Origin of the sequence: Streptomyces sp. NPDC017890 (assembly GCF_044328675.1) — a bacterium.
Classification (GTDB): domain Bacteria; phylum Actinomycetota; class Actinomycetes; order Streptomycetales; family Streptomycetaceae; genus Streptomyces.
Window position 1 is genome coordinate 170,771 of record NZ_JBIRHU010000004.1, and the last position, 57,671, is coordinate 228,441.

The 57,671-nt window shown below is 70.3% G+C and carries 41 protein-coding genes and 3 pseudogenes (2 of these 44 running past the window's edge); 27 read left to right on the forward strand and 17 right to left on the reverse strand.

Features of this window, described 5'->3' with window-relative positions; all coding sequences use genetic code 11:
* Window positions 1-483: the 3' portion of a TetR/AcrR family transcriptional regulator gene (locus tag ACH4F2_RS07325; protein ID WP_398131712.1), read on the forward strand. The gene continues 99 nt to the left of window position 1, outside the view; only the last 483 of its 582 coding nucleotides appear in the window; its start codon lies off the left edge, out of view; it ends in the stop codon at window positions 481-483.
* Between the two features lie 102 nt (window positions 484-585).
* Here the strand turns inward: ACH4F2_RS07325 and ACH4F2_RS07330 are convergent, their stop codons facing one another.
* Both ACH4F2_RS07330 and ACH4F2_RS07335 read right to left on the reverse strand, forming a co-directional pair.
* A complete protein-coding gene (locus tag ACH4F2_RS07330; RefSeq protein WP_398131713.1) occupies window positions 586-2,094 on the reverse strand; it encodes a carboxylesterase/lipase family protein in 1,509 nt (502 codons plus the stop codon).
* A 249-nt stretch (window positions 2,095-2,343) separates the two neighbouring features.
* Window positions 2,344-5,067 carry an ATP-binding protein gene (locus ACH4F2_RS07335; protein WP_398131714.1) on the reverse strand — a complete coding sequence of 908 codons (2,724 nt, stop codon included), beginning with the start codon at window positions 5,065-5,067 and terminating at the stop codon, window positions 2,344-2,346.
* A gap of 122 nt (window positions 5,068-5,189) precedes the next feature.
* Between ACH4F2_RS07335 and ACH4F2_RS07340 the strand changes: the two genes are divergently transcribed.
* From ACH4F2_RS07340 to ACH4F2_RS07350, 3 genes are read left to right on the forward strand one after another with little or no spacing between them, the layout of a single operon-like run.
* Window positions 5,190-5,576, forward strand: a complete 387-nt coding sequence (locus ACH4F2_RS07340) for a nuclear transport factor 2 family protein (RefSeq protein WP_398131715.1) — start codon at window positions 5,190-5,192, stop codon at window positions 5,574-5,576.
* Window positions 5,573-6,226, forward strand: coding sequence for a CatB-related O-acetyltransferase (locus ACH4F2_RS07345; protein ID WP_398131716.1), 654 nt, complete (start codon window positions 5,573-5,575; stop codon window positions 6,224-6,226). The genes ACH4F2_RS07340 and ACH4F2_RS07345 overlap by 4 nt, the downstream gene beginning before the upstream one ends.
* A complete protein-coding gene (locus ACH4F2_RS07350) occupies window positions 6,223-7,113 on the forward strand; it encodes a virginiamycin B lyase (RefSeq protein ID WP_398131717.1) in 891 nt (296 codons plus the stop codon). Before ACH4F2_RS07345 ends, ACH4F2_RS07350 begins: the two co-directional genes overlap by 4 nt.
* Before the next feature lie 592 nt (window positions 7,114-7,705).
* Here ACH4F2_RS07350 and ACH4F2_RS07355 read toward each other — a convergent pair.
* Window positions 7,706-8,290, reverse strand: coding sequence for a TetR/AcrR family transcriptional regulator (locus tag ACH4F2_RS07355; RefSeq protein ID WP_398131718.1), 585 nt, complete (start codon window positions 8,288-8,290; stop codon window positions 7,706-7,708).
* Between the two features lie 82 nt (window positions 8,291-8,372).
* Here ACH4F2_RS07355 and ACH4F2_RS07360 point away from each other — a divergent pair, with 82 nt between their 5' ends.
* From ACH4F2_RS07360 to ACH4F2_RS07380, 5 genes are all read left to right on the forward strand, one after another.
* Window positions 8,373-9,176: an SDR family NAD(P)-dependent oxidoreductase gene (locus ACH4F2_RS07360; protein WP_398131719.1), complete on the forward strand. Its 804-nt coding sequence runs from the start codon at window positions 8,373-8,375 to the stop codon at window positions 9,174-9,176.
* Window positions 9,177-9,288: 112 nt separating this feature from the next.
* Window positions 9,289-9,933, forward strand: a complete 645-nt coding sequence (locus tag ACH4F2_RS07365; RefSeq protein WP_398131720.1) for a (2Fe-2S)-binding protein — start codon at window positions 9,289-9,291, stop codon at window positions 9,931-9,933.
* Between the two features lie 12 nt (window positions 9,934-9,945).
* Complete coding sequence (locus ACH4F2_RS07370; protein ID WP_398131721.1) at window positions 9,946-10,929, forward strand: FAD binding domain-containing protein; 984 nt, start codon at window positions 9,946-9,948, stop codon at window positions 10,927-10,929.
* Window positions 10,926-13,145: a xanthine dehydrogenase family protein molybdopterin-binding subunit gene (locus ACH4F2_RS07375; protein ID WP_398131722.1), complete on the forward strand. Its 2,220-nt coding sequence runs from the start codon at window positions 10,926-10,928 to the stop codon at window positions 13,143-13,145. The genes ACH4F2_RS07370 and ACH4F2_RS07375 overlap by 4 nt, the downstream gene beginning before the upstream one ends.
* 74 nt (window positions 13,146-13,219) lie before the next feature.
* Window positions 13,220-13,528 (forward strand): XdhC family protein, encoded by a 309-nt coding sequence (locus ACH4F2_RS07380; RefSeq protein WP_398131834.1) that lies wholly within the window; start codon window positions 13,220-13,222, stop codon window positions 13,526-13,528.
* Here the strand turns inward: ACH4F2_RS07380 and ACH4F2_RS07385 are convergent.
* Window positions 13,447-14,871 (reverse strand): non-reducing end alpha-L-arabinofuranosidase family hydrolase, encoded by a 1,425-nt coding sequence (locus ACH4F2_RS07385; RefSeq protein WP_398131723.1) that lies wholly within the window; start codon window positions 14,869-14,871, stop codon window positions 13,447-13,449. The genes ACH4F2_RS07380 and ACH4F2_RS07385 overlap by 82 nt on opposite strands.
* A gap of 643 nt (window positions 14,872-15,514) precedes the next feature.
* Between ACH4F2_RS07385 and ACH4F2_RS07390 the strand changes: the two genes are divergently transcribed.
* Window positions 15,515-16,945, forward strand: a complete 1,431-nt coding sequence (locus tag ACH4F2_RS07390) for an endo-1,4-beta-xylanase (protein ID WP_398131724.1) — start codon at window positions 15,515-15,517, stop codon at window positions 16,943-16,945.
* 146 nt (window positions 16,946-17,091) lie between these two features.
* On the opposite strand, the gene ACH4F2_RS07395 is transcribed toward ACH4F2_RS07390, so the two are convergent.
* The 4 genes and pseudogenes from ACH4F2_RS07395 to ACH4F2_RS07410 form a co-directional block, all read right to left on the reverse strand.
* Window positions 17,092-17,406: an IS3 family transposase gene (locus ACH4F2_RS07395; RefSeq protein WP_398131725.1), complete on the reverse strand. Its 315-nt coding sequence runs from the start codon at window positions 17,404-17,406 to the stop codon at window positions 17,092-17,094.
* A gap of 117 nt (window positions 17,407-17,523) precedes the next feature.
* Window positions 17,524-17,786, reverse strand: a pseudogene (locus tag ACH4F2_RS07400) (peptidase C39 family protein); the annotation flags it as partial.
* A gap of 113 nt (window positions 17,787-17,899) precedes the next feature.
* On the reverse strand, window positions 17,900-18,292 hold the full coding sequence (locus tag ACH4F2_RS07405) for a type II toxin-antitoxin system death-on-curing family toxin (protein WP_398131726.1): 393 nt from the start codon (window positions 18,290-18,292) through the stop codon (window positions 17,900-17,902).
* Window positions 18,289-18,483, reverse strand: a complete 195-nt coding sequence (locus ACH4F2_RS07410) for a ribbon-helix-helix protein, CopG family (protein WP_007445201.1) — start codon at window positions 18,481-18,483, stop codon at window positions 18,289-18,291. Before ACH4F2_RS07410 ends, ACH4F2_RS07405 begins: the two co-directional genes overlap by 4 nt.
* A gap of 471 nt (window positions 18,484-18,954) precedes the next feature.
* Here ACH4F2_RS07410 and pglW point away from each other — a divergent pair, with 471 nt between their 5' ends.
* Both pglW and pglX read left to right on the forward strand, forming a co-directional pair.
* On the forward strand, window positions 18,955-23,622 hold the full coding sequence (pglW, locus tag ACH4F2_RS07415; RefSeq protein WP_398131727.1) for a BREX system serine/threonine kinase PglW: 4,668 nt from the start codon (window positions 18,955-18,957) through the stop codon (window positions 23,620-23,622).
* 100 nt (window positions 23,623-23,722) lie between these two features.
* The gene (pglX, locus tag ACH4F2_RS07420; RefSeq protein WP_398131728.1) at window positions 23,723-27,403 is read left to right on the forward strand and encodes a BREX-2 system adenine-specific DNA-methyltransferase PglX; all 3,681 of its coding nucleotides are present in this window, start codon (window positions 23,723-23,725) and stop codon (window positions 27,401-27,403) included.
* 46 nt (window positions 27,404-27,449) lie between these two features.
* On the opposite strand, the gene ACH4F2_RS07425 is transcribed toward pglX, so the two are convergent.
* Both ACH4F2_RS07425 and ACH4F2_RS07430 read right to left on the reverse strand, forming a co-directional pair.
* A complete protein-coding gene (locus ACH4F2_RS07425; RefSeq protein ID WP_398131729.1) occupies window positions 27,450-27,638 on the reverse strand; it encodes a DUF397 domain-containing protein in 189 nt (62 codons plus the stop codon).
* Window positions 27,635-28,489, reverse strand: a complete 855-nt coding sequence (locus tag ACH4F2_RS07430) for a Scr1 family TA system antitoxin-like transcriptional regulator (protein WP_398131730.1) — start codon at window positions 28,487-28,489, stop codon at window positions 27,635-27,637. Before ACH4F2_RS07430 ends, ACH4F2_RS07425 begins: the two co-directional genes overlap by 4 nt.
* Window positions 28,490-28,659: 170 nt before the next feature.
* Here ACH4F2_RS07430 and ACH4F2_RS07435 point away from each other — a divergent pair, with 170 nt between their 5' ends.
* The 8 genes and pseudogenes from ACH4F2_RS07435 to ACH4F2_RS07470 all read left to right on the forward strand — a co-directional run.
* Entirely contained in the window at window positions 28,660-29,178 is a 519-nt protein-coding gene (locus tag ACH4F2_RS07435) for an ATP-binding protein (protein WP_398131731.1), read from the forward strand.
* Between the two features lie 63 nt (window positions 29,179-29,241).
* A complete protein-coding gene (locus tag ACH4F2_RS07440; RefSeq protein ID WP_398131732.1) occupies window positions 29,242-33,135 on the forward strand; it encodes a phage resistance protein in 3,894 nt (1,297 codons plus the stop codon).
* Entirely contained in the window at window positions 33,135-36,074 is a 2,940-nt protein-coding gene (pglZ, locus tag ACH4F2_RS07445; protein ID WP_398131733.1) for a BREX-2 system phosphatase PglZ, read from the forward strand. Before ACH4F2_RS07440 ends, pglZ begins: the two co-directional genes overlap by 1 nt.
* 70 nt (window positions 36,075-36,144) lie before the next feature.
* Entirely contained in the window at window positions 36,145-37,506 is a 1,362-nt protein-coding gene (brxD, locus tag ACH4F2_RS07450; protein WP_398131734.1) for a BREX system ATP-binding protein BrxD, read from the forward strand.
* Window positions 37,507-37,616: 110 nt separating this feature from the next.
* Window positions 37,617-39,734 (forward strand): DEAD/DEAH box helicase, encoded by a 2,118-nt coding sequence (locus ACH4F2_RS07455; RefSeq protein WP_398131735.1) that lies wholly within the window; start codon window positions 37,617-37,619, stop codon window positions 39,732-39,734.
* A gap of 823 nt (window positions 39,735-40,557) precedes the next feature.
* Complete coding sequence (gene rpmF, locus ACH4F2_RS07460) at window positions 40,558-40,728, forward strand: 50S ribosomal protein L32 (protein ID WP_007387878.1); 171 nt, start codon at window positions 40,558-40,560, stop codon at window positions 40,726-40,728.
* Window positions 40,729-40,735: 7 nt separating this feature from the next.
* Complete coding sequence (locus tag ACH4F2_RS07465) at window positions 40,736-41,923, forward strand: GTP-binding protein (RefSeq protein WP_398131736.1); 1,188 nt, start codon at window positions 40,736-40,738, stop codon at window positions 41,921-41,923.
* A 127-nt stretch (window positions 41,924-42,050) separates the two neighbouring features.
* Window positions 42,051-42,161: pseudogene (locus tag ACH4F2_RS07470) on the forward strand (ABC transporter ATP-binding protein); the annotation flags it as partial.
* Window positions 42,162-42,384: 223 nt separating this feature from the next.
* On the opposite strand, the gene ACH4F2_RS07475 reads toward ACH4F2_RS07470, so the two are convergent.
* Genes ACH4F2_RS07475 through ACH4F2_RS07485 form a run of 3 tightly spaced genes read right to left on the reverse strand, consistent with a single transcriptional unit; the run spans window position 42,385 to window position 45,204 of the window.
* Window positions 42,385-43,395 carry an ABC transporter substrate-binding protein gene (locus tag ACH4F2_RS07475; RefSeq protein WP_398131737.1) on the reverse strand — a complete coding sequence of 337 codons (1,011 nt, stop codon included), beginning with the start codon at window positions 43,393-43,395 and terminating at the stop codon, window positions 42,385-42,387.
* A gap of 14 nt (window positions 43,396-43,409) precedes the next feature.
* Window positions 43,410-44,183 (reverse strand): ABC transporter ATP-binding protein, encoded by a 774-nt coding sequence (locus ACH4F2_RS07480; protein WP_398131738.1) that lies wholly within the window; start codon window positions 44,181-44,183, stop codon window positions 43,410-43,412.
* A gap of 1 nt (window position 44,184) precedes the next feature.
* Window positions 44,185-45,204: a FecCD family ABC transporter permease gene (locus ACH4F2_RS07485; protein WP_398131835.1), complete on the reverse strand. Its 1,020-nt coding sequence runs from the start codon at window positions 45,202-45,204 to the stop codon at window positions 44,185-44,187.
* Window positions 45,205-45,628: 424 nt separating this feature from the next.
* Between ACH4F2_RS07485 and ACH4F2_RS07490 the strand changes: the two genes are divergently transcribed.
* The gene (locus ACH4F2_RS07490; RefSeq protein ID WP_398131739.1) at window positions 45,629-46,912 is read left to right on the forward strand and encodes an MFS transporter; all 1,284 of its coding nucleotides are present in this window, start codon (window positions 45,629-45,631) and stop codon (window positions 46,910-46,912) included.
* Window positions 46,913-47,037: 125 nt separating this feature from the next.
* Here the strand turns inward: ACH4F2_RS07490 and ACH4F2_RS07495 are convergent.
* The 4 genes and pseudogenes from ACH4F2_RS07495 to ACH4F2_RS07510 all read right to left on the reverse strand — a co-directional run.
* Window positions 47,038-47,259, reverse strand: a pseudogene (locus ACH4F2_RS07495) (type II toxin-antitoxin system death-on-curing family toxin); the annotation flags it as partial.
* An 84-nt stretch (window positions 47,260-47,343) separates the two neighbouring features.
* The gene (locus ACH4F2_RS07500) at window positions 47,344-48,519 is read right to left on the reverse strand and encodes an MBL fold metallo-hydrolase (RefSeq protein WP_398131740.1); all 1,176 of its coding nucleotides are present in this window, start codon (window positions 48,517-48,519) and stop codon (window positions 47,344-47,346) included.
* Window positions 48,520-48,578: 59 nt separating this feature from the next.
* Window positions 48,579-49,352: a DoxX family protein gene (locus ACH4F2_RS07505; protein ID WP_398131741.1), complete on the reverse strand. Its 774-nt coding sequence runs from the start codon at window positions 49,350-49,352 to the stop codon at window positions 48,579-48,581.
* A 1,120-nt stretch (window positions 49,353-50,472) separates the two neighbouring features.
* Window positions 50,473-51,033 (reverse strand): TetR/AcrR family transcriptional regulator, encoded by a 561-nt coding sequence (locus tag ACH4F2_RS07510; protein ID WP_398131742.1) that lies wholly within the window; start codon window positions 51,031-51,033, stop codon window positions 50,473-50,475.
* Window positions 51,034-51,149: 116 nt separating this feature from the next.
* On the opposite strand from ACH4F2_RS07510, the gene ACH4F2_RS07515 reads away from it, so the two are divergent.
* From ACH4F2_RS07515 to ACH4F2_RS07540, 6 genes are all read left to right on the forward strand, one after another.
* Window positions 51,150-51,842 carry an SDR family oxidoreductase gene (locus ACH4F2_RS07515; RefSeq protein ID WP_398131743.1) on the forward strand — a complete coding sequence of 231 codons (693 nt, stop codon included), beginning with the start codon at window positions 51,150-51,152 and terminating at the stop codon, window positions 51,840-51,842.
* Between the two features lie 57 nt (window positions 51,843-51,899).
* Entirely contained in the window at window positions 51,900-52,955 is a 1,056-nt protein-coding gene (locus ACH4F2_RS07520) for an aldo/keto reductase (RefSeq protein ID WP_398131744.1), read from the forward strand.
* A 132-nt stretch (window positions 52,956-53,087) separates the two neighbouring features.
* Entirely contained in the window at window positions 53,088-54,092 is a 1,005-nt protein-coding gene (locus tag ACH4F2_RS07525; RefSeq protein WP_398131745.1) for an NADP-dependent oxidoreductase, read from the forward strand.
* 121 nt (window positions 54,093-54,213) lie between these two features.
* Complete coding sequence (locus ACH4F2_RS07530) at window positions 54,214-54,942, forward strand: alpha/beta fold hydrolase (protein WP_398131746.1); 729 nt, start codon at window positions 54,214-54,216, stop codon at window positions 54,940-54,942.
* 199 nt (window positions 54,943-55,141) lie between these two features.
* Window positions 55,142-57,451 (forward strand): molybdopterin-dependent oxidoreductase, encoded by a 2,310-nt coding sequence (locus tag ACH4F2_RS07535; protein ID WP_398131747.1) that lies wholly within the window; start codon window positions 55,142-55,144, stop codon window positions 57,449-57,451.
* Between the two features lie 133 nt (window positions 57,452-57,584).
* Window positions 57,585-57,671, forward strand: the 5' portion of a protein-coding gene (locus ACH4F2_RS07540; protein WP_398131748.1) for an EF-hand domain-containing protein. It continues 465 nt past the right edge of the window; only the first 87 of its 552 coding nucleotides appear in the window; its start codon is at window positions 57,585-57,587; the stop codon falls past the right edge of the window.

Here is a 57,671-nt window from a genome sequence, read left to right on the forward strand (position 1 = left end):
GCGTCGATGGAGCAGATCGCGACCGCGGCGGGGGTGGCCAGGACGACGATCCACCGGCGGTTCGCCCATCGGCAGGCACTGATCGAGGCCCTGGCCTCGTCCGCCGCCCGCCGGCTCGCCCGAGCCGTGGAGGACGGCCGGCCGGACACCGCCCCTCCCCTGGTGGCACTGCACCGGATCACGGCCAATGTGCTCGAGGTGAAGGGCGCCTGGGCATTCGCCCTGGGGCTGCCGGCCGAACCCGGCAGCGAAGCGGCCGCCGTCCACGAGGACATCGGCCGGCGTTGCATCACCGTGCTGGAGCGTGCCCGGGCGGACAAGCTCATCGACGAGGCAGCCGACCTCCACTGGGTACGACGCGTCTACTACGCACTCCTCGGGGAGTCCCTGCACGGGAGCCCGGACGACGCCGGAACCGACACCGACACCCTCGCCGCCCGCATCATCGACACCCTGCTGCACGGCGCCGGGCCGCGCACCTGAGCGCGGCCGCAGACGCGAGCCGTCACCCGCCGGTGAGGCGGAAGGTGAGGGCAGCCGGCACGTGACCGGCTCTTCCGGTCACGCTCACCGGTGTGCCCGAGTTCACGGACGCAGGAGCGGAAAGTCAGCCTCGGCCCAAAGAGCACGCACAGCGGCGGCCCTGTCGTCGGCGGGGCCGTCTCCGTCTTCGGTGCTCCACACCTCGGCCCCGGTGGTGGAGTTGCCCACCGGGGGCCAGCCCGGGTTCCCGGTGGCGGCGAAGCCGGCCCATGCGCGCACCATGCGGTGTGCCAGCCCGTGGTCCGCGGGTGTGGGTGCTCCGCCGATGAGGAATGCCAGGCAGTCGTTGTCGAGGTTGCCGAAGGCGAAGGGGATGTCCGCACAGTGCCAGGCCCGCACGACCCCGTTCGGGCCGGTGCGCCGACGATCGAACCGCGACAGGAACGCCCGGCCGCCGGCTTCGGCGTGAAGCTCGACAAGCCGGTTGCTGTACTCGCCGAACAGCAGGTCCCCGAAGACGGCGAGGTAGACGTCGAGCACCGGGGCGTGGGGCATCGCAGCGCGATATCCGGCCACCAGGCCGTCAGGCAGGCCGAAGTCCTCGGCGAAGCGGGCGAGTTCTTCCTCGGTGGTGACCTTCGCGCTGCTGCCGACCGCGTCGAGCAGCCAGTACTCCTCGGTGGTGTGGCAGACCAGCAGGTCCACATCCCGGGCCGCACCGGAGGCCATCCCCGTGAGGGGGTCGGTGGGCAGGACGTCGCCGTCGAGGACGGGGGCGTAGAGCGAGGGATCGTAGTGGCGGGAACCGGAAGCGGGGTCACGCCGGTAGTCGTCGACCACCCGGTCGGAGGCGGCGACCAGGGCCTGCGGGGTCGCAGCTGTCAGGCCCTCGGCCGTGGCAGGGCAGCCCGCTGCCGCAGCGATCTCGCGGGTGGTCTCCGCGGCTGTTCCGAGCGTGTAGCAGGGGCTGGCGGTGCTGTGGGCGATGGCACGGTGGAACAGGCCGCGGGCGCGGTCCATCACCATCAGGCAGGCAACCGACGCGGCCCCGGAGGACTGCCCGGCGACCGTGACGTTGCCGGGATCGCCTCCGAAGGCGGCGATGTTGTCACGGACCCAGCGCAGGGCCGCGACCTGGTCGAGCAGACCGCGGTTGTCCGGGCAGGCGGTCGCCTCGGCGGCGGGGACGTGGCCGAAGCCCTCGAAGCCGAGCCGGTAGTTGAGGGTGACCACGACCAGACCGGCGCGGGCCAGCGCGGTGCCGTCGAAGTCGGGCTGGGCGGAGGATCCGAAGGTATAGGCACCACCGTGGATCCAGACCAGGACGGGCAGACGGCCGCCCTCGGGGGCCGGGGTCCATATGTTGACGGTGAGGATGTCCTCGTCGCCGGGCGACCACGCGGGTGCGCCGGGCAGTTGTGCCGACTGCGGGGCGACGGGGCCGAAGGCCGTGCAGTTCCGCACTCCGGTCCACGCCGGCGCGGGGCGGGGTTCCCGGAACCGGTTGGCGCCGAACGGCGGGGCGGCGTAGGGGACACCAAGGGCGGCGACGACTTCGGCAGAGGCTCGGAAGCCCTGGACCGCACCGTTCTTCGTGGTGAAGGTGTCCATCGGGAGTTTTTCCTCTCGTCACACGCCAGTTCGCCGGGGAGGAGCGGACTTCAGCTTCGCATCGCGCGGTGGTCCGGGACCAACACCGAGATCATGGTGATTGACGCACCGGTGATGTGATTCCCCCGCCGATGGCAGACCGCCGCGTCGGCGGACGACGTTCACCGACGACGGCAGCACGGCGCCCGGGGCAGCGGGTGCGAGTGAGACGGGCGGTACCGAAGGGTGAAGTCCGGGTCAGGGGTCGTGTCATGGTGCGGCATCTGTGAGTGCGAGGGCGGCGAGTTCGGTTCGTGCGGTGACGCCGAGTTTCGGGAACGCCTTGTAGAGGTGATGGCCGACGGTGCGCGGGCTGAGGAACAACTGCGCGGCGATGTCCCGATTGGACAGGCCGCGCGCGGCCAGCCGTATGATCTTGCGTTCCTGCGAGGTGAGCACGGACAGTGCTCCGCCCGCGGCCGCGGGCCCGGGTACGGCTTCGCCGGCCGCGTCGAGTTCGGCGCGGGCCCGCTCCGCCCAGGGCGTCGCGCCGAGTCTGCGGAAGGCCTCGAACGCGTCGCGGAGTTGGGTCCTGGCCTCGGACTTGCGGCGCATGCGGCGCAGCCATTCGCCGTAGAGGAGAGCGGTCCGCGCGCGTTCGAACTGCCGGTCGTCGGGGTGCAGCCGCAAAGCGGCCCGGTACAGCTCCGCGGCGTCCGCTTCCGGCGCGAGCAGCGCGCGGCACCGTAGGACGTGCGCGTCGATCCACGGCTGCGCGGCATCGTGTGCCCAGTCCGTGAGCCGTGCGAGCGGCTCACGGGCGTCACCCGGCCGGCCGAGCCGCACCGCCGCCTCGACGAGGTCGGGAATGCTGCGCGGGCCGGGAAGCTGATGTCTCACCGGTCCGGTGTGCAGGGCGGCCAGGCGGGAGCGGGCGGATTCCCATCGGGCGTGGCCGAGGTCGAGCAGGGCCAGTGCCCAGTGTGCCCAGGACATGCCGGGCGGGGCCGCCCCGGGCTCCGGCGCGGCGAGCGCGTCGTCGGCGAAGGCGTGACAGCGTCGCTCGTCACCCGCCACCGCGGCCAGGTAGGCCAGCACGCCGCTGATTTCGGCCGTCCACTGCCGGTGTCCGAGCTCCTGGGCGATGTGCAGCGCTTCGGTCGCCTCGTCCCAGGCGTCGGTGTGACGGCCGAGGAAGGTCGATGCCCGGGCGGCACACGCCAGCGCGGGCGGCGTCCGGCCGATCCAGCCACGGTCGCGGCACTGGGCGAGGAGTTCGCCGGCCACCCGGTGTGCCTCGGTGTCCTGGCCGGCGGCCTGAAGGCTGGTGGCTCCGACCAGGATCGTGTCGTGCGGGCCGCCGAATCCGGTCCGTTCGGCGGCTGCGACGCGTCGTGCGAGGTTCTCGGGGTCCCGGTCCCCCTGCCCGATCGCGGACCGCGCCGTCCAGGTCAGCAGGCGGGCCACGTCGGTGAGCGGGTCGTCGGGCGGCAACGGCAGGGCGTCCAGCCGGTCCGCGGTGTCCGCGATCTCGTCCTGCCCGAGATACCAGGCGGCGTGCACCGCGTCGAGCATCATGTGAGCGGCCAGTACCGGATCGTCGGCCTGGGAGAGCTCGGCCGCCTCGGTCAGCAACCGGCGGGCCGTGCGGAGCAAGCCGTGATGGAACGCCGCGGCGGCGCGGACCCGGATGGCGCGGACGGTCAGGTCCGGGTCGTCCGTGCTCGCGGCGCCACGACGGGCGAGCTCCACCATGCGGTCGGTGTCGCCTTCCTCCGCGATCGCTTCCGCCGCCAGCACGAGCCGGCGGGCCCGGTCCGTGCCGGACTCCGTCAGCTGTGCGGCCCGTTCGTAGGCCGCCGCGGCGGCGGCGTATCCGCTTCGTTCGGTGGCCCGTCGGGCGGTGCTCTCCAGTTCCGCGGCCACCTGCTCGTCGGGGCCCGTGGCCACCACGGCGTGGTGCCAGGCGCGCCGGTCGGCGTCCTGCGGCCGGTGGAGGGCTTCGGCGAGGGCCGTGTGCACCACGAGGCGGAGGCTGACCGGCGCCGCCTGGTAGACGGCCGACCGTACGAGGGGGTGGTGGAAGCGCACGGTGCGGTTGTCCACCCTCAGCAGCCCCGCCGTCTCCGCGGGCACCAGGTCCGTGGGGCGGCAGCCCAGAGGGGCGGCCGCGCGCAGCACGACGTCGCGGTCACCGGTGTCCTCGGCGGCCGCGACGAGGAGCAGGTGCCTGCTCGGCTCGGGCAGTCGCCGTACCCGGTCGAGAAAGGCCGCCTGGACCGTGTCGGTCATGGGCAGGGCCTGTCCTGCGGTGACCGGCCGGCCGGCGGCGAGAGCGAGGGGCAGTTCGAGCAGGGCGAGCGGGTTGCCCTGTGCTTCGGCCAGCACCCGGTACCGGTTGGCGGGGGACAGTGTGGCGGCGTGCTCGGCCAGCAGCACGGCGGCGGCGGGCGCGTCGAGCCCCGTCAGCGGCAGGTGGGCGAGTCCGGGGGCGTCGAAGCCGGTCCGGGCGGTGATGATCAACGCCGTGCCCTCGGCGTCGAGCCGCCGCGCCGCGAACAGCAGGGCCTCGGCCGACGCCCGGTCCAGCCACTGCGCGTCGTCGACGAGGCACAGGACCGGCCCGCCGTCGGTGAACTCGGCGAGGAGGGAGAGGACGGCGAGGCCGACGAGCATGCGGTCGCCCGGTTCGGCCGGGGCGAGACCGAAGGCCCCGCGCAAGGCACGCGCCTGCGGGGCGGGGAGGGCGTCGGTCCGGTCGAGAGCAGGGCGCAGCAGCATGTGCAGGCCGGCGAACGGCAGATGGGCCTCGGACTCGATCGCGGTGCAGCGCACCACCCGCAGCCCGTCGGCCGCCGAGGCCGCGTACTCCATCAGCGCGGTCTTGCCCATGCCCGGCTCCCCGGTGATGAGCAGGCAACCGCTGCGACCGGTCCGGCAGTCCGCCAGTAACCGGTCGATGACTGATATCTCGTCACTCCGTCCGTACAGCACGTGGTGAGAGTACTCAAGCCGACCGGGAATCCCGGGCCTGATTGCCGGGGCGTGACGGATTCCGCTCCCGGCCCTGGGCCGTAGCGTGAGAAGCAGAGCACGGCGGCGGAAGGAGATCGACCATGTCCGGCTTCGACGACCTGGCCAGGCGGTACCTGGCGAGTTGGAACGAGCGCGACCCGGCCAGGCGCCGGGCGCTCGTCGCCGAGCTCTGGACCGACGACGCCGGCTACGTCGATCCGATCGTGGCGGCCGAGGGCCGCGACGCCATCGAGGACGCGGTGGCCACGGCGCAGCGGCAGTTCCCCGGCCTGGTGTACCGGCCGGCCGGCGAGGTCGACGGCCACCACGACGTCGCACGCCTCGCCTGGGAACTGGCGCCGGCCGGCGGCCCCCCGGTGATCCTCGGGCTTGCCGTCATGGTCACCGAGCGGACCCGCCTGCGCCGCGTCCACTGCTTCCTCGACCCCGTCCCCGTACACATCTCAGCACCAGGAGCCGGAAGTTGACACCTGACCCGAAGACCCTCCACCCGCTGCCGGCGCACGACCGGGTGGTGTTCCTCAAACCGCTGATCGACTCACCGAAGATCGTCGTGGGCGAGTACACCTACTACGACGACCCCGACGGCGCCACCGGCTTCGAGCACCACAACGTGCTCTACGCCTACGGCCCGGAACGGCTGATCATCGGCAAGTACTGCGCCATCGCCGCGGGCACCCGGTTCCTGATGGCGGGCGCCGACCACCCGACGATGGGCGTGTCCACCTTCCCGTTCACCATGTTCGGCGGCGAGTGGGCCGAGCGGACCCTCGACATCGTCACCGGCATGCCCAGCCGGGGCGACACCGTGGTCGGCAACGACGTCTGGTTCGGCCACCGGGCCACCGTGATGCCCGGCGTACGCGTCGGCGACGGCGCCGTCATCGCCGCCGGCGCGGTCGTCACCGCGGACGTGCCGCCGTACACGATCGTCGGCGGCAATCCGGCCCGCCCGATCCGGCAGCGGTTCGACGACGCCGGCATCGACCTGCTCCTGCGTGCCGCCTGGTGGGACTGGCCGGCCGGGCTGATCACCGAACACGCCCGCACCATCATGGCCGGCACCCCGGCCGACATCGCCCGCATCGCCGCCGGCCACGGACTGGAGACCGCATGACGGACGTGTCGATCGAGGAACACCCCGTGGCCGGCGGCGGACCGTACGCGATCACCACCGGCCCGGACGGCGCGCTCTGGTACACGCTGGTCCACAGTGGCCGCATCGGCCGGCTCGTGCCCGGCTCCGAGCCGGAGAGCCACCGGCTCGACCCGGGCTGCGGGCCGACGGTCATCACCACCGGGCCGGACGGCGCCCTGTGGTTCACCGAGTACCAGGCGCACCGCGTCGGCCGGATCACCCCCGACGGCACCGTCACGGAGTTCCCGTTGCCCACCCCGGAATGCGGGCCGTTCGGCATCGCGGCAGGACCCGACGGGGCGCTGTGGTTCACCGAGACCACCGCCGACCGCATCGGCCGGATCACCACCGGCGGTGAGGTCACCGAGTTCCCCCTCCCGGCCACCGGCACCTTCCCGTCCGCGATCACCGCGGGAGGGGACGGCGGGATGTGGTTCACCATGAACCAGGCCGACGCGATCGGCCGGATCGGCACCGACGGCACGGTCACCGTCCACCCGCTGCCCACCGCGGCCGCCGCGCCGGTCGGCATCGCCCTCGGCCCCGACGGTGCCCTCTGGTACGTCGCGATCGCCGCCGGCCACATCGGCCGCATCACCACCGACGGCGAGATCAGGGAGTTCCCGCTGCCCGACCGCGCCGGCCGGCCGCACGCCATCACTCCGGGCACCGACGGCGCCCTGTGGTTCACGGAGTGGGGCGGCAACCGCGTCGGCTCCATCACCACCGAGGGCGTGATCGAGGTGCACGACCTGCCCACGCCCGGCTCGGAGCCGCACGGCATCACCCTCGGCCCCGACGGTGCCGTGTGGACGGCACTGGAAACCGGCGCCCTCGCCCGTATCGTCCCGAACCCGCTGCCCTGAGCCACGGGACGGCCTTGCCGGTGAGGTGCGATCACACGATCGTCCTCGCCGGGAACCGCGCCGAGGCGGCCCGGTCCTTCCGTGAGCCGTCCGAACCCCCGAGGCGCCGTCGCGGGGCCCGCCGACCGACACCCGGCTCGACGAAGGCGTACCGCTGCGATTCGCCGAGCTGCCGGGAGGCCGCTCGGCGGGCCCTGGCCGACCACGGCCGCTTCGGCGTCGTGGTGTGCGGCGGGTGCGCCTCCGGCCGATACCGCGACCGCGGTCCACACCGCCGTCGGCCCCTCGGCCGGCCCTGTGACCCCTTGCCGTCGTTCACCTTCCCGAGCTCGCGGGAGACGGCGTGTCCACCCTGTCCCGGCGGCTGCCGGGCCGTCACGACGACCAGCTCACCGGCAGGCTCCATCTCGGCCCACTCCGGACGCCGGCTCGCTCGTCATGCCCCGCAGCACTTCACCCCCGTGTGACGACCTGCCCCCGCATTCCGGCCGTGACCAGCTCCCCGAGCTTCGGCCGGTGCTGCGCACACTCGTCGGTCGCACCGTGCGTCCCTACAGGAAGACGCCTTTGCCGTGCCTGCCCGGACGCCGCCTCACCCGGAGCCCCGCACCGCCGCGAGGCACTGGTCGTAGAGGTCTGCCAGGTCGAGTCGTCCGTCGTGTCCGACCCACAGCTCGGTCGCCGTGTCCGCGCAGGCGAAGACCGTCGCGATGATCGCTCTGGCACGCGGGTCGGGGGCCGGACCTGAGGCGGTGCCCAGCCGCGCCTCGATGGACGGGACGAGTGCGGCCTGCCAGCGCAGGCGCTTCTCGATGTAGCGGGCGTGCAGCGAGGGAGTGTCGAAAATGAGACGGGAAAGCTCCAACGCCCGCTCAGGAGTGTGGTTGGCGGTCAGGAGGACCTCGAAGCCGGCGCGCAGGGCATCCCAGGCGGACATCCCGGCCGGCTGCTGCTCGACGGTCTGCTTCAGAAACTCGCCCAGCGCGTCCTGATCCCCGCAGACCAGGTCCTCCTTGGTGCCGAAGTAGCGGAACAGGGAACGTTGCGAGATCCCCGCCTCCCGGGCGATCTGCGCGATCGTCGTCTGCTCGTAGCCCTGTTCGGCGAACAGGCGAACCGCCGTGTCCAGGATCGCCTGGACGGCCACCTGTCGCGAGCGGTCCCACAGAGTCGTCATGGACATCAGGCTATCGCCCTGGACAGGAGCCGCCTACTTGGCATTTACTGCCAGGAAGGCAGCGACTGAAAGAAGGTCGGACATGACAGCCGTCGACTACCGCGGACAGACCACACTGATCACCGGTGCCAGCGCCGGCCTGGGCGCCGAGTTCGCCCGCCAGCTCGCCGCCCGCGGCTCCGGTCTGGTACTGGTCGCCCGCCGCAGAGAACGCCTGGAGGAGCTGGCCGCCGAGCTGCGCGCACACCACCACGTCCAGGTCCACGTCGTGGAGATGGACCTGGCCACGGACAACCCCGGACAGGCGCTGGCCGCACAGACGGAGCGGCTCGGCCTGCGCGTCACCGGCGTGGTCAACAACGCGGGGTTCGCCACGTTCGGCCCCTTCCACCAGGCGGATCCGGCACGGACGCGTCGGGAGATCGCCGTGGACGTGACGGCCGTGGCCGACATCAGCCGCGCCTTCATCGAGCAACTGCGCGAGGAAGGACGCGGAGTGCTGGTCAACGTGGCGAGCATGGCCGCCTACCAGCCCAACCCACGCATGGCGCTCTACGGGGCGACCAAGGCGTTCGTGCTGAGCCTCACCGAAGCGCTGTGGGAGGAGTCCCGCGGTACCGGACTGCGGGTGCTCGCCCTGTCCCCCGGCGCCACCCGGACCGAGTTCTTCGACGTCGTGGGCACCATGCGGGCCGCCGGAGGGAGCAAGCTCGCCTCGCCCGTCGACGTCGTCCGCACCGCGCTCGCCGCCCTGGACCGCAGGAACCCGCCCCCCAGCGTCATCGCGGGACGCATGAACCGGGTGGCCGCCGCCCTCACCCGCCGCCTGGCCACCCGACGCCAGGTCATCCGGGTCGTCGGCCGGCTCACCGCCGAGGGGAGATGACGACAGCCGGGGAAGCCGTGCTCCTGGCCGTGACGACGACACAGGCTCGGTCCCCGGACACGTCGACGAGTACGGCCGTCCCTCAATCCACCACCGAGCCGAAGGCACACACATGTCCACTGAACACGCCGAGTCGGTCGCCCCTCCCTCTGCCGAGTTACCGCCGGCGCCGTCCCGGCGCACGTTCATCGCGACGACCACCGCGCTGGGCGGTGCCGTCGTCGCCGGTGGCACGGTCGCGGGCACGCCCGCACTCGGCGCCGGAGTGGCCGGCGCCGCCGGTCCGCCCAGCGGCCGCCTCTCGCTGGCCGTCAACGGCGAGCGGCACACCGTCACGGTCGACAACCGGACTTCGCTGCTGGACCTGCTGCGCGAGCATCTCGGCCTGACCGGCTCCAAGAAGGGCTGCGACGCCGGCGCCTGCGGGGCGTGCACGGTCCTGGTCGACGGCCGCCGCGTCAACTCATGTCTCACATTGGCGATACGCCTGGAAGGTGCCGAGGTCACCACGATCGAGGGTCTGACGCCGGGCGAGGACGACACACTGCATCCGCTGCAGAGTGCGTTCATCCAGCAGGACGCCCTCCAGTGCGGCTTCTGCACCTCCGGCCAGATCATGTCCGGCATCGGTTGCATCCAGGAAGGCCACAGCGGCTCCGCGGAGGAGATCCGGGAGTGGATGAGTGGCAACCTCTGCCGCTGCGGCTGCTACGTCAAGATCGTCAAGGCGGTCGACCAGGCCGCGCACGGGAAATGAGGTCCGGCCACCATGTACCCCTTCTCCTACACCAACGCACCCGACGTCCAGGGCGCGCTGGCCTCCGGGCGGCGTGGCGGCCGGTACATCGCCGGCGGCACCTCCCTGGTCGACCTGATGCGCGAGACCGTCGAACGCCCCCGCACACTGGTCGGCATCAGCGACCTGCCGCTGCGCGAGATCACCGTCACCGAACGCGGGGGCCTGCGCATCGGCGCCCTGTTACGGATGGCCGAGGCCGCCGCCCACTCCACGGTGCGCACCACCTACCCCGTCGTCTCCCAGGCACTGGAGCTCAGCGCCTCCCCGCAACTGCGGAACATGGCCACCATCGGCGGCAACATCATGCAGCGCACCCGCTGCACGTACTTCCGTGACGTGACCGCCACCTGCAACAAGCGCGACCCGGGCTCGGGATGCGCGGCACGGAACGGCTTCAACCGCACCCATGCCATCCTCGGCACCTCCGACCACTGCGTGGCCACCCATCCCTCCGACGCCGCCGTGGCCTTCGCGGCACTGGAGGCGACCGTGAACCTGCTGGACCGGGACGGGAGCGAGCGCAGCGTGCCCTTCGCCGACTTCCTCCTCCGGCCCGGCAGCACCCCCAGCCGCGAACAGGCCGTCCAGCCAGGAGAATTGATCACGGCCGTGGAGATCCCGGCCCATCCGCGCCCGCTCAGATCGGGCTATCTGAAGGTTCGCGACCGGCAGTCGTACGAGTTCGCCCTGACCTCCGCGGCCGTCGTGCTGCACGTCCGCGGCGGGGTGATCCGCGAGGCGAGGGTCGCCGCCGGCGGCGTCGGCACCGTCCCGTGGAGACTCCCCGCCGTCGAGCAGCGTCTCGTCGGCGAACGCCCTTCGAACGCCCTGTGGACCGAGGCTGCCGAGCGGGCGGCCGAGGGAGCCCGCCCGCTGGAACACAACCGCTTCAAGGTCGAGCTGCTCAAACGCACCGTCGAACGCCAGCTGCGCATCGTAGGAGGTACCAGGTGAGCCCCCAGCCGCAGGCAGCCGTCGGGGCACCGCTGTCCCGGGTGGACGGGCGGCTGAAGGTCACCGGCCAGGCCGACTACAGCGCCGACCACGACATCAGGGGTGCGGTTCACGCGGTCGTCGTCGACAGCGGCATCGCTCTCGGCCGCATCACCGCCATCGACACCCGCGCCGCCCTGGCCCTGCCCGGCGTTCTCAGGGTGATCAGTCACCTCGACGCACCCAGGCTGGAGTACCGCGACAACCCCGGGGCGTTCATGGACCCACCGGCCGGCGAACGGCTTCACGTCTTCCAGGACGACCGGGTCCGCTTCTACGGGCAGCCCGTCGCCGTGGTCGTGGCCCGGACACTGGAGACCGCGCAGCACGCCGCGGGCCAGGTGAGGGTCTCGTACGAGGCGGAGAAGTCCTCCACCGACCTGACGGCGCCCGGCCTCCCGGTCAACGCCCCCCTGCCCCCGCAGGACTACGAGCGCGGCGACCCGGAAGAGGCGCTGGCGTCCGCGGAGGTGAGGCTGGAGGCCACCTACCGGCTCGGCCGCATGCACCACAACGCCATGGAGCCGCACGCCACCATCGCCCGCTGGGACGGCGACAGGCTCACCGTCTGGGACAAGACGCAGTGGGTGCAGGGCACGCAGAGCGAACTCGCCGCCGTGTTCGGCATCCCGCCGGAATCGGTGCGCGTCATCTCGCCCTTCGTCGGCGGCGCGTTCGGCAACGCGGCGCGGGTCTGGCCGCACTCCACCGTCGCGGCCCTCGCCGCCCGCGAGACCGGGCGCCCGGTGAAACTCGTACTGACCCGCAAGCAGTTGTACTACGCGGTGGGGTTCCGGCCCGCCTACGAGTACACGCTGCGCCTGGGCAGCAACCGGAGCGGGCGGCTGGCCGCGATGGTCCACGACATGAGGGCCGAGACGTCCACCTACGAGCACTTCGTGGAGGGCGTGGTGTCCGCGGGGCAGATGCTCTACGCCACGCCCCAGGTCAGCCAGAAGTACCGGACCGTGCCGCTGGACGTGAACACGCCGACGTACATGCGCGGTCCCGGGTACGCGACGGCCGCGTTCGCCATCGAGTCGGCCCTGGACGAACTCGCCCACGAGCTGGGCATCGACCCGATCGAGCTGCGGCTGCGCAACGAACCCGAGGAGGACCCCTCCAACGGGCTGCCGTTCTCCACCCGGCGGCTGCGCGAGTGCCTCCGTGCGGGCGTCGACGAGTTCCACTGGGACCGGCGGAATCCCACGCCGCGCTCCACCCGCGACGGCGACTGGCTGATCGGCACCGGCGTGGCCGTCGGCTGCTATCACACCGTGCGGCTCGGGGCCGGGGCCCGGGTCAGGCTGGATGCCGACGGCACGGCCCTGGTCGAGTCCGCGTCCAGTGACATGGGCCCCGGCACCTACACCTCGATGACCCAGCTCGCCGCGGACGCCCTCGGCCTGACCATGCGGAGGGTGTCCTTCCGACTCGGCGACTCCCTCATGCCGGCGTCCCCGCCCCACTCCGGCTCCCTGACCATGGCCAGTATCGGCTCCGCCGTCCAGGACGGCTGCGACAAGCTGCGGCAACGGGCGATCGAGCTGGCCATCGAGGACGAGGCGTCGCCCCTGTACGGCGTCGGCGCCGACGACGTCGTCGTCCTCCACGGCCGCTTGCGGGTACGCGGCGACCAGGCCCGCGCGGAGACCTACGAGCAGCTGCTGGCCCGCAACAACCGGACCCACCTCGAGACGCTCGGCTCCTTCACTCCGCCGTCGGGATCCCGGCGGTCCTCCCTGTACGCCTTCGGCGCGACGTTCGCCGAGGTCGCCGTCGACGCTCGCCTGGGCCTGGCGCGGGTCCGGCGGATGCTCGGCGTCTACGACGCGGGCCGCATCATCAGCCCCAAGCTCGCCGAGAGTCAGGCCCTGGGCGCCATGGTAGGCGGCATCGGCCAGGCCCTGCTGGAGCACACGGTCACCGACCATCGCGACGGCCGGATCGTCAACGCCAACCTGGCCGACTACCTCGTCCCCGTCAACGCCGACGTCCCCGACCTGCGGGCGGTCTACCTCGACAACGGCGAGGACCTCGATGCCGCCCCCATCGGCGTCAAGGGTCTCGGCGAGGTCGTCGCCGTCGGTGTGGCACCCGCCATCGCCAACGCCGTCTTCCACGCCACCGGCCGCCGCGTCCGCGAACTGCCCATCACCATCGAAGCCCTGCTCTGAGCCCGGGGCGGCCGGCACCCCCGCCGGCCGCCCCGGACCGGAACCGGCGCGTCGCGCAACCGTCCCACGGCGACATCCCCCTGCTGCGCCAGGCCCTTGGCCTCCCCGTCGGCTGCGTGGGCGCCGTGGGCTCCCGGCGTACCCACGCCCGTCGGCCGGAACTGCCGCGGGAGGCCGGCGTACCGGAGGACCGGTTCGCCCTGCTGCGCTCTCCCGTCGGGCTCGTCCTCGGCGCCCACACCCACCACGCCACCGGCCTGCCCCGACCGGTGCCCCAGAGAGTGCAGCCGACCGGGGAAGGTCAGCGCCGCAGGGTGAGCACGCCCGGCCGCCACGGCAGTCGGTTGTATTCGCCGCCCGCGTCGGGATCCTTGCCCTGGTAGAGGAACTGCAGGTTGCAGGGGTCGATGGTCATGGTCTGGTCGGGGTTGTCGCGGACCAGGTCACCGTGGCTGATGTCGTTGGTCCAGGTGGCGCCGCTGTTGGCCTTGCCCGCGAAGGGATTGGTCTCACTGGCGGCCTGCGGGGTCCACGACCCGTTCAGGCTGGAGGCGGTGAAGGAACGGAAGTAGCGCCCGTTCGCGCCCATCGCCTCAACGATCATGAGGTACTGGTTCTGGCCCTGGACCTTGTAGACCTGTACGCCCTCGAAGAGGTTGGCCTTCGTGTCGCTCATGATCGTCGTGTACGACGTGCCGAAGTTGCCCGGGAAGTTCCCGATCGGCATGCTCGCCCGGTAGATCTTGCCGTTGTCACCGGCGAAGAACAGGTACATGTTCTGTCCGTCGGCGATCAGGGTCTGGTCGATCGGGCCGGTGTCGGAGCCGGAGATGCTCCCGGTGAACAGCGGCTGCGGGGAGGACCAGCCGTTGGGGTTGGTGGGGTCGCTCGACGTGCGGTAGATGAAGGGCCACGCACCCCACTGGTACGCCAGCACCCAGGTGTTCTTGGGCGCGAAGTAGAACAGCGTGGGCGCCACCGCGGCCTGGCTCATCCCGGTCTGGCCGGCCGACGCCATGTCCGACCAGTTCGTGAAGGGGCTGAACGCCATCGAGCCGTACGACGATCCCGACACGTTCGACGCGTAGACCAGGTGCTTGCCGTTGTGCCTCACGGTGGTGAAGTCCTTCACCGCGGCCCACCCGTTCGCCGGCTGCGCCAGCACACCCGTCGACGTCCAGCGGTACGTCGACGGAAGAGAACACGTGCCGTCCGTCGGCGGCGTCCCGGTCAGACCGGTCCACTTCTGGTTGCTGCCGCCGTTGCAGGTCCACAGCTGCACCGCCGTGCCGTTGGCCGTACCGGCGCCTGCGGCCTCCAGGCACAGCCCGGACTCCACGCCGACGACCGTGCCGTCGGAGTTCACCCGCCACTGCTGGTTCGCACCGCCGGAGCAGCTCCAGATCTGCACCCGGGTACCGGCCGTGGTGGCGTGGCCGGGAACGTCCAGGCACTTGTTGCCGTACACGGTCAGCTGGTTGGCGTCCGTCAACGTCCACTGCTGGTTGGTTCCGTTCCAGCAGTCGTAGATCTGCAAGTGGGTGCCGTCGGTACGGACGGCACCCGGCACATCGAGACACCGGCCCGAACCGGCACCGCGGAGGGCGCCGTCGGCAGCCGCCTGAGCCGGGGCGGCGACGAGCATCGCCGCCAACGCGGCCAGGGCCCCGACCACGGCGGCGAGCACCGCGGACGGATGCCTGCGGCTGAAACTTCTTATGTGCATGGAGACTTCCTCACCCTTGAGCAGACGGTTCCGGCCGGCCTCATCAGAGGTTGCCCGGACGGTCGGTGCGGTGCGGTGCGGTGCGGTGCGGCATGGCTGATGCTTGACGAGGCCATGACAGGTAAGTGCGGCGCGGCCCCGGCGGATCCGAGTTCGGCGACACACCCCCACCACCACCCCGCCGCGCGATGGAGTGACGCATCTTGTTCGAAATACCGAACAAGGGTCGAACTGTCGAGCAACCCGAATGATAGGACGCCGACGAACGGCGTCAACCCCTCTCGCATGTATCGGCTTCTCTGTCGAAACTTGTGGCGGGAAATGGGCACGGAATCACCCAGTCCGCCCACCCGCACGTGAGTCGTTCACCAGAAGATCCACTGAGGACCACGAGAAACCCTGCATCGAAAGTTTCGAGAGAGAACAGAAACTTTCTTCTCCCCAAGCCTTGACGATGCATCGTCAAGGCCTCAATCATTCCTGTCTGAGAAACCGCCGCAGCTCGACATTCGCACAGACCCAGCCCCACTCCCTGCCTGCGGCGAAGCTCGGCCCGTCTGCCGAACGGGGCGGACGACATCACTGCCCGCGCGTCCGCTCCCGCGCTTGCTCCTTCCGTTGATCCGACCTTGGAGGCACAGTCATGGGCTCGTACGCCCTTGCCAGACCCGTTGTCCGCCGGAAGGTCCGCGGCCTGCTGTTGGCGCTGGTCGTCGGCGTCCTCGGTGCGGCGGCCGCCCTGGTCGCACCGCCGACCGCACACGCCGCCGAGAGCACACTCGGTGCCGCTGCCGCGCAGAGCGGCCGCTACTTCGGCACCGCCATCGCCTCGGGCAAGCTGGGCGACTCGGCGTACACGTCGATCGCGAACCGTGAGTTCGACTCGGTGACGGCCGAGAACGAGATGAAGATCGACGCCACCGAACCGCAGCGGGGCCAGTTCGACTTCAGAGCCGCCGACCGCGTCTACAACTGGGCGGTACAGAACGGCAAGCAGGTGCGCGGCCACACCCTGGCCTGGCACTCCCAGCAGCCCGGCTGGATGCAGAACCTCAGCGGCAGCACACTGCGCCAGGCAATGATCGACCACATCAACGGCGTGATGGCCCACTACAAGGGCAAGATCGCCCAATGGGACGTCGTGAACGAGGCCTTCGCCGACGGCAGTTCCGGAGCCCGCCGGGACTCCAACCTGCAACGGAGCGGCAACGACTGGATCGAGGTCGCCTTCCGCACCGCGCGCGCCGCCGACCCGGACGCCAAGCTCTGCTACAACGACTACAACGTCGAGAACTGGACCTGGGCCAAGACCCAGGCCATGTACTCCATGGTCCGGGACTTCAAGCAGCGCGGCGTGCCGATCGACTGCGTCGGCTTCCAGGCGCACTTCAACAGCGGCAGCCCCTACAACAGCAACTTCCGCACCACCCTCCAGAACTTCGCCGCCCTCGGCGTCGACGTGGCCGTCACCGAACTCGACATCCAGGGCGCCCCGGCCTCGACCTACGCCAACGTGACCAACGACTGCCTGGCCGTCCCGCGCTGCCTCGGCATCACCGTCTGGGGCGTGCGCGACACCGACTCCTGGCGGTCGGAGCAGACACCGCTGCTGTTCAACGGGGACGGCACCAAGAAGCCCGCCTACACCGCCGTCCTCGACGCACTCAACGGCGGCTCCACCACGCCCCCCGCGGATTCCGGACAGATCAAGGGCGTCGCTTCGGGCCGCTGCCTGGACGTCCCCGGCACCAGCACCACCGACGGCACCCAGCTCCAGCTGTGGGACTGCCACAGCGGCACCAACCAGCAGTGGGCGTACACCGACGCCGGCGAGCTCAGGGTCTACGGCAACAAGTGCCTGGACGCCGCGGGCACCGGCAACGGTGCCAAGGTCCAGATCTACAGCTGCTGGGGCGGCGACAACCAGAAATGGCGTCTCGGCTCCGACGGATCGGTCGTCGGCGTCCAGTCCGGCCTCTGCCTCGACGCCGTCGCAGGCGGCACCGCCAACGGAACCCTGATCCAGCTCCACGCCTGCTCGAACGGCAGCAACCAACGCTGGTCCCGCACCTGATGCCGGGGGGAGTCTGATACCGAACTGGTATCAGGCTCCCCCGGGCCGCGGAGCAGTAGGCCAGACACCCTTCGCGGCAGGTTCGAGAATCGCCACGCACTCCACGTGGTGGGTCATCGGGAAGGGTGTCGGCCTAGACACAGACGTCAGGACAGCAGGTCGGAGCGGGTTTCGAAGCTAAGTCGAGAGCCGCCGGGCACACGGAACGTCAAATGAGCGTCTGCGGTTTCCACGTTGCTCGGGGGGCCTGATTGTCGGTCAGGGCGGGCTGACGGGGTTTCGGCGGGGCTGAGGTCGCCGAGGCGCTTCTGGATGCACCGGCTGTTGTAGAACCCGTCGATGTATTCGAAGAGCGCGGGGTTCGTCTCGGCCCGGGTGGCGAAGGTGCGTCCGCGCAGGCCCTCGGTCTTGATGAGCATCCAGAGGTTCTCCGCGAGGGCGTTGTCGTACGAATCCGTCACCGACTCCTGGACACACGCCCGGGAACTCGTCGGGCGGTACCTGACCCGCACAGGCGGCGCAGCGAGGGCACCGCGCGTTCCTGGACTCGGTCAGCCTGTTCCTGCCCAGCTCGGATGCTACGGGTGCCGTGGCAACGCGAGTTGGTCGCCCCGAGGCAGCCGCGTAGCTACGCGACGCCCGATGGTCACGGCACCCCGGAACCCATCCGGCGAGGTCGTCGTCAGCGTCGGCATTGCGTCGAGCGACGGGGCGGGAACCGGCAGGAGGTGTGCGTCGACCCAGGCGTCCCCCGTCGCCGCGTTGGCCCAGTAGTCGTCGATCGCGAGGGAGCCGGGTACGTGACGCCGTGGCAGAGCACCCAGTGCGGGGCGTCGCAGCCCTCTGATCGGCACAGCCCGATACTCCCGAACCAGCCAATGCGGCCACGTGTGGGTGGAGTTCGACGACGTGAGGGCAGGGCACGCGCGTGTCCTGCCCTCACGTCGTCGAACGTCAGGAAACGGGGAACCAGGCCGCCAGGCGCTTGGCAATGACCGGTACATCGATGTTGTCCTGCGCGACGTCCTCGACGAACGGGCCGGCAATGGAGACGTGTGGCGGAACGGTACCGGCGCTGACGCCGTTGAACCGCAGGAAGACACGCGTGGCGAGCCAGGCGGTGCGCTTGTTGCCGTCGATCAGCGCGTGATTGCGGGCAACGGAGTGCAGCAGCGCCGCAGCCTTCTCGTGCAACGTGGGATACAGCTCGGCCCCGAACACGTTTGTCCGGGGTCGCTCGATCGCCGACACCAGAAGACCCATGTCACGCACGCTGTGCTCGGTACCGTTGACCGTGCGGGCGATGGCCAGGATCTCGTCGATCTGGAGGTAGCGCACGTTCGTCACTTCAGGTAGTCCAGGATCTCCGCATCGCTGTCCATCAGCTCGGCCAGGACGTCATCGACCTTCAGCTCGGCCCGGTCCTGGGCATCACGGATGGCCTCAATGGCGAGTTCCTGCTTGCTGCGCCCCTCACGACGAGCCCGCTCGGTGAGCTTCGCGTCAAGGTCATCGGGGAGCCGAAGTGTCATCGCCATACAGCCATGATACCTGACCGGTATCACGGCTGGCGCGTCCTCGCTCACGAACCCGCAGGTCAGCGAGTTATAGAGCTCGATCCGCCCGCTCGAACGCCTCCGGCGGCACGGCCGGTGGTACTGGGTCGGTCCACCGCCACGGGACACGGGCACACATCCGCCTATGCCAGGCAATCCCATGACAAGCGGCACAGAACCCCTGATCCCCCCGCACAATCTTTCATACGTATCGGAGAGTCGCGCGTTCCGACCAGTACATCTTCGACGAACCACAGGGCGCGCGTTCCGGTCACTCGCCCACGCCGTCCGCCCTCTGGCCTGCCGTTGTATGGCCGCAGTCATTTCTGCACCGCTCGGTGTCGGTGTCACCGTCTAGGATTTCTTCCGGGAATTCAGCCGGGCTGCCCGGGCCGCACCAGCGAGAATGCGACCGGCACGCACGGACATGAGCTGACACGGGGCGGGAGCCACATGGAGGATGGCCGGTGGACGACGGTCACCGAGTCCGAGTTCGAGCACGAGCGCCGCGGTCTTGAGGCCATCCGCAGGCTCCTGCCGAACGAGGAGCCTTGGCGTGCCTGGTCGAACTTCACCTTCACCGCGAACAGCGGGCACGTCCGCGAGATCGATCTCATGGTCACCGCGCCGGCCGGAGTGTTCCTGGTCGAGCTGAAGGACTGGCACGGGTCGGTGAGTGGCGGAGGCAACAGTTGGGTGCAGACGACACCCGGCGGTACGCAGCGCCGGCACGGCAATCCGCTGCATCTCACCAATCAGAAGGCCAAGGAGCTGGCGGGCCTGATCGGGAACGTCGTGGGGCGTGGCCCCGGACGGCCGAGGATCTGGGTGGGTGAGGCGGTCTGTTTCACCGACGACAAGTTCCGGGTGAATCTGACGGGCGCCGACCTGAATGGTGTCTTCAAGATCAGGCAGCTGGTCGAGATGCTCGCCGTTCCGCCGGAGGGTGCCCGGGTCCCGATGACCGCCGGGGTCTCGCGCCAGGTCGACGCGGCCCTCAAGCAACTCGGCATCGCGTCCGTCCGCCGTCAGCACGAGGTGGGGTCGTACCTCCTGGAGACGAAGTCGTTCGACTCCGGTCCGACCTGGGCCGACTACCTGGGACGTCACACCCAGCTCCACGATCTGGCGCGGGTGCGGGTCTTCCTCAGCGAGCGGGGTGCTTCGGACACCGAGCGCGCCTCGGTGGAGAAGGCCGCCGCGCGTGAGGCCACGGTACTCAGCCGGTTCCGGCACCCGGGCGCCGTCCAGCTGAAGAGCTACCTGCCGTCGGGACACCCCGCAGGCCCGACGATCCTCTTCGACTACCACCCGGAGACCCTCAGGCTCGACGACTACCTGGTGGAGCACGGAAAGCTCCTCGGCCTGCCCGGCCGCCTCGCGCTGGTCCGCCAGCTCGCCGAGACGCTCCGTTCCGCGCACTCCAACCGGCTCCATCACCGCACGCTGTCGGCGCACGCGGTGCACGTGATCCCGCGCGACCGCGGTCCGCGCGGGCGCGAACTGGGCGAGGAGCAGCGCTGGCTGAGCCCTCGGCTGCAGGTCGCGGACTGGCAGATCGCCTCCGGGCACAGCGCCAGCCAGGGCAAGCCGCTGACGCTGGCCACCTCCCATGTGTCCGGTCTGCACGTCTCCCAGCAGGCCGACCCGTATCTGGCGCCCGAGCTGCGCATCCCGAAGGCGGACCCGGTCCGGCTCGACGTGTACGGGCTCGGCGTTCTCACGTATCTCCTGGTCACCGGGCAGGCGCCGGGTGCGACCCAGAGTGAGGTCCTGTCCCGCCTGGAGGCGGGTGAGACGCTCGCACCGAGCGCACTGGTGGACGGTCTCGATCCCGACATCGACGACCTGGTGGAGGCGTCCACCGCGTACGAGCCGAGCCGCCGTCTTTCCACGGTCGACGACTTCCTGGAGATGCTGGAATGCGTCGAGGAGGCGTTCGCCGAGAAGGACGCCACGGGTGGAGAGCCGGCTGTCGGCGCTTCCCCGGCGTCGGAGGCCGGTGGAGAACAGACCGAGCCGGAGAAGGACCCGCTGGAAGCGGTGGCCGGTGATGTGTTCGCCGGGCGCTGGGAGATCGTGCGCCGTCTCGGCACGGGCTCGACGTCGCGGGCGTTCCTGGTCCGTGACCTGGCCGGTGAGCCCCGTCGCAGCGGCAGTCTGCCGGTAGCGGTGCTCAAGGTCGCGCTCAGCGAGGCGAAGCACGTGGTGCTCGACCGGGAGGCCGATGTCCTGGGCCGGATCCACCGGGATTCCAGCATCATCGCGCTGTACGAGCGGGAGCCGCTGACCCTCGCGGGCCGCAGGGTGCTCGCCCTGGAGTACGTGGGCGACAGCCGCGCACTGGACACGGAGGGCACGGGCAAGGCCGCACGCAGACGCGAGGACACCGTCGCCCGTCAGCTGCGGGACTACGGCCGCCTCCGTATGGACCAGCTGGAGACGTACGGAAAGTACCTGTTCGGCGCGGTGGAGCACCTGGAGGCGGAGGGCATCTGGCACAGGGACCTGAAGCCGGACAACATCGCGATCCGGATCCGTCCCAACGGCACCCGCCAGCTCGTGATGATCGACTTCTCGCTCGCCGGTTATCCCGCGAAGGAGATCGAGGCGGGCACCGAGGGTTATCTCGACCCGTTCGTCGGGATCATCACGCGCGGATCGTACGACGGCCACGCCGAGCGGTACGCGCTGGCTGTCACGCTGCACGAGATGGCGTCCCGCGAGCTGCCCCGCTGGGGCGACGGCTCGGTCACGCCCCGGCAGACCGATCCGAAGGAGTGGCCGTACCCGCAGCTGGCCGCCGACGCCTTCGACGACCCCGTACGGGACGGCCTGGTGGCCTTCTTCCGCAAGGCCCTGGCCCGGAACGTGAAGGACCGCTTCCCGGACCTGAAGCCGATGGAGCGCGCCTGGAACGCGATCTTCCTGGACGCCCAGCGGACGACCGCGCCGAGCTCCGGGCACGGCAACAAGGTGGTGGCGGTAGAAAGCGCCGCGCCGCGGATCGGTCAAAGCGACGACGAGACCTCGGCCGAGGAGATCCGCGACGAGCAGGCGGAGCGGGCCGACCGTTCCACACCGCTGTCGGTGGCGGGCCTGACCCTTGCGGCGCAGTCCCAGCTGTTCGACCTGGGCCTGAACACCGTGGGGGACGTCCTCGACTACTCGGCGCGGAAGTTCCTGACGGCGCCGGGCATGGGCGCCCGGACCCGCACGGAGATCCAGAACCGGCAGAAGCAGTGGAACCTGCGACTCGGCAGAACACCGGCGCCGATGAGCAAGGAGGCGCTCAAGGCCGCCCGCGAGGAGGCCACCGAGCTGGAGCGGGCGGCCGCCGAATCGGTCGCGGCGGACGGCGGCGACACCGGCCTGGAGGTACTGCGCGCGCTGAGTCTGGACGCCCTCGCGTCCCGCCTGGTGCCGCGTCCGTCGGGCGGCAACGCCCGTTCCAACGCGAAGGAGCGTGAGGCCGTCCGACTGCTGCTCCGGCTTCCCGACGAGAACGGTGACCTGCCCGAGGGGCTGCCCTGGGTCCGGCAGGCGGACGTCGCCAAGACCCTTGGCCTCACCGTGGGCCGCATCCCGCAGATCGTGAAGAAAGCGCGCGAGCGCTGGTACAACGATCTCGCGCTGAAGCTGCTGAGCGAGCAGGTGATCGAGCTGGTCGCCGAGCGCGGCCGGGTCGTGCCGGTGCTCGAACTCGCCGACGCACTGCTCGCCCAGCGCGGCAGCAAGGTGGTGAAGCGTCGGGACCGGCGTGCGCTGGCGCTGTCGCTGCTGCGTGCGGTGGTGGAGCGGGAGCAGTTCCGGGAGCAGTACGAACAGACGCCACCGCGGTTCCGCTACTTCCACGCCCGGCTGCCCAAGGGCGCCGACCCGGTGCTCGGACTGATCGTCATCGACGTCCGCGACGGAGAGGACAGTGACGACGGGGCGGACACCCCGACGTTGCCGGCCCTGCGGGAGTACGCGCTCAAGCTGGGCACGCAGGCGGACGAGCTGGCGAGCCTGGAGTCCCTGCCGACGGCGAGCACGGTCCTCACCAAGCTGGCCGCGATCCGGCAGCCGCCGGGGGCGCTCGGCTGGGACGAGCGGCGGACGGCCGAGATCGCGGTCGCGGCTTCACCGGGGGCCGCGCTCACGCCCCGCCTGGAGATCTATCCACGCGATCTGGACCTCGTCCGCGCACTGCGGATCACCCAGGCCGGTGTGGTCGCCGTGCAGCCGGGTGTCGAGGAGGAGCGCCAGCCGGGGCTCACCGTCGACGCTCTGCACAAGCGGGTCGCGACCCGCTTCCCCGACCTGGGCGACGATCCCCTCGTCCCGCGCGAACTGCCGGTCGGCAGCGCGCTGGTGCGGTTGCTGAAGCAGGCCGGCTTCGAGCTGAAGCTGGCGACCCGCTACGACAAGACCCTCCGGCTCGTCCCGGACCGGCCCGCCGGGGAGTTCACCAGCGGGCTGACGTCCGCGAGCTGGGGTGTAGCGGCCTCGGCGGCGCGGCGGTCCGCGCCGACGCAGTACGACGCGGACGCGGCGGTCGCGGCGGCGGTGAAGGCCGAGCAGCGGCTCGTGCACTCGGCGGGGCAGGACGGTTTCCGGGTCCTGACCGTGCCGCACCTGGGTGCGGAGACGGCGGTACGACGGCTGGCCGGCCAGCCGTACGGGGCGGCGGTCGTCTCGCTGACCGGGCTGTTCCTGGCCGAGCTGCGCGGCGTGATCGCCGAGGCGGCCAAGCCGACCTGGGAGACCGTCCTCAAGGCGGACGCCGCCGAGGCGGGCACGCGGCCCCACCAGCAGTTGCGGGTCCGTACGGACAAGGCGTGGGGACGCGTGGAGCCGCTTCTTCGCGAGCGTCTGGCCCAGGCCGGCGGTCCGCTGCTCCTCACCGACACGGCGGCACTCGCCCGCTACGACGCGTTCGACCTCCTGGGCCGCCTCGCGGAGGAATCCCGGCAGGGCGGCAGCCCGCTGTGGCTCCTCGTCGCCCAGTCCGACCCGGCCCGCGCGCCGAGGCTGGCCGGGCAGAGCGTTCCGTACCAGGCCGGGTTCGACGAGTGGATCGTCGTGCCGGACGCGTGGGTGGGGCGGAAACATCTGGCGCCGGGCGCCGTCGCCTGACACCGCTTGACGTCGCCTGACGTACGGCGGATCGTCGTCTCTTCTCTCCTCCTTCTCGTCTCGCCTTTCAGTCACCCAGTCACCACTTCGGGAGCAGTCCGTGATCGACCGCAAGAGCCTCCTCAGCGACCTGCAGAAGCAGGTCAAGGCGGCAGAGACCGACCTGGACGCACAGGTCAAGGCCGTTCCCGAGGTAGGGGCACGGCTGCGCGGCGAGTACGAGCAGGCGAAGAAGCTGGGGCGCACGGCGGCGACCTGGAACAGCTGGCTCGGGGAGCGGGTCACGCAGGTCGCGGTGGCGTGGGTGCTCGGCACGGTCTTCGTCCGGTTCAGCGAGGACAACCGGCTGATCGCGGAGCCGTACATCACGGCGCCGGACGTGGCCGGGCGCGAGGTCGCCCAGGCGCGGTACGAGGAGTACACGGCGAAGGACGCTGACCCGACGTATCGCGGGTGGTTGGAGACGGCGTTCGCGGAACTGGGCGCGGGGCAGGCGGGGCGGCTGCTGTTCGACCGGGACCACAACCCGCTGTACCAGATTCCGCTGTCGCACAACGGGGCGGGAGCACTGCTTGCGTTCTGGCGGGAGCAGAAGTCGGTGGAGGCGGAGGACGGCTCCGGCAGCACGTCGGTGCTGGTGCACGACTTCACGGACCCGCTGAGCGAGGACGGGACGGAGGGGTGGGACACCCGGTTCCTGGGTGACCTGTACCAGGACCTGAGTGAGGCGGCGCGGAAGACGTACGCGCTGCTCCAGACCCCGGAGTTCGTGGAGGAGTTCATCCTCGACCGGACGATGACGCCTGCGGTGCGGGAGTTCGGCTTCGAAGAGCTGAAGATGATCGACCCGACGTGTGGGTCGGGGCACTTCGTGCTGGGCGCGTTCCGGCGGCTGGTGCGGATGTGGGCCGAGGAGCGGCCGGAGGTCGGGGCGTACGAGCGGGTGCGGGCCGCGCTGGAGTCGGTGCATGGGGTGGACCTGAACCCGTTCGCGGTGGCGGTGGCGCGGTTCCGGCTGCTCGTTGCGGCGATGGCGGCGAGCGGGTTGCGGACGTTCGGGGCGGCGCGGGAGTACGAGTGGCCGATCCAGTTGGCGGTGGGCGACTCGCTCATCAAGGACCGACAGTTGGAGCTTCAGCTGGGGCTCGGGGAGGAGGGCGCGGCGGGTGACCCGCTGGCGGAGTTCTCGTATGCGACGGAGGACGTGCAGGATTTCCCTGGGATTCTGCAGCAGGGGCGGTATCACGTGGTGGTGGGGAATCCGCCGTACATCACGGTCAAGGACAAGAAGCTCAATGAGCTGTATCGGGAGCTGTACGACGCGTGCGCGGGGACGTACGCATTGTCCGTGCCGTTCGCCCAGCGGTTCTTTGAGCTCGCCAAACGAGGCGGGGATGATGTGGCCGGGTACGGCATGGTCGGCCAGATCACGGCGAACTCCTTCATGAAGCGGGAGTTCGGCACGAAGCTCATCGAGGAGTTCTTCGCGCACAAGGTCGAGCTGACGGAGGTCATCGACACGTCGGGGGCGTACATTCCGGGGCACGGGACGCCGACGGTTATCCTGGTGGGTCGCTTCAGGGAGGGCTCGAAGCGTCAGCCCTCGATCCGGACCGTGCGGAGCGTACAGGGGGAGCCATCGGCACCGGACAACCCGGAAGAGGGGATGGTCTGGCGGGCGATCGAGGAGCAGATCGACCGGCCGGGAAGTGCCGGGCAGTGGGTTTCGGTGGACGACCTGGAACGTGGTCGGTACTTCGGGAAGCAACCGTGGGTCCTGACTGATGGCGGACTTGAGTTGCTAGAGAATCTGGCTGCCTCCAGCGGAGCAATTCTCAAGCACGCTGCTGCCCGAATTGGGTACACCGGACAGACGAATGCAGACGGCGTCATGTTGACGACACGCGCATCGTGGATCAGGCGCGGAGGAACAGAAGACTTCGGCCGAGTGTTCGTGACAGGCGATCAGGTTCGCGACTGGTCGCATACCGAGGAAACTTTCTCCTTCTTCCCCTATGTGAAGGTTGGCGAAAAATTCTCCCTCCTCCCTCTCCCCGAAGGGACCAGCGAATATAAGTGGATGTGGCCAGCCAGAACAGCACTCGGGAACCGCGCCACATTCTCTGGTGGAACCTATTTTTCAGAAGAACGCACTTGGTACCAGTGGCACCAAGTAACAGCCAGTCCTGGCTGTCACTCCTGGTCCATCACTTCCCCTCTTGTTGCGACCCACAATCATTTTGTGCTCGACCGCGGCGGGAAAGTCTTCAATAGGCATGCGCCCGAAGTGAAGCTCCATAAGGATGCAACGGAGGAGGAGTACGTACGGCTGCTTGGGCTGCTCAATAGCTCTACGGCTGGGTTCTGGCTCAAGATGGTAAGCCAGGGCAAGGGTGGCAGCGGCCTTGGGCGGGGAATCCAAAGTGAAGCATGGGAAGAACGCTACGAGTTCACGGGAACGAACCTAGAAGAATTCCCTCTCCCCAGCGCCTACCCCACCACCCTCGCCACCGAGCTCGACATCCTCGCCCAGCAGCTCTCCGCCACCGCCCCCTCCGCTGTCGCCTCCGAGGCCACCCCCACCGCTTCTGTTCTCCGCGACGCCGAAACCCGCTCCACCTCCACCCGCGCCCGCATGATCGCCCTCCAGGAGGAGCTCGACTGGCAGGTCTACTCCCTCTACAACCTGCACTCCGAGGGCCTCCGCCTGCCCGACTCCGCCGCCGTCCCCGAACTCGCCCTCGGCGAGCGCGCCTTCGAGATCGCGCTCGCGCGCCGCGTCGCCGCCGGTGAGGCCAGTGACGAGTGGTTCAAGCGGCACGGGTCCACGCCCATCACCGAGATCCCCGCCCACTGGCCCGACGACTACCGCGCCCTCGTTCAGAAGCGCATCGACGTCATTCAGTCGAACCGTGCCATCGGCATGATCGAGCGCCCCGAGTACAAGCGCCGCTGGGCCACCGAGGGGTGGGACTCCATGCGCCAGAAGGCGCTGAAGTCCTGGCTGCTGGACCGGATCGAGGACCGCTCGTACTGGTTCGACGCGAACGGCAACCCCACCGTCGCCACCCTCGCCCGCCTCACCGAAGCTCTCTCCGCCGACGAGGACTTCACCTCCGTCGCCGACCTCTACGCCCCCCGGCAGGACCTCGCCAAGACCGTCCGCGACCTGCTCTCCGAGGAGCACGTCCCCTTCGTCTCGGCCCTCCGCTACAAGCCCGCCGCGCTCAAGAAGCGGGCCGACTGGGAGCACGTCTGGGATCTCCAGCGGGAGGAGGACGCCGCACCGGACGAGCCCGCCAAGCGGAAGATTCGGGAGCGGACACCCGTTCCGCCGAAGTACACGTCGGCCGACTTCCTCAAGCCCAGCTACTGGCGCGCCCGCGGCAAGCTCGACGTGCCCAAGGAGCGGTTCGTCTCGTACGGCACGGTGAACGCGCAGTCGCCCGAGCTGTACGGGTGGGCCGGCTGGGACCACCTGGAGCAGGCGCTCGCGCTCGCCTCGTACATCCAGACCGCCGGTCTCGGCAGCGAGGAGATCGTGCCGTTCCTGGCCGGGCTGCTTGAGCTCCAGCCCTGGCTGGACCAGTGGTACGGCGAGTACGACGCCGAGTTCGGCGCCTCCCCCGCCGCCGAGATCCTCGCCTTCCGGCAGCAGAAGCAGGGCGAACTCGGCCTGCCCGACGACACGTTGCGCGCCTGGCGACCCGCCCCCGCCACCCGCGCGAAGAAGGCCGCCGCCCCGAAGAAGAAGGCGGCGGCCTCCGCAGAGTCCGACTGAGCAGCGCGTCTGTGAGGCGGCTGATCCGCCGCCTCACAGACGACAGTCAGGAACCCGACACGTGTGCGGTGAAAGCCGCCCAGGCACAGGGGGCAACAGCAAACGAGTCCCGGCCAAGATCCTTGGAGTCCCGGACGCGGACCGCTTCGGCGTCCAGCGCGACCTCGATGCAGTTGTCGCCGTCGCCGCCGCTGTAGCTGCTCTTGAACCAGCTCAGGTCTTCCGTGGTGCTCATAGCGCTCCTCGCATCTGTTCCAGCAAGCCCACCGTAGCCCGGCAATCCAGGGCCTGGGAACGCAGCTTGCCATAGCGCTGGAGGAGGATACTGACTTCACTCGAAGCGGCGATCAGTGCGCTCGACCGGTGCCCCTCGACGTAGCCGAACCACTGGTTCCCAGGGCTCTCCGCCAGGTACATCTGACCGTCGACCCCCGTGTGGTCCTCCTGCCGCGTCGGCATGATCTGAATCTCGATGTTCGTGCGTCGCCCAAGCTCAAACAGGTGGTCGATGACGGCCTTGGTGACAGCCGTCCCGCCCACGTGGCGCTCAAGGATGCACTGCTCGATGATGAAACTGAAGGCAGTGTTCGGGCGTTCGGACAACAGACGCTGCCGTTCGGTGCGAGCCGCCACCTGCCGTCCGATCTGGTCCTCCGTGAGCGGCGGCAACTGCCGCTCGAACAGGGCCCGGATATACCCCTCCGGCTGCAGTAGCCCCGGAACCCCCCGGCACTCATACGCGTACAGCGTGATCGCCTCTTCCTCGATCCCCGCCCACTGCAGGAACCAGGACGCCAGCCCCGCCTTCCTCCGCAGGCTCCTCGCCGCTGCCGCGAGGACCTTGCCCGCAACCGACCCCAGCGCCTCCTCCGCCCTCCCGGGCAGCGCCTCCGGCGGGAACCGCTTGCCCTGCTCGATCTTCGCGACGTACGCCGCCGAATACCGCACCCGGGCCGCGAACTCCTCCTGCGTGAGCCCTCCCGCCTCCCGCAGCGCCTTCAGGACGGCCCCGAACGTCTTGAGACTGTCCGACAGTTCGGGTTCACCACACGCCGCCGTACCGCTGCCGTCCTGGTCCGCCGTCATCGCCGCCCCGCTTTCCGTGCTCCGTGCCTTGCGCCCCGTACGCCGCGTCGGCCAACCTGCCCAGGGTTACGGTAAGTCACCCTCCCAGTCCAGAGTGTGAACAAGTACAGATCGATCTGTATGGGTGCCGTTCCTGTCGGCACGGCGTGCGCCGCCGGAAGGCTGGGATCATGACGACATCGCAGGTCGGACCACCCCTGGCCGTCCAGGAGTCCACGCACACCTTCCCCGCCACCCGCCTCGGCGCGAGCCTCGCCCGCCGGGCCGCCGTGGCGCGGCTCGACGTCTGGGGCGTCCCGCCCGGCAGCGCGCTCTCCGACACCGTCGCCCTCCTCGTCGCCGAGCTCGCGGCCAACGCGGCCCGCCACGGCCGCGTACCGGGACGGAACTTCGAGCTACGGCTCCTCCACCAGCAGGCGCGTACGACCGCGGTCGTACGTGTGGAGGTGTCCGACACCCACCCGCGACGACCCGACCCCACGACGGTCACCATGGCCGACCCGGACGCCGACGGCGGGCGGGGACTCGCCCTCGTGGCGGCCGTCGCCGACGACTGGGGCGTCGAGGACCGCAACGGCCCCGGCAAGACCGTATGGGCGCAGACCGGGTCGGCCGAGGCGCAGCAGGAGGAACGGGAGAGCCGGACAGAATCTGGCCCTCCTGGTGTCAGTGCCGCCCCTTACGATTGATCGGGCAGCTCAGTTTCCGATCGAGCTGACGGACCGCGCGGGCGAGGGGATTCGAAAGACACCATGGCGTTCATGAGCAGGAACACCCCCCGTCCCGAGGACCGCCCCCTCCTGCGCGAGCTGATCCGCATCCCGGAGCGCGTGTCGACGTCCGACTTCGTGCTGAAGCTCGGCGAGGCCGTCACGCCCGAGGGTGCCGAGGCCGCCCTGCGGGACTACGTCGTCACCGATCGCCTGCGCGGCAACTTCGACGAGGCACTGGACCTGATCAAGTCGGCGCTCGACAGCCACTCCTCCAAGGCTGCCTACCTGCACGGCTCGTTCGGTTCCGGTAAGTCGCACTTCATGGCGGTGCTCTACGCCCTGCTCTCCGGCCACCAGGCCGCCCGCTCCAAGACGGGCCTCGACCCCGTCCGCGGCAACCACTCCTGGCTGGACGCGGGAGATCGCAAGTTCCTTCTCGTCCCGTACCACATGCTCGGCGCCAAGTCCCTTGAGCAGCGCATTCTCGGCAAGTACGTGGAGCACGTACGCAAGGTGCACCCTGACTGCGATCTGCCGCAGGTCTATCTGACCGACGGCCTCTTCGAGGACTTCGCCGCCCATCGCCGTGGCAGCGGCGACGACCGGGTGATCGCGCAGCTCGCCGAGGCGGACAGCGGTGAGGGCGACGAGTGGGGCGAGGCATTCGCCTGGACCACCGAACTGCTCGACCGGGCTGTCGCCGCGCAGGAGGAGCGCGAGAACACAAAGGGCATGGACCTGCTCAACCCGACCACCCCGCAGGAGCTGCGGGCCCGGCTCGTCCAGGACCTGACCAAGACCCTCTTCCCGTCCTTCGCCCGAGGCGCCTCGGAGAACGCCGACGGTTTCGTCTCCCTGGACAAGGGCCTCGGCATCATCGCCGCGCACGCCCAGTCCCTCGGCTACGACGGCCTCGTCCTCTTCATGGACGAGCTGATCCTGTGGCTGGCCACCCTCATCCACGACCAGAAGGTTCTCGGCCGCGAGGCGGGCAAGGTCACCAACTTCGTGGAGGGCGCCGACGAGCGCCGCGCCATCCCCGTCGTCTCCTTCATCGCCCGTCAGCGTGACCTGCGCGAGCTGGTCGGCGAGGAGATGTCCGGTGCTGCCGAGGCCGCCGTGCAGGACACGCTGAAGCTCAACGGCGGCCGGTACGACTCGATCGTCCTTGAGGACCGCAACCTGCCGACGATCGCACGGGCCCGTCTGCTGGATCCCGTCGACGACGAGGCTGAGGCCAAGGTCGCGGCAGCCTTCGACGAGGCCAAGAAGCTCGGCCCGGACGTCTGGCAGACCCTGCTCGGCCACAAGGACTCCACCACCGGCGCGGACGAGGACGCCTTCCGGCGCACCTACCCCTTCCCGCCGGCCTTCATGGACACCCTGGTGCACGTCTCCGGGGCACTGCAGCGCTCCCGCACCGGCCTCAAGCTGATGAGCCAGCTGTTGGTCGACCACCGGGACGACTGGCGGCTCGGCCAGCTCGTACCGCTCGGCGATCTGTACCCGGCGATCGTCGGCGGCGGCGACAAGGCGTTCAGCGGCGAGACCAGCGTCCACTTCGAGGCGGCGGACAAGCTGTACCGCGAGAAGCTGCGCCCGTACCTGCTGAAGACCAACCAGGTCACCGAGGACGACGTGGAGACGTACCGACGCCGTCCGGAAACGATCGACGACCCGCAGCTGAAGGCCCGTTGCCGGGACTTCACCGGTGACAGCCGACTGGTCCAGACGCTGCTCCTCTCCGCGCTCGCGCCGAGCGTCCCCGCCCTGTCCGACCTGACCTTGGCCCGGCTCAACGCGCTCAACCACGGGTCCATCACCACCCGGATCGCCGGAACCGAGATCGGCCGCCTGGAGCAGAAGGCGAAGGAATGGGCGGCGACCTTCCCCGAGATCAAGGTCGTCGGCACCGGCCCCGGCGCGGTCGTCCGCCTCGAACTGACCGGTGTCGACCTCGACGCGGTGCTCGCCAACGCCCAGGTCCACAACAACCTGGGCAACCGCCGGACCAAGATGCGCACCCTGCTCAAGGAGGCGCTCGGCGTCACCGACGGGACCGGCGGGTTCGACCCGTACGACACCCTCGACCTGGTGTGGAAGGGCACCGAGCGGCAGGTCGAGGTGGTCTTCGGGAACGTCGCGGACGTCGACTCGCTGTCGGATGCGGCGCTGCGGCCCAGCCAGGAGGACGCCTGGCGGCTCGTCGTCGACTTCCCGTACGACGAGGGCGAGTTCGGGCCGATGGACGACCTCCAGCGGCTGCGTACGCTGCGGGAGAAGACGGGCGGCGACTCGCGGACCCTGGCCTGGCTGCCCACTCATCTCACCGACGCGACCCGCGGCGACTTCGAGCGTCTCGTCGTCATCGACAAGGCACTGTCCGACGAGGCGCGCTTCGACTCCGAGTTCGCGCGCAGTCTGGGCGCCGACGACAAAGCCCGTGCCAAGGGCATGCTGCAGTCGCAGCGGGAGGTCCTCACCGAGCGGGTCCTGGGCGCGCTGAAGCAGGCGTACGGACTCGCGCAGAAGCAGGAAGGCGTCGTCGACCTCGGCTTCGGCAACCACCTGGAGGCCCAGCAGCAGGTGGCGGACCTGCAGCTGCCGATCGGCGCGCAGATGGACGATGCCGCACGTCAGCTGGCCGGGAAGCTGCTCGGCCACCAGTTCCCCGCCCACCCCGAGCTGGATCCGGAGGGCACCGGGAAGCCGCTGCGGGCCGCCGAGATCAGGACCGTCTTCGAGTACGTGCGCAAGGCCGCCGAGGACCGTGACGGGCAGGTGGAGGTCGAGGCCAAGGACCGCAAGGTCATGGCACGGATCGCGGGCGGCCTGGGGCTCGGTGTGATGCAGGAGGCGTACTACCGGCAGTCCACCGCCTGGCTCGACCACTTCAACGCCCAGGCCCGCCGGGACGGGGTCGCCGAGCCGACCCTGGTCAGGCTCGCCGACTGGACCGACCAGCCCGACCCGCGCGGCCTGCCCGAGCCGCTGCGTCGGCTGCTCGCCGCCGCGTACGCGGAAATGTCCGACCGCGTGTGGGTGCGCGGCTCAGTCGCGGTCGAACCCGCGCCGCTGCCGAGCGACCTGAAGCGTGACTACGCACTGCGGGAGCAGCCGCTGCCCACCGAGGCGGACTGGGCGGAGGCACGCAAGCGGTACGAGACGGTGTTCGGCACGCCCGCGCCGCAGCTGCGGCGCGGGCGGATCGTGAACCAGTTCGCCGGGCAGATCCGCAAGGCCGCGAACGCGTTCGCCACCGATGCGGCGCGCCTCGTCACGGAGCTGGAGAAGCACCGGAGCTTCCTGCACCTGGACGACGCCTCACCCCGCCTCGTGCTCGCCCGGCGGGCCCAGGAGCTGGCGGACGAGCTGCGCGAGGAGAACCTCGGCGCCAAGGCCGTGGTGGACCGGCTGGCCGGCTTCGACCTCGGCGACTTCACCGCGCACCGGTACGGCATGTCGCTGACCAGTGCCCGGACCGTGGCCGACGCGCTGCAGAACACCAGCTGGGGTGAACAGCTGGAGCTGGCCGACACGCTCGGCCGGGACGGTGCGGCGATCCTGGAGCGGGTGCGCGACGCCGCGGCCGGCGACCCCGGCGACTACCCCGACCTGCCGGCCGTACTGAAGAAGGGCAGCCGGGAGGTGATGACGCTGCTGCGGTCCCGGCAGAGTCCGCCGCCGGCCCCGCAGCGGCCCGCCGCTCCGGAACCCAGCGCCGGAACGGTGCCCCTGGACGGCGGCTCCGCCCATCCGCAGGTGCTGCCGACGCCGCCCGCGCCGCGTGATCCGGCTCGCCCGGTGGCCCGCTCCGGTGGCGGCCGGACGACGGCCGTCCGGGCTGCCGCGGAGCTGCAGGCCGAGATCGCGGCACTCGCCGCGGCACACCCCGACGCCACCGTCGAGGTCACCTGGAAGGTCGTCGACTGATGTCCGGCACGATCACCACCGCGCCCGCCGCCGGGCCGGGACCCTCCGCCGCAGGTCCCGCCCGCCTTTCGGTGAGCACGGTCCGCCAGTTCGTCGCCGCGCGCAGCAAGCTCTGCGACGGCGCGGTCCGCGTCATGCTGCTGCGGGCCGCCCCGCAGTGGGACGGGGCCGCCGAGCAGCCGACGGTGGGCGGGACGCGGGTGCGGGTGGCTGTCGCGCCGTCCGTCCTCGCGGTGCACGAGCAGATCCTGGACCACCTGGAGGCGCGGGTACCGCCGGAGCCGCGCGTCCTCGTCGTCCTCACCGACCGGGAGAACACCGAACTCGACCCCGGTCTGCTCGCCCGTGTCTACAGTCGCCGCATCAGGGCCGTCGACAACTGGGAGGTCGTGCAGGAGGCATTCGGCGCGAGCGGCCTCGACACCCGCCTGCGCGGCGAGACCTGGGCGGCCGAGGCGCTCCTGGACGCGGCGGGCAGCCGGGCCTGGCGCTCGATCGGAAGGGGCGTGCTCTCCCGCGACGAGGCCCTCACCCGGCTGACCCGTCGCCGGCTCCGCCTCGACGACGACAGCGACGACACGCCCGCGGTACGCGGCCTGCCGGGTGAAGCGGACCGGGTCGACCCCGTCGCCCTGTTCCGGTGGACCCTCACCCCCGGTGGCCCGGACCTCCTGCGCGAGCTGCGCGGACCCGAGAAGGCCGGCCTCGCCCGCTTCCTCGCCGCACCCGAGCAGGGCGGCTCCACGGGCAGGGTGATCACCGCTCTGGTCGACGCCGACCACGGCCCCGACGCGGCCGCGTACGCGGTGGTCTGCGCCGCCCTGTGGGGACACGCGGAGGCCGACCACGACCTGTACCGCGCACGCGGCCGGGCCGAACGGTGGCTCGGCGAGCAGCCGCCCGCCCAGGGCGACGAACTCGACCGTCTCCTGGCCTCCTTCGCCCGCAGCGGTGAGGCGTACGTACGCGATCTCATCGACCGAGGTGAGCACCGTCTCGCCGACCCGGTCCTGACCCGGGCCGCACAGCTGGTCGCCCAGTTCGGGGCGCAGGCAGCCGCCACCGCCAGTCCGCTCCTGCCCGCCGGACTCGACGCCCGGTTCACCGCCGCCGGTCACGCACTGACCGGCGGCTCCACCGAGGTGGTCACGGACTCCGTCACCGCGCTTTGCGCGCACGCCCTCGCCAACGGCGACGGCGAGACCCGGGCCCGGATCGAGCGGGTCCGGATGGCCGTACGGCTGCGGCGATGGCTGGCCGGGAACCCGTCGGAAGAGATCGAGTCGGTGACCGACGGGACGGACCGCCAGATCCGCGAACTCGGCTGGGTCGACCGCGCCCTGGAACACCTGGAGGCGGGCGGCGACCCCGACGCCGTACTCGCCGCCGCGTACAACCGGATCGGCGACCAGGTGCGGCGGACCCGCCGCGCGCTCGACCACGCCTTCAGCGAACGGCTCGCAGTGTGGACGGCGGACGGCAGCTCCTCCGGTTCCCTGCTCACCGTCGAGTCCCTCCTGACGCGAGTCGTCGCGCCGGTCGTCGCCGAGCCGGGGCGCCGGGTCCTGCTGCTGCTCCTGGACGGGATGAGCGCGGCCATAGCGGCCGAGCTGGGGCAGGAGCTGCGCCGGCAGTGGGCCGAGTTCGACCCGCTGCCCGGGGCTCACGGCGCACCGGTGCGCCGTGCCGTGGCAGCGGCGCTGCCCACACTCACCGCCGTCTCGCGCACCTCGCTCTTCACCGGAACCCTGATGAAGGGCGACCAGAACGACGAGAAGCGGCTCTTCCCTCAGCACCCCTGCTGGCGGGGCGCCCCGGCGGCCGTCTTCCACAAGGACGACCTGCGCGGCCCCGACACCGGCTCGCCCTTCTCCACCGCCCTCGGCGAGGCCCTCGCCGACGAGCGCATGCATGTCGCCGTCGTCCTCAACACCGTCGACGACCGGCTGGGCAAGGAACAGAAGCTCGGGGACGGAGCCTGGCAGGCCAGCGAAGTCAGCGGTCTCGAACCGCTGTTGCGGGCCGCGCGTGCGAACGGCATGACCGTGCTCCTGACCTCCGACCACGGCCATGTCGTCGAACGGCGCAGCAGCAGGCTCGACGCACCCGCCGGCACCATCGGTTCGGCCCGTCACCGCGGCCCCGGCGGTCCGGTCGCCCCCTCCGAGATCGCACTGGCCGGGCCGCGGGTGGTCTGGCCGGAACCTGGCTCCCGTATCGTCGCTCTGCGCGACCACGACGCCCGGTACACCGCCCTCAAAGCGGGCTACCACGGCGGCGCGACCCTCGCCGAATTCACCATCCCGCTGCTCGCCCTGCTGCCCTTCGGGGCCGAACCACCGAACGGGTGGCGGGAGTTGGGCGATCCGGCTCCGCTGTGGTGGTCCGACGAGACGGGCATCGAGACGGAAACCGGCGCCGAGGCCGTCACCTCGTCCGGCACCGCTGCTCCCCTCGCCACGCCGTCGCGTCCGGGCGCCAAGCAGTCCAAGAAGGCCGCCCCGCCCCTGGCAGAGGGCGTCATCGGTCTCTTCGGTGAGGAGGAACTCACCCCTCTCGCCTCCCAGAAGCCCGCCGACCCCGCACCGGAGCCCGAAGCCCCCTCCACCCAGGACCAGCCACCTGCCGTCGCGCTCGTGGAACGTCTCGTCGCCACCGAGCTGTACGCGGCGCAGCTGGACCTGCTCGCCCGGAAGCCCCGGGAGCCGTCCGTCCTCCCCAAGGCGCTGGTCGCCCTCGTCGAAGCGGGCACCCTGCCCATGACCGCCCTGGCCGAACGCGCGGGCCAGCCCGCCAGCCGCGCCCCCGGCTTCGCCGCGACCCTGGCCCAGCTCCTCAACTACGACGGCGCCCAGATCCTGGAGATCCTCCCCGACAACCGCACCCTGCGCCTGCACCGGGCTCAGCTGATCGAACAGTTCGGACTGCGCACCCCGTGAGCACGACGAACCGGATCCGTCTGCCGGCACTCCGGCCGTCCGGCCACCTCCCCGATGGGAGACTGTCCGGGTGAACTCGTCTCGATCCTCAACCCCTCGTACCGGTGCCCCCGTCGGCGCCGTACGCCGCCGCGCCGTCGTGGACGCGTTGCGGCGCGGTGCCGTCCCCGAGAGCGGCCTCGACCTGCTCGCCACCGGCCTGGGCCGCTTCGAGCAGGCGGTCGACGAGGAACTGGACACCGTCGCCGCCGGCGGCTCGGTGTTCAAGGCGGTACGCGGTGAGTACGGCTCCGGCAAGACCTTCTTCACCCGCTGGCTCGGCGAGCGCGCCAAGCGGCGCACCTTCGCCGTGGCCGAGGTACAGGTGTCGGAGACCGAGACCCCGCTGCACAAGCTGGAGACGGTCTACCGGCGGCTCACCGAACGCCTGACCACCGCGAGCTTCCCGCCCAGCGCCCTGCGGCCCGTCGCCGACGCCTGGTTCTACGCCCTCGAGGAGGACGCGCTCGCCGACGGCGCCGCCGAGAGCGAACTGCCGCAGGCCGTGGAACGGCTGCTCACCGCCCGCCTGGCCGAGGTGTCCCGCCAGGCCCCCGCCTTCGCCACCGCCCTGCGCGGGTACAAGCAGTCCCTGGACGCCGGCGACGAGGCGACCGCCGCCGCGGTGATGGCCTGGCTCGGCGGCCAGCCGCACGTCGCCGCTGCCGCCCGGCGCAGCGCGGGCGTCCGCGGCGACCTCGACCACTTCGGCGCCTTCGGCTTCCTCCAAGGCCTGCTGACCATGCTCAAGGACGCGGGGCACGCCGGGCTCGTTCTCGTCCTGGACGAAGTGGAGACACTGCAGCGGGTCCGCTCCGACGCCCGTGACAAGGCCCTCAACGCCCTGCGCCAGCTCATCGACGAGGTGCACTCCGGCCGCTTCCCCGGCCTCTACCTCGTCATCACCGGCACACCCGCCTTCTACGACGGGCAGCAGGGCGTCCAGCGCCTCGCCCCGCTCGCCCAGCGTCTGGCCACCGACTTCACCACCGACCCGCGCTTCGACAACCCGCGTGCGGTGCAGATCCGGCTCCCCGGATTCACCGAGGAGTCCCTGACCGGTCTGGGGGCCACCATCCGCGACCTGTACGCGGACGGCGTCTCCTCCCCCGACTCCGCCGAGCGGATCAAGCGACTCGCCGACGACGCGTACCTTGCGGACCTGGCAAGGGCCGTGGGCGGGGCGCTGGGCGGGAAAGTCGGAGTGGCACCGCGCCTGTACCTGAAGAAGCTGGTCGGGGACGTACTCGACCGGGTCGATCAGTTCGACGACTTCGATCCGCGTACGCACTACAAACTGACCCTCGGCAGCGGCGATCTCACTGCCACCGAACGCAACCTCGCCGCGCCCCCTGCTGCCGCGTCGGCCGACGACCTCGACCTCGACCTCTGATCTGTCGCCTTCCCCTCCCGTTCCCGGAAGACCAAGCGCAGGGAGCCATCCACGTGCAGGACCAGCCGCCCGGCCCCGACCCTTCCCCAGCCTCCGGCCGGGGAGACCCCATGGAACGCCTCGATCCGGTCGTCCTGCACCACATCGTCAACACCCTCGGATGGCCTGATCTGCGCCCGCTGCAGAAGGCCGCCGTGGAACCACTGATGGACGGCGAGGACGCGATCCTGCTCGCGCCGACCGCGGGCGGGAAGACGGAAGCCGCCACCTTCCCCGTCCTGTCCGCCATGCGGGAGCAGCACTGGACGGGCACCTCCGTCCTCTACCTGGCCCCACTCAAAGCCCTCCTCAACAACCTCGTCCACCGCGTCGACACCTACGCCCAGTGGCTCGGTCGCCGCGCCGCCCTTTGGCACGGCGACACCCGGGAGTCGGTACGCCGCCGTATCCGCACCGAGTCGCCCGACTTCCTGCTCACCACACCCGAGTCGCTCGAAGCGATGCTGATCAGTGTCAAGACCGACCACACGCACATGCTCGGCCGGGTCCGTGCCGTAATCATCGACGAGGTGCACGCTTTCGCGGGTGACGACCGGGGCTGGCACCTGCTTGCCGTGCTCGAACGGCTGGAGCGGCTGGCCGGTCACCGGATCCAGCGGATCGGGCTCTCCGCCACCGTCGGCAACCCGGGCGCACTGCTCACGTGGTTGCAGGGGGCGCGCCCCGCCGAACGCCCGGGGCGGGTCGTCGCGCCCGGCGTCACCCTGCCGGACACGGCCGGGGACACCGCGCCACCGAGGCCCGCGGGAGACGTCGAACTCGACTACGTCGGCTCACTCGCCAACGCCGCCAAGGTGATCTCCGCCCTGCACCGCGGCGAGAAGCGTCTGGTCTTCTGCGACTCCCGCAAGCAGGTCGAGGAACTCGGTGCGGCGCTCCGGGCCCGCGACGTCACCGTGTTCCTCTCGCACGCCTCACTTTCCACCGATGAACGGGCCCGCTCCGAGCAGGCGTTCGCCGAGGCGCGCGACTGCGTCATCGTGTCCACCTCCACCCTGGAGCTCGGCATCGACGTCGGCGACCTCGACCGAGTCATCCAGATCGACTCCCCCAGCAGCGTCGCCTCGTTCCTGCAACGGATCGGCCGCACCGGCCGTCGCGCCGACACCTCCCGCAACTGTCTCTTCCTCGCCACCCGCCCCGCCTCGCTGCTGCAGGCCGCCGGGCTGCTCACCCTCTGGGCCCGGGGCTGGGTCGAGCCCGTCACCCCGCCACCATCGCCCCGTCACCTCGTCGCCCAGCAGCTGCTCGCGCTCACCCTGCAGGAGCACCGCATCGGCGACCGGCTCTGGCCGGACCGGTGGAACGGCCTCGCGCCCTTCGACCGGTCGGCCGCCCCGCTCCTGAAGCACCTGATCGACGAGGGCTTCCTGGACAGCGACGACGGCATGCTCTTCATCGGTTCCGAGGCCGAGAAGCACTTCGGCCGCCGCCATTTCATGGAACTCACCGCTTCCTTCACCGCGCCGCCCGAGTTCACCGTCCTCGCCGGGCGCACCGAGATCGGCACCACCGACCCCACCGTGCTCACCGAGGAGCGCCCCGGCCCGCGCCGTCTCCTGCTTGCCGGGCGCAGCTGGCAGGTCACGTTCATCGACTGGGCCCGCCGCCGTGCCTTCGTCGAACCCGTAGAGGACGGCGGTGTGGCCAAATGGCAGGGCGGCGAGGCGCGCGGTCTGTCGTTCCCCCTCACCCGCGCCATGCGCGACGTCCTCCTCGGCACCGACCCCGACGTCCGGCTCACCCGCCGCGCCACCGCTGCCCTCGCCGAGCTGCGCACCGATCGCGCCCCCCACGAGGTTCACCCGGCCGGTACTCTCGTGATCCGCGACGCCGATGCCACACGCTGGTGGACCTGGGCCGGCTACCGCGCCAACGCGACCCTCGCCGCATCCCTCGGCAACCTCGCCGATCCCGTCCAGCGGCCCTCCGACACCCACCTCCGACTGCGCCAGGACCTCTCCCCCGCCGACTGGAAATCCGCCCGCGCCGAACTCCCGAGCGCCCTCACTCTGCCCACTGTCGACCCGCGCGCCGTCCGCGGCCTGAAGTTCTCGGCTGCCCTCCCGCCGCGCGTGGCCACCGCCACACTGGCCGAACGTCTCGCGGACTTCGACGGGGCACTGACCACGGCGCGAGAGCCGGTACGGCTCGAATGGGGAATGTGAACTCGGCTCCTGGCAACGTGATTTCCCCTACCGCTCCAGGTCTCTTCGCCTCTCCTGGGCATCGCTGCCACGTCCGCCGGGCCTCGGCCGGTGAGGTCCGGGTGCTCAGTTCCGCATGGGCGAGTTCGAGCATGGGGGCCAGCCGTTCCTCCCGGGCGGTGGCGGGCAGCAGGTCGTCGAATGCGTCCCCGTCGTCGTAGGCGGACGGAGGATCGGGTTCACCATCTGCAGTACGGGGGCCGACACCCGCTGAAAGCCACACGTGCCCACGTACAACCGCACGTGCAAGCCCGTCAGAACGAGCGTCGTTTCAGCGTCTGGGCGTCCAGGACGACCCGTCCGCGGAGCAGGCAACAATCAGATACTGCGCCTGAAAAGCGGAGGCCGGAGCCCACAGAGCCAAGCGATAGCGCCTCGAACCGTTTCCTCCAGGGAAAGACGTCGGATCTCGGCCCCACCCCACAAACCTGCAGGTCAGCGACCCTTATCGGCAGGCTCAAGGATCGCCACGCACTCCACATGGTGCGTCATCGAAAGACGTCCGCCTGAGCGAGGCTCACAAAAGGCCAGGTCAGCGCTGTTTCCGGGCTTGCGGTCCCGCACATCTCCACCCGGAGCGTCAAACGAGCGTCACGGTGCGAGCGGCTGGCGCACCCCTCTTCCGACCCGTCCGACGGTCCGCGCCGACCGGGGCGGTGGCGCGGGGTCACCTCGGAAGGGTGCCGAGAGGGATCGGCACGAAGGGGTCCGACGACACCGATCGTAATGACATTCATTTTCAGGTATCGTCTGCCTCGCTCACCGATCGCACCCGGAGGTCCTCATGGCCGTACCCAAACGCAAGATGTCGCGCAGCAACACCCGGCACCGCCGCGCGCAGTGGAAGGCCACGACGCCGCAACTGGTGACGGTCACGGTGGACGGCGTGCCGTACCTCGTCCCCCAACGGTTGGCCAAGGCGTACGAACGCGGTCTCCTCCGTCCGGAAGGCTGACCCCGGCATGGCCCACGCACCCTCGCGGCGCCTTCCCGTCACCGTCCTGTCGGGGTTCCTCGGCGCCGGCAAGACCACCCTGCTCAACCACGTCCTCGGCAACCGCGAGGGTCTGCGCGTCGCGGTCATCGTCAACGACATGAGCGAGGTCAACATCGACGCCGCTCTGGTGCGTGGCGGCGAGGCCGCCCTGTCCCGCACCGAGGAACGCCTGGTCGAGATGACCAACGGGTGCATCTGCTGCACCCTCCGGGACGACCTGCTGGAGGAAGTGGACAGGTTGGCGCGCGAGGGGCGTTTCGACTACCTCCTCATCGAGTCCTCCGGCATCTCCGAGCCCATGCCGGTGGCCGCCACCTTCGCCTTCGCCCGCGACGACGGCGCCACCCTCGGCGACCTGGCCCGGCTGGACACGATGGTCACGGTCGTGGACGCCGCCAACTTCCTGCCCGAACTGGCCGGCGGCGACGAACTGACCGAACGGGGCCTGGACCAGTACGAGGACGACGAACGCACGGTCAGCGACCTGCTGATGGACCAGATCGAGTTCGCCGACGTCATCGTCCTCAACAAGCTCGACCTCGTCGACGCCGCGTCCGCCGACCGGCTGCGCGCCACCCTCGCCCGCCTCAACCCCGCCGCCCGCGTAGTGCCGGCCGTCCGGGGCCGCATACCGGTGGGCGAGGTCCTGGGCACCGGCCGCTTCGACCTGGAGCGGGCACAACAGGCTCCGGGCTGGGTCAGGGAACTCAACGGCGACCACGTTCCCGAGACGGAGGAGTTCGGCATCTCGTCGACCGTCTTCCGCTCCGGAAGGCCCTTCCACCCGGGGCGGCTGTGGACGTTCGTGACGGAGGCACTGGACAGCGGTGCCTACGGGCAGGTCCTCCGGTCCAAGGGCTTCTTCACCCTCGCCAGCCGACCCCGGGTGACGGGACTGTGGTCGCAGGCCGGGTCGGTGGCCCGCTTCGAGCCCTCCTCCGCTCGCGACGCCGACAGCCCTTTCGCTCAGGAACTCGTCTTCATCGGAACCCATCTGGACGCGGAGCCGCTGCGGGCCGCCCTGACCGACTGCCTCATCCGGGAAGGCGAAGCCCCGCCCGCTTCCGACCCCTTCCCCGCCTGGGACACATACGGCTTCGACGAGAGCTGCGCGCACGAGCACGACCCCCTCACCACCGTGACGGAGCGCTGAAACTCCGGGCCGGGCGGTGGTCGCAGCCACGGCACCGTCCGGCCCGGTACACACCTGTGTCAGAGAGGCCGCTCATGGACGACAGGACGAAGCCGCGCTTGGGGACGGGGCAGGAGACCCTCCTCATACCGCTGATGTCCAGGCCACGCACGATCTCGAGGCCGCCCGCTCGGCCGACGCCTATCTGCTCCTGAGCGACGGACGGCTGGTCGGACACGGCCCGCCCGAGCAGGTACTCAAGCGAGTGGTGTGCAGGTCGGCCTTGGGCTGGTTGAGCGAGATGATCAGGCCGGCGGGCGGCGGCGGGGGCAACTGCTCCAGAAGAGCCGGGCCGATCGCGTCACGGTCGATGTCCGTGGGGTCCTTTCCTTGTCACACAACGGGATGGCGCGCGGCCACGCCGATGAACGGCTCGCCCGGCAGGCGTTCTGCCTGCCCGGCAGGCCGTGGCGTGCGGGAAGTCAGCCCTTGAGTTCGCGCAGGTAGGTGGCGAACTTCTCCAGGCCGTCGATGTTGCGGGGACCGCTGATGCCCTCGTTGTAGTCGAGGACGAAGAAGTTGTTCTTCTTCACGGCCGGGAGTTCTCTGGTGTGCGGGGAGTTCTTCAGGAAGTCGATCTTCTTCTCGGCGGGCAGGTCGCCGTAGTCGAGGATGATGACGACTTCGGGCTCGCTCTCGGCGACGGATTCCCAGTTGACCTGGGTCCAGCGCTCGTCGAGGCCGTCGAAGACGTTCTTGCCGCCTGCCGTCTCGATGATGTCGTTGGGAGGTACCTGGTTGCCCGCGGTGAACGGCTGGTCGGTGCCGGAGTCGTAGAGGAAGACGGGCACCGGATCGCCGTCCGGGGCCTTCGCCTCGACGTCCGCCACGCGCTGCTTCAACCCGTCGACGACTTCGGTGGCCTTCTTCTCGACCTGGAAGATCCTGCCCAGCCGTTCGAGGTCGGTGTAGAGAGCTTCGAAGGGACTCGTCTTCTCGGGGAAGCCCGGGTAGTTGAAGCAGCTCTCGGTGTGCATGAAGCTCTGGATGCCGAGCTTGTCGAGGATCTCGGGCGTGATGCCCCGCTCGTCCTTGAAGCCGGAGTTCCAGCCGGCCACGACGAGGTCGGCCTTGGCCTCGACCACCACCTCCTTGTTCAGCAGGTCGTCGCTGAGCATCTTGACCTTGGCGTACTCGGACGCCCACGGGGACTCGGTCACCGGCGGGTTGGCGGGAGGCATCACGTAGCCGTGCACGTGCTCGGTCAGGCCGAGCGCGAACAGCTTGTCCGCGCTGCCGCCTTCGTAGGCGACGGCCCGCTCGGGCACGGTGTACTCCACCGGTTCACCACAACGCTTGACGGTGACCTTGCCGGACTCCTTGACGTCCGGTTCGACCTCGGCACCACATCCGCTGAGCACCAGGGCCGCCGCCAGGGCGGAGCCGAGAGCGACAGGCCGGCGGACCATGGCGAGGTATCGGGTTGTACGCATGCGTGAGCAGCCTTTCAGCGGGTGGAGTCGATCGAATACAGCAGCTGGGGATCGCCCGTCAGCGGGTGCGAAACGACGCTGGCCTTGACGCCGAATACATCGGCAACGAGGTCTGTCGTCAGCACGTCCCCAGGCGTACCGGAGGCGATCAGACGGCCTTGGCAGAGCACGCCGAGCCGGTCGCAGACCGCCGCGGCGAGGTTGAGGTCGTGCAGGACGACCAGGACGGTGAGCCCGGACCCGCGCAGCAGCGAGAGCAGGTCGACCTGGTGGCGGATGTCCAGGTGGTTGGTCGGCTCGTCGAGGACGAGGATCTCCGGTTCCTGCACGAGCGCTCGGGCCAGCAGGACGCGCTGGCGCTCGCCGCCCGACAGTGTCAGGACGCCCCGGTGCGCGAGGTGTCCGATGTCGAGCTGGGCCATCGCCCGTTCGCACAGCTCGCGTTCCCGGCCGCTGAGCGCCTGGTTGCCGCGAAGGTGGGGGGCGCGTCCGAGCGCGACGACCTCCTCGACCGTGAAGTCGAAGTCGACGCCGCCGTCCTGGGTCATGGCCGCGAGGATCCGTGCGCTGTGGCGCATGGGGAGCCGGGTCAGGTCCTGCTCACCTACCCAGACGGTGCCGGAGCTGGGACGCAGCGCCCGGTACACGCACCGCAGCGCGGTGGACTTGCCGCTTCCGTTGGGACCGACGAGCCCCACGACCTGACCGTCCGGCACCTCCAGGGACAGCCCGCGCACGAGACTCTTCCCGTCCGTCACCACGGAGAGTTCATCCAGTTTCAGGTCCATGTCAGCGCCCTCCGAAGGTGTAGCCCCTGCGCCGCATGAGGGCGATGAAGACGGGCACCCCCACGAGCGCGGTGATGACCCCGAGCGGTAGCTCACGCGGGGCCACCAGGGTCCGTGCCGCCAGGTCGACCCACACCATGAAGATCGCTCCGGCCAGTGGGGCCACAGCGAGCACGCGGGCGTGCGTGGCACCGACGACCATCCGCACCACATGCGGCATGACGAGTCCGACGAAGGCGATGGCGCCGCTGACGGCGACCATGACGCCCGTCACCAGTGAGACGAGCACCAGCAGCACCTTGCGGTTCCGGTCGGGGTCGAAGCCGAGGCTCGCGGCGGTCTCGTCGCCGAGGGAGAGGACGTCCAGGGCCCGCCCGTAGCGGTACAGGACCGCGAGTCCGGCCAGCACCACGGCGGAGACGACGGGCAGCGCGCCCCAGGTCGCGGCGCCGAAGCTGCCCATGGTCCAGTACAGGACCATGCTCGTCGCCTCGCTGTCCGGCGCGAAGTAGATAATCAGGCTCATGACAGCCTGGAACCCGAGCGACATGGCCACGCCGGTCAGCACGAGGCGCAGCGGGGACAGCGCACCCCGGCTGTTGGCGGCGGCGTACACCAGGAGCGAGGCGACCAGCGCGCCGACGAAGGCGCCGGCGGAGACGGCGTGGACGCCGAGGACCGCGAGCCCCCCGGTGACCGTGACGCCGACGGCACCGACGGAGGCACCCGAGGAGACCCCGAGGACGAAGGGGTCGGCCAAGGCGTTGCGCACCATGGCCTGGATCGCCACTCCGGCCGCGCTCAGCCCGGCCCCCACCAGTGCCGCGAGCAGCACGCGCGGCGTCCGGATCTGCCAGATGATCTGATGGGTCGTCACCTCGTCGGCGCGGATACGCCCTCCGCTGAGAGCCGCCCACAGATGGTGCGCGGTCTCGCCCGGGGTGACGACCGCGGGCCCGAGGCCGATGGCGACGATGGCGGACACGAGCAGGACGGCGGCCAGCACTGCGCAGCTGAGCAGCAGTACCTTGCGAGACGCGAGGCGAGCTCGCACGGCCTCCGCGGGCCGGGACGCCAACGCCTCGTCCGGATCGACCGCGCCCGCGTCAGGCCAGGTCACAGGCCCCATGGGCGGAGGCTTGCGCGATACCTTCACTTCTTCCCCTCGCCAATAAAGATCATGGTCACCCGCAGGAACCCGACACGCCTCCCGGCCCGACAGGCAGTCCGGACCGGCTGGTGACACACGGCCGCCACACCCTCTCCGGGGGCGACCGACAGCACTCTAATGGAAATGATTATCACTGCGATAGTGTGTCGCCCGCGCCGCGCTGCCCCGCCGTGTGCCACGGCCGATCCCGTGACACAACCGCGCTACGGAACAGGGAGGTTGCAGCCGGATCACATCCGGTCCGTCGCCGCCAACAGGACAGGAGTAATTCCTCGTGCCCACTCCCTCCGCCACCCCCGCCGCCGCCCAGCCCCCTCCCGCCAAGCAGCGCTCGATCCTGCTGGACCTCCCCTTCCTCCGCCTCTGGACGGGGGCCACCGCATCGGGCCTGGCCACGTGGGCCCTGCCCTTCGTCCTCGGCCTCGCCGTGCTCGACCGGACACTGACCGCCACCGATCTCGGCCTGCTGCTCGCGGCGCGCACCGTCGGATTCCTCGCCGCCGTGCCCGTGGCCGGCGTGCTGGCCGACCGGCACTCCCGCCGTGGCGTCGTCCTGTGGGCCGCCCTGGCCGCCGGAGCCGCGGCACCCGTGATCGCCGCCGGGCTGGACCGATCGGTGCTGCTGATGGCGACCGCCGCCGCGATCGCGGGAGCCGGCCAGGGCGCCTGCCGACCTGCCTACCAAGCCCTCACAGCCGAAGTGGTCGACGCCGACCGCAGACAGCAGGCCAATGCGGCCATGACGCTGTCGGTCCGGGTCACCACGCTCGTGGGCCCCTCCCTGGCCGCGCTGCTCGCCGTTTTCCTCGACACATGGGCGCTGCTGGTGGGCATCGGGCTGCTCTGGGTCGTCGCCGCATGCGCCCCAGTTCGCGGCGGGCGTCCGGCGTCCACCGGCAACCCGTCGGCACCCTCGGCCGGAGCAGGCGGTACGTCCTTCGTGGCGGAGTTCACCGAGGGTGTACGTGAAGCACGAAGGCACCCGTGGTTCCTCGCCGGTCTGGGCGCGCTGACGGCAGTCATAGCCACCGGTTACTCGGCGACCGGCGTGGCGCTGCCCCTGGTCAGCAGGGACGAGTACGGCACCGAGATGGTCCTCGCGGGTGCGATGACCGCCTATACGGCCGGTGCGCTCACCGGCGCCCTGCTCATCGCCCGCTGGCGCCCCCGCTCCCCCGGCTGGGCCGCACTCACCGGACTCGCCTCCTACGGCCTCGCGCCGTTGAGTCTCGTGTTACCGGTGCACCCGGTCGTCGTGATGGCGGCCTACGCCGTCGCGGGCGTCGGCATCGAACTGTTCAACGTGCCGTGGTTCACCGCCGCCCAGCGCGAGGTGGCTTCGGACAAGCTGGCCCGCGTCTCCTCTCTGGACTTCCTCCTCTCGTACGGTCTGGCCCCGCTCGGACTCGCCCTCATCGCGCCGGCCATCGACGCCTTCGGCGCCAGGGCCGTCCTCCTGGGCTGCGCGACCGTGTGCTTCGCGGCCCCGGCCGTCGCCGCCCTCACCCCCAGCGCCCGGACCTTCTCCCGCCTGCCCTCGCGCGACGACACGCCCTGACGACCACGACGTACCGCCCCTGTCGGGGCAGCCTGGCGTCATGCACGCAACCGCTCAGACCCACCGGACTCGCCCCGCCTCCGGTCCGGGCATCACCCCCGGCCGCGTCCCGCACGGGAACGCCCGATCAGCGCGTGATTGCGGGCGACGGAGTGCAGCAGCGCCGCAGCCTTCTCGTGCAGCGTGGGGTACAACTCGGCTCCGAACACGTTCGTCCGGGGTCGCTCGATCGCCGACACGAGGAGGCCCACGTCACGCACGCTGTGCTCGGTGCCGTTGACCGTGCGGGCGATGGCCATGATCTCGTCGATCTGGAGGTAGCGCTCGGGGAGGCCCCTTCGGATCATGGTCCACCGGAGCGGGTGATAGTGACCTGCGTTCGGACGTCACCACGTTGCGGGTCTCTTCTCGGCGCACCCTCCTTGTCGGAGTCACCTGCGCCCGACGCCGATGGTGAGGAGATCTTCACCGACGACGAGCTTTCCGGAGTACCCCTTCTGCGCGGCCTTCCACCGGCGCGCCGGATTCGTCGCGGGGACCAGATGGTTGAGGACCAACTGCCTGGCCCCGGCCGGTTCCGCGACGTCCCGTCCGACTTGATCGATCGTGGTGTGACTGGTGAGGAGGTGTTCGCGCATGGCGTCGCGTTGAGATTCGGGCAGGGCGGCCACGAGTCGGTCCACGAATCGCGGGTCGATCACCTCATGGACGAGGACGTCGGCGTCCCGAGCCAGATCGATCAAATTGGCGCTGACACAGGTGTCGCCGGAGAAGACGATCGAACCGTCGGGCGTGTCGAAGCGGTAGGCGAAGGCCGGGGCGGTCGGGGCGTGGTCGACCAGGGTGGCGGTGACGCGGACGTCCCCGTCCTCCCAGAGCAGCAGAGGCGCCTTGAGACGCGGCGGCTTCCCCGCCGGATCGACGTTCCAGACGCCGTCCAGGTCTATGTCGTGTACGGAGAACAGGTCGTCGGGGCGGGTGAAGCCGCTCTCTCTTGCTCGACCGTTGAAGTCGGCGGCGAAGGCTTGCCCGAGGTAGGCGGTCATCGCGGAGATACCTGGAGTGGGCTGCTCCGGGTTGAAGACGTCGGGTGCGGGAGCACCGGGAGGGAACATTCCGGGCAGTACGCCGCGGTCGCCCGGACCGAAGACCTGGATCGCGTCGTCGCCGCGGCCGACGATGTTCGTGGGGCCCGTGGCGAACAGCGCGGGCCAGTCCGCGACATGGTCACTGTGCAGGTGAGTCAGGAAGATGCCACGCACGGGTGACAGCGCGGACCCCAGCCCGCCTCCGCCGTCGAGTCCGCTCTCCACCAGCCGGTGCATCGCGCCGTGCCCCAGATCGACGAGGTAGACCCGGTCCCCGTACACGACCGCGCTGGAGACACCACAGCGTCCGCCGTCGAGCCAGGCCGGGCCGCCTGCCGTGCCCAGCAGCACGAGACGGGTGCGGTGGCGGCGTGAGGCTGCGGCCGCCGTGCCGGTGGAGCCCAGGGACAACAACGAACCCGCCGCCGTGGCCGCGCCCAGCGTCTTCAGGAGGTGGCGACGGCCGGGCCCCTCGGACGGCGCGGGCTGCTGAGCGGCTCGGTTCGGAACGTGGCACACAGGTGGTTCTCTCCCAATGAGGCGTGAAGTGTCCGACGCGGCGTTTACGTGGTCGCCCGTCAGGTCTCGGGCACCACCGCAGCGGCGGCTGCGGGCGGCGTCGTCCCAGCCACGGGCCGCGCCCCGGGGCCGTGGCGACGCTGATGCGTCAGCAGCCCGAGGAACCCGGCAAGGAAGCCACTGATCAGTCCGGACACGGCGTGGTTGGCGGCGTTCGCCCCGACGCCGGAAGGCAGCCCGACGGCCAGGTAGTTGACCAGGGCGCTCATCACCGCGCCGATCGCGCCCCCGATCGCGCCGCTGATGAGCGATGCGCGCACTGCGGACGGCCGGTCGGACCCGGGCCTGCGACGACCCGGTGCGGCTGCTTCGACGCCGAGAATGCGGTCAAGCGCGAGCGGTCCCGGCCCGGCGAGCAGCACGACGAGCAAGACCGCCACCATCACCAGCGGAAACTCGATCCCCGAACCACTCGCAGCCCCCTGTTGAGGTGTCATGAACCCGGTGTCCGCGTTGACCAGCGCCATCGCCAGGCACAGATGGGCTGTCAGCAACACTGCGGTCAACCGCGACAGCAGCCCCAGGACGAGGAAGACCCCTCCGGCTGTCTCTCCGAGCGTGACCGCCCATGCAGTCACAGCCGGCGCGGGCACACTCATACCACTCAGGAACGCTCCGAACCCGGCCGGCCCGTCGACGAGTTTGTCCAGGCCGTGAACGATCATGACGACTCCCGCGATGAGCCGCGCAACGGTTGGCGCGGCAGACTGGAATCGGTGGGCCGGGGCGACACCGACGCCGCGCCTCAGGCTGTCCGACCGGTGAGCGGACATGGCGGATTCCTCTCCCACAGATGACGGGTGCGTACGTCACCGCCGGTCAGCGCAGACCGGCAGTCAGGGCCGCGCTGACGAACGTGGGCGGGTGCTGCCGCGAATCCCACTGGGCGGTGACGTATGCGCCACTGTGCGGTGCGTTCGTGCCCAGCGGAATCCCCTGGCTCATCGAAAGTACCGATGCTTCACATCCACGGGGTGGATGGGGCGCCCGCGGACCCGGCACACGACTCTTCCCCGGCACGGGGCCTCGCCGACTCCCGAGCAGGCGGTGCGCCCGCCGCACTTGATCAGGGGCGGGACGTCGGCTGCCGTCCAGGTCTTCGGCAGACACCGCTGCCGCGACGGGCCGGGGCACCGCCGTGAGATCGAGCCCCACTTCCTCGACGACCTCACGATTCTTCCGTTGCCCCATGCGCCGTCCACGCACGCCGCAGCCGCCCAGGTACGACGAGTCGTGCACGGTGGCACCCAGTCGCGCGTACGCCGGCCGTTCGCCGGACTTTGGCCGCTGGTGGGGACGGAGGCGGCTGGAGGTGCGTCGATCACGTCGGATCCGATGAGATCGGCGCCGCCCCGGAGTCCCGGAACGTCCAGGTTCATTGGACGTCACCGCACCTGTTGTCGAACCAGTGTTTGACAACAGGTGCTCGCGAGGCGAGTCGCGGCCGTCACGCGCCCATCACGGCAGATCACAGCGCGTGGCCACTTCCGCTCCCCTCCGCGATCGACGTCCTCCCGAGTTCGGCCGCCGAGGCGGATGCTCTGCCTGCTGAACGCAACGCCGATCCCATTTGATCGCTTACGGAGAGAGCCCTCACAGGGGTCGGCTCCTCTTCCACAGCCCGGATCCGCGTCCACTCCCCCGTCGAGTGCAACCTGTGGACAGTCGTCCTCCCGAGTTGGGCCACCTCGTGGGGGATGGCCACGTCCCACCGTTCCAAGGTGTCGGGCTGCGGGGTGTCGTCGAGTGCGTCGGTGCAGGAACTGCGCACACGCAGCCGGGAGAGGCCTCCAGCCAACACCAGCGGCCTTTTCTCTCCCCCTACCTCCACCTGGCCGCGGATGCCTCGTCGCCCACGAGCACGGTCGACGTGCACCCGCACCTCGCCTTTGATCAGCCTGCTTCAGTCAAGGCCGCGTGCGCGGCGGCGAGGATCTCCCCGGAGAGCGGGGAACCCTTGGTGGCCCGGGACAGGACCAGCGCACCGAAAAGGGTGCAGAGGCGAACGATGCCGTCCTGGTCGTCACTGGCCAGGAAATCGGCGAAGTCGGCCACCCCCTCGGCGTAGACGCGACGGGCTTCGCGTCCCCCGCCCTCGCGCGCGATGTCGGTGGCGAGCGCGGCGACCGGGCAGCCGTCCGCCGGGGCGTCGCGGTGCTCGACGGAGAGGTAGGCGTCGATCAGCGACTGCTGGGCGGCGACGCGCTGCCCGTCGTGCCGCTCGAACCCGGTGCTGTAGCGCTGGGCGAGCTCGGCGAAGGCGTGGGCGGTGGCCTCGTCGACAAGCGCCTCCTTCGAGGCGAACTGCTTGTAGAAGGCGCCGTGGGTCAGACCGGCCGCCTTCATCAGGTCGGCAACGCTGACCTGCATGCCCTGCTCCCGGAAGAGCCGGGACGCGGTGTCCACCACCCGCCTGCGATTTTCCTCCGCCTGCGCCTGCGATACCCGGCCCATGACCACCTCCCCATTTGGATGTCGACTGGCATCTATCATAGACCCGTGTTTAGATTGTATCCATAATCTAATTTGTTGCGGGTGGCCGAAGGCACCCGCCACGACCAGGAGCGAGCATGGAACTGAAGAACGCGGTCGCGGTCGTCACCGGCGCCAACCGGGGCTTCGGGCGGCACCTGGCCGCCCAGCTCGTCGAGCGCGGCGCAAAGGTGTACGGCGCGGCCCGACGCCCCGAGACGGTCGACGTGCCGGGCGTCATCCCGCTGCGGCTGGACGTCACGGACGAGGCGTCGATACGAGAGGCCGCGCGCGTGGCGTCCGACGCGACACTGCTGATCAACAACGCGGGCGTCTCCACCGGCGCGACGCTGATCGGAGGCGACGTGGCTGAGGTGCGCCGGGAGATGGAGACCAACTTCTTCGGCCCGCTCGCCGCGACCCGATCCTTCGCCCCCGTCATCGAGGGCAACGGCGGCGGCGCCGTACTCAACGTCCTTTCCGCCCTGTCCTGGTTCCACCCGGCAGGACTCGGCTCCTACGCCGCGTCCAAGGCCGCCGCCTGGGCGCTGACCGGTGCGACCCGCGACGAACTGGCGCCCCGCGGTATCGCCGTCTCGGCGCTGCACGTCGGCTACATGGACACCGACATGGCCGCCGACGTGCCCGCCGACCAGAAGGTCGCCGCCGCCGACGTCGCGGCCCAGGCCCTGTCCGGCATCGAGACCGGCCTGCCCGAGATCCTCGCCGACGAGACCAGCCGGTACGTCAAGCAGAGCCTGTCAGCGGCACCCCAGTCGAACGCGGACTGACGCTCACCCCTCCGCCCCGGCGCGACCACCTCCACACCCCTCCCGCAAGGACATCTCATGCGTTACACGACCTTCGGCCGCCGGACCGGACTGCGCGTCTCCGAGTACGCCCTCGGCACCGCGAACTTCGGCACCGGCTGGGGCGCAGGCGCCGAGCCGGACGAGGCACGCCGGATCTTCGACCGGTTCGCCGAGGCCGGCGGCACCTTTCTCGACAGCGCGGACGGCTACCAGTTCGGCGAGTCGGAGGAACTGACCGGAAAGCTGATCTCCGCCGACCGCGACCACTTCGTCCTGGCCACGAAGTTCACCCTCGGCGCCACCCCGCAGCCGGACATCTCCAAGACCGGCAACAGCCGCAAGAACATGGTCGCCTCGGTCGAGGCCAGCCTGAAGCGCCTGAGCACCGACTACATCGACCTGCTGTGGGTGCACTTCCCCGACGAGCTCACTCCGATGGAGGAACTCCTGCGCGGACTCGACGACCTGGTGAGCGCCGGCAAGATCCACCACGCCGCGCTGTCCAACTTCCCCGCCTGGCGCGTCTCACGCGCGGTAACCCTCGCGGACCTGAAGAACTGGTCCCCGATCGTCGGCGTCCAGCACGAGTACAGCCTCGTCGAGCGCACCGCCGACCGTGAGCTCCTGCCCATGGCCGAGAGCCTCGGGCTCGGCGCCGCCCTGTGGTCCCCGCTCGGCGGCGGACTGCTCACCGGCAAATACCGCAGCTCCACCGAGGGGCGCCTGAGCGACCTGGGCGTGGTCGTCCACACCGAGAACACCGGCCAGAAGTCCGCCGTCGTCGACACCGTCCTGGCGATCGCCGAGGAGACCGGCGTGACGCCCGCCCAGGTGGCGGTGGCCTGGGTGCGCGAGCGCGCCGCTCGCTCCGTGGCCACGCTCGTCCCGATCATCGGCCCGCGCAACCTCTCCCAGCTCGACAGCTACCTCGGCGCCCTCGACGTCCAGCTGACCGATGAGCAGTACACCCGCCTGACCGAGGTCAGCGCGGTGCCGCTCGGCATGCCTCACGAGGGGATCGCCGCCTCCCTGGACCGCCTCCAGGGAGGCGCCGCCGACCGCGTCACCGCCCCGGTCGTGCCGGTGGCCTGATGGGTGAACGCGGCTGAGGACGCGGTGCGCCCGCGCCGCAACACAAAAACACAAACCATCTCGTACTGGGAGAAGCCCGAGGCGAGCGGAGACCCCGACCTTTCACGGACGGGAAACGGAACGGAGACGACGATGAAGGCTTTCATGGTCGAGAAGTACGGCGACCGAGCCGGGATGCGCGCCACCGAAATACCCGACCCCCAGGTAGGTGCCGACGACGTTCTGGTCAAGATCCACGCGGCGGGCGTCAACCCGCTGGACCTCAGGATCCGCAACGGAGACTTCAAGACGTTCATGCCCTACCGTCTCCCGCTCATTCTGGGCAACGACCTCGCAGGGACGGTCGTCCGGGTCGGCCCGTCCGTCACCCGCTTCGCGGTGGGCGACGAGGTCTACGCCCGGCCCGACAAGGACCGCATCGGCACCTTCGCCGAACTCATCGCCGTCCACCAGGACGACCTGGCACCCAAACCGGCCAACCTCACCATGGCCGAGGCCGCATCCCTCCCCCTGGTCGCCCTGACCGCATGGCAGGCGCTGGTCGAGCGGGCACGCGTGCAGCCGGGCCAGAAGGTCCTCGTCCACGCGGGCGTCGGCGGCCTCGGCTCCATCGCCGTCCAGCTGGCCAAGGCGCTGGGCGCGCACGTGGCCACCACCGTGAGCACCGCCAAGGTCGACTTGGCCAAGGACCTCGGCGCGGACGTCGTCGTCGACTACCGCACCCAGGACTTCGAAGAGGTCCTCGACGACTACGACATCGTCCTCGACAGCCTCGGCGGCGAGAACCTCGCCAAGTCCCTGCGCGTCCTCAAGCCCGGCGGCACAGTCGTCAGCGTCGCGGGCCCGCCCGACCCGGCCTTCGCCCGCGAACTGGGCGCGAACCTGATCCTCCGTCTGGCCGTGACCGCCCTCAGTTTCACAACCCGGCGCAATGCCAAGCGCCACGGTGTGACGTACTCGTTCCTGTTCATGAAGGCCAGCGGCGACCAACTGCGTGAACTCACCTCCCTCATCGGCACCGGGAAGATCCGCCCCGTCGTCGACCGCGTCTTCCCGTTCGAAGAAACCCTCCAGGCCATGGAATACGTCGAAAAGGGACGGGCAAAGGCCGGCAAAGTCGTCGTCGCGATGACGTAAGGGCGGGAACGAGTCCAGGCGCCAGTCACCTCCGACAACAAGAAGACCCTGCACAGCCCACTCTCTCCGCGCACCACCTCAGGACGGGGCCATGAGCACACCGTCCAGCTCCCCCGCCCCGATGTCGTACAAGAACACGCCGAACCGCTCCGTGTCCGTGCGTGGCGTGACCTTCGTCTACCGGCAGCTCGGCCCGGACGACGACGTACCACTGATCCTCCTCCACCACCTGTCCGCAGTCCTGGACAACCGGGATCCCCGCGTCGTCGACGGACTCGCCGCTCAGCGCCCCGTGATCACCTTCGACAACCGTGGTGTCGGTGCATCCGGCGGCTCCACACCCGACACGATCGAGGCGATGGCCCGCGACACCGTGCTGCTCATCACCCACGACGGTCAGACCCGCTACCTCGACGAGGCTCACGGCATACTCCTCGGAACCGGAGTCACCAGACCTCGCCCCGACGCCGTCACCGTCCTGTCACCCCAGGCCACGCTCCTGCTCTGCACCGACGGACTGGTCGTATCCCCGCACCACTCCATCGATCACGGGCTTGACCGGCTGCGCCGATGGTGCGGTCGTGGTGGCCACCGGCCGCAGCCACACCCCGGACATTCCCCAGTGGCCCGAGCATTCGACCTTCACCGGCACCCTGCTGCACTCGGCTCTACCGCTCTCCGGCCCCCTCGCGTGCGCCAGCCGCTCGACGAACTTCGGCCGCTGGTGCGGACGGAGGCGGTTGGATGTGCGGCAATCACGTCAGATCCGATGGGGTCGGTGCCGCCCCGGAGTCCCAGAAACTCCAGGTTCGTTGGACGTTCGCCGCGCCCGTTGTCAAAGATCGTTTGACAACAGATGCTCGTGAACCGAGTCGATGCGGACGACGCTTCTGTGCGGCCGTTGGAAGAGGCCCGTGCGCCTACAGGGGTTGGGCAGCGGGCCGCAGGGGGAGTCTGTGTCCTGCGGGCCGTCAACTGACGTGGAGCCCCTGTGACACAAGTGGCCGCTTCCGAGAGCCGGGGAACTTCAGAGACGGAGCTGATGCATCGTGGAACGACGCATGTCGGTTGCGACGCACTGGGGCAGTTTTGTCGCGGTGGTTGATTCCGGTCGGCTGGTGCGAATCGAGCCGAGGGGCGATGACCCCTCGCCGTCGCCTATCGGACCCGGAATGGTGACAGCCGCCGACGACAGCGCCCGCGTGTTGCGCCCCGCGGTGCGCAAGGGCTGGCTGAACGGCCTGCCGCGCGTCCACGACACGGCCAGGGGCACGGACGCCTTCGTGGAGGTGAGCTGGGACGACGCGATCACCCTGGTGAGCGAGGAACTGCGCCGAGTGCGTTCACAGCACGGAGACAGCGCCGTGTTCGGCGGCTCCTACGGCTGGGCGAGTGCGGGCGCGTTCCACAACGCGCAGGGGCAACTCCACCGGTTCCTGGCGTTGGGCGGGGGATACACCGACTCTCGCAACACGTACAGCACCGCCGCTTTGGAGGTCGTCCTCCCCCATGTGATCGGCGGAGCTCCGTGGAGCTACCAGTCCCGGATGCCGATGTGGGACGAGATCGCCGAGAACTGTGAGCTTGTGGTGGCGTTCGGAGGGCTGGCCCTCAAGAACAGCCAGATCAACCCCGGCGGACTGGCCAGACACCAGACGCAGGACCTTCAGCGAAAGTGCCGTGCGGCCGGGGTGCGGTTCGTGAACATCAGCCCTATCCGCAGCGACACCGCCGGCTTCCTCGACGCCGAGTGGCTGCCCGTCATCCCCAACACCGACACCGCCGCGATGCTCGGCATTGCACACACCATGCTGGTCAACGGCTGGCATGACGATGACTTCCTTCGCCGTTGCTGCGTCGGGTTCGACCGCTTCGCCTCCTACTTGACCGGCGAACTCGACGGCGTTGCCAAGGATGCTGCCTGGGCAGCGAGGATCACGGGCATAAGCCCGGACACGATCACCGAACTGGCTCGCCGCCTGTCCACGCAACGTTCGCTCATCATGGTCAACTACGCGATACAACGGGCGGACCACGGCGAACAGCCGATCTGGATGTCGGTCGTGCTGGCTGCCATGGCGGGCTCGATGGGGAGGCCCGGCTGCGGCTGGGGCGCGGGCTACGCGACGATGGACGCGACCGGCGTCGCCCCAGGCCGTCCCTCCGTGGCGTCGATTCCCCGCGTTCCCAACCCTGTTGCGGACTTCATCCCTGTCGCACGGATCGCCGACACCCTGCTGCATCCGGGCAAGACCATCGACTACGACGGCCGGCGCCTGACCTTGCCCGAGCTCCGCCTGATCTACTGGTGCGGAGGGAACCCGTTCCACCACCACCAAGATCTCCACCGCTTGACCCGCGCCTGGCAGACCCCCGACACGGTGGTGGTTCACGAAGCCTGGTGGAACACCACGGCCAAGTTCGCCGACATCGTCCTTCCCGTCGCCACCAGCCTGGAGCGCGACGACTTCGCCGCCGGATTCTCCGACCCCCACCTCGTCACGATGCCGAAAGTCCGTGAGCCGGCGGGCGAGTCACGCACCGACCACCACATCTTCACCACCCTGGCCTCCCGGCTCGGATACGAGCGCGAGTTCACGCAGTCACGCTCCGAGATCGAATGGGTCCGGCACCTCTACGAGCAGACGAGGGCCGACCTCGGCGACGACGGGGCCCTGCCGGGCTTCGACGACTTCTGGCGAAGCTCCACGGCTGAGCTGCCGGCGCTGAGCGGCCCGTTCCCCGGCAGCTTCGAGGCGCTCCGCGCCGATCCGCAGCGTTTCCCCCTGACGACCCCCTCGGGCCGTATCGAGATCTTCTCCGAGGAGATCGACTCGTTCGGCTACGACGACTGCACCGGGCACCCGGCGTGGTTCGAACCAGTGGAGTGGCTCCGTGCCGGCCTGTCGGACCGATTCCCGTTGCACCTGATCTCGAATCAGCCCGCCTCACGCCTGCACAGCCAGTACGACAACGGCGGCCACAGCCTCAAGTCGAAGATCCGTGGCCGTGAGCCCGTGACGATCAATCCGCTGGACGCCGCGTCCCGTGGCATCGAGAGCGGCACGGTCGTACGCGTCCACAACGACCGCGGCAGCTGCCTGGCGGGCGCGGTCCTGTCGGACGACGTCATGCCAGGCGTCATCCAACTGTCCACCGGAGCATGGTGGGACCCTGCCCAGCCAGGCCAGAGCGGCACCCTGGACCGCCACGGCAATCCGAACACCCTCACGGCCGACCGAGGGTGCTCGCGCCTGTCCCAGGGACCGAGCGCCCACAGTGCGCTCGTCGACGTCGAGCTCTACGACGGTCCCCTTCCGGATGTACTCGCCTTCACACCACCACACCTCGAACACTGACACGCAAGCTGCCTGCCTCTTCGGGCAGGTCCTTCATGTTCGCCGTCGTCACGCGCACAGCGGGCCGCCCCGGCTGCCAGAGGCTCCACCCCCGTTTTGCAATTGCGTAATCAGATGAATACTGTGCGCAGTCGTGACTGCATTTCAAGACCTCAAGTACGGCCAGTGGTTCAGGGGCGCCGATGTCGACGGCGACGGGTTCATCACCCAGCAGGACGTC

Excerpts from the sequence above, each read along its gene's own strand:
- rpmF (WP_007387878.1), top strand. The coding sequence starts at position 40,558 with ATGGCCGTACCCAAACGCAAGATGTCGCGCAGCAACACCCGGCACCGC.
- pglZ (WP_398131733.1), top strand. The coding sequence starts at position 33,135 with ATGTCCGGCACGATCACCACCGCGCCCGCCGCCGGGCCGGGACCCTCC.
- ACH4F2_RS07440 (WP_398131732.1), top strand. The coding sequence starts at position 29,242 with ATGGCGTTCATGAGCAGGAACACCCCCCGTCCCGAGGACCGCCCCCTC.
- ACH4F2_RS07435 (WP_398131731.1), top strand. The coding sequence starts at position 28,660 with ATGACGACATCGCAGGTCGGACCACCCCTGGCCGTCCAGGAGTCCACG.
- ACH4F2_RS07330 (WP_398131713.1), bottom strand. The coding sequence starts at position 2,094 with ATGGACACCTTCACCACGAAGAACGGTGCGGTCCAGGGCTTCCGAGCC.
- pglW (WP_398131727.1), top strand. The coding sequence starts at position 18,955 with ATGGAGGATGGCCGGTGGACGACGGTCACCGAGTCCGAGTTCGAGCAC.
- ACH4F2_RS07390 (WP_398131724.1), top strand. The coding sequence starts at position 15,515 with ATGGGCTCGTACGCCCTTGCCAGACCCGTTGTCCGCCGGAAGGTCCGC.
- ACH4F2_RS07480 (WP_398131738.1), bottom strand. The coding sequence starts at position 44,183 with ATGGACCTGAAACTGGATGAACTCTCCGTGGTGACGGACGGGAAGAGT.
- ACH4F2_RS07475 (WP_398131737.1), bottom strand. The coding sequence starts at position 43,395 with ATGCGTACAACCCGATACCTCGCCATGGTCCGCCGGCCTGTCGCTCTC.
- ACH4F2_RS07505 (WP_398131741.1), bottom strand. The coding sequence starts at position 49,352 with ATGTCCGCTCACCGGTCGGACAGCCTGAGGCGCGGCGTCGGTGTCGCC.
- ACH4F2_RS07465 (WP_398131736.1), top strand. The coding sequence starts at position 40,736 with ATGGCCCACGCACCCTCGCGGCGCCTTCCCGTCACCGTCCTGTCGGGG.
- ACH4F2_RS07365 (WP_398131720.1), top strand. The coding sequence starts at position 9,289 with ATGTCCACTGAACACGCCGAGTCGGTCGCCCCTCCCTCTGCCGAGTTA.
- ACH4F2_RS07530 (WP_398131746.1), top strand. The coding sequence starts at position 54,214 with ATGTCGTACAAGAACACGCCGAACCGCTCCGTGTCCGTGCGTGGCGTG.
- ACH4F2_RS07455 (WP_398131735.1), top strand. The coding sequence starts at position 37,617 with ATGGAACGCCTCGATCCGGTCGTCCTGCACCACATCGTCAACACCCTC.
- ACH4F2_RS07410 (WP_007445201.1), bottom strand. The coding sequence starts at position 18,483 with ATGGCGATGACACTTCGGCTCCCCGATGACCTTGACGCGAAGCTCACC.
- ACH4F2_RS07355 (WP_398131718.1), bottom strand. The coding sequence starts at position 8,290 with ATGACGACTCTGTGGGACCGCTCGCGACAGGTGGCCGTCCAGGCGATC.
- ACH4F2_RS07360 (WP_398131719.1), top strand. The coding sequence starts at position 8,373 with ATGACAGCCGTCGACTACCGCGGACAGACCACACTGATCACCGGTGCC.
- ACH4F2_RS07340 (WP_398131715.1), top strand. The coding sequence starts at position 5,190 with ATGTCCGGCTTCGACGACCTGGCCAGGCGGTACCTGGCGAGTTGGAAC.
- ACH4F2_RS07520 (WP_398131744.1), top strand. The coding sequence starts at position 51,900 with ATGCGTTACACGACCTTCGGCCGCCGGACCGGACTGCGCGTCTCCGAG.
- ACH4F2_RS07425 (WP_398131729.1), bottom strand. The coding sequence starts at position 27,638 with ATGAGCACCACGGAAGACCTGAGCTGGTTCAAGAGCAGCTACAGCGGC.
- ACH4F2_RS07350 (WP_398131717.1), top strand. The coding sequence starts at position 6,223 with ATGACGGACGTGTCGATCGAGGAACACCCCGTGGCCGGCGGCGGACCG.
- ACH4F2_RS07525 (WP_398131745.1), top strand. The coding sequence starts at position 53,088 with ATGAAGGCTTTCATGGTCGAGAAGTACGGCGACCGAGCCGGGATGCGC.
- ACH4F2_RS07370 (WP_398131721.1), top strand. The coding sequence starts at position 9,946 with ATGTACCCCTTCTCCTACACCAACGCACCCGACGTCCAGGGCGCGCTG.
- ACH4F2_RS07515 (WP_398131743.1), top strand. The coding sequence starts at position 51,150 with ATGGAACTGAAGAACGCGGTCGCGGTCGTCACCGGCGCCAACCGGGGC.
- ACH4F2_RS07430 (WP_398131730.1), bottom strand. The coding sequence starts at position 28,489 with ATGACGGCGGACCAGGACGGCAGCGGTACGGCGGCGTGTGGTGAACCC.
- ACH4F2_RS07385 (WP_398131723.1), bottom strand. The coding sequence starts at position 14,871 with ATGCACATAAGAAGTTTCAGCCGCAGGCATCCGTCCGCGGTGCTCGCC.
- ACH4F2_RS07510 (WP_398131742.1), bottom strand. The coding sequence starts at position 51,033 with ATGGGCCGGGTATCGCAGGCGCAGGCGGAGGAAAATCGCAGGCGGGTG.